Genomic DNA, 56,563 nt, shown 5'->3' on the forward strand with positions numbered 1-56,563 from the left:
GGGCCTGCCGCCCAGTAGGCTGTGAAGCGCTGCGACTGGCGCGCACCCCCTGACGGGGTGCTCAGTGGAATCGACCACGAGGGAGCGGCACACCCCGGGCCTGCCCGGGGGCGTCATCGCCGGAGAGCCGTCCGCCTGGGCATCCGGGTCCACGCCGCAGCCATGCGACCGACCCGGGAGGACCCCCGTGACCACATCCGCACCCTCGCACCCCCGCCACCCCGCCCTGGCGGCAGCCGATCCCGAGCTCGCCGCACTGGTGGCCGCCGAGGAGCAGCTCCAGGCCGACACCCTCCGCCTGATCCCCAGCGAGAACTACGTCTCCGCAGCCGTGCTCGAAGCGTCCGGCACCGTGCTCCAGAACAAGTACTCCGAGGGCTACCCCGGCAAGCGGTACTACGAGGGCCAGCAGATCATCGACCAGGTCGAGACCCTCACGGCCGAGCGGGCCAAGGCGCTCTTCGACATGGACCACGCCAACGTGCAGCCCTACTCGGGCTCGCCGGCCAACCTCGCCGTCTACCTGGCCTTCCTCAAGCCCGGTGACACCGTGCTGGGCATGTCGCTTCCCATGGGCGGCCACCTCACCCACGGCTGGGGCGTCTCGGCCACCGGCACCTGGTTCAACGGCGTTCAGTACGGGGTGCGGCGCGACACCGGCCGCGTCGACCTGGACGAGGTCCGCGACCTGGCCCTCGCCGAACGCCCCAAGCTGATCTTCTGCGGCGGCACCGCCGTCCCCCGCGAGATCGACTTCGCTGGATTCGCCGAGATCGCCCGTGAGGTGGGCGCGGTCCTCGTCGCGGACATCGCCCACATCGCCGGCCTGATCGCCGGCGGCGCCCACCCCTCACCCGCCCCGCACGTGGACGTGGTCTCCACCACCACCCACAAGACCCTGCGCGGCCCGCGCGGCGCGATGCTGCTGAGCCGGGCCGAACACGCCCGCGCCATCGACCGCGCCGTCTTCCCGGGCCTCCAGGGCGGCCCGCACAACCAGACCACGGCGGCCATCGGCGTGGCACTGAACGAGGCCGCCACGCCGGACTTCCGTACCTACGCCCACGACGTCGTGACCAACGCCCGCATCCTGGGCGAGGAACTGGCGGCCCGCGGCTTCGACCTCGTCTCGGGCGGCACCGACAACCACCTGCTGCTGATCGACCTCACGAGCAAGGACGTCCCCGGCAAGACCGCGGCCAAGGCCCTGGACCGCGCCGGCATCGTCGTCAACTACAACACCGTCCCGTACGACCCCCGCAAGCCCTTCGACCCCTCCGGCATCCGCATCGGCACCCCGGCCCTGACCTCACGCTCCATCCCCGCCTCCGAGATGGCCACCGTCGCGGGCTGGATCGACCGCGTGGTCGGTGCGGCCCGCACCGGCGACGAGTCCACCATCACGGCGGTCCGCGCCGAGGTGAAGGCCCTGATGGACGGGTACCCGGCGCCGGGGCTGCCGGTCGGCTGAGCGTGGGCAGGGGCGGCACCGGAAATGCCCTGGCGCCGCCCCCCGCCGGGGCACACCCCGCCTGTCACCGCTCGTGGAGAACCTTGGGGCGCATCACCGGCACCACGGTGAGGAGGTCATGCAGCCCCTTGAAGCCGTCCGGGTCCGTGGTGAACAGCGGAAGCTCCTCGGCGATGGCAACCGCCGCGATCATCAGATCCGCGATGCGACGCCTCGGCTTGCGGCCCGCGCCGATCACGGCGGCGCAGACTCTGCCATGGATGCGAGCGGCCCTCGACTCAGCTCAGCTTGCCGATGAATGTGCGCCAGGCGTCGGGGCCGAAGACGATCACGGCGCCGGCGGGGCGCTTGCTGTCGCGGACGGGGACGAGGTGGGGCACGTTGTGCCCCACCTCGACGCACTCGTTGTTGCCACCGCTGTACGTGCTGGTGCGCCACCTCGCGCCCGAGAGGTCCGGCGTACTGCGGTGTGCGCTACTCATGCTCTGTGCTCCTTGGCCCGGCGATGGATGACAGCGCGGGACTCTGTCGGGGAGAGCGCGGACGTACGCGCGGCGTCGAACAGGTCCTGGTAGCGGGAGACATCCTCTTCCCGCTCCAGCCACATGGAGCCCGACGGGTTGTCGGCCAGCACCACGTCGAGCGCCCCCTCCTCGGGAAATCCCAGCACTACGTACGGGCCGAACATACTCGCATGGGCTCCACGGGAGAACGGCAGCACCTGCACGGTCACGTTGGGGTTCTCGGAGCTGGCCAACAAGTGATTCAACTGCGCGTTCATGACTTCCGAGCCCCCGACCTGCTGGAGGAGGACGGCCTCGGAAAGCACCGCCCACACGTGCAACGGCTGCTCGTCCGACAGGCGTTCCTGCCGAGCCAGGCGCACTTGGACGAACTTGTCGATCTCATCCGCTGTCTCCCACTGCCGGGAGGCTACGGTCACGGCGCGAATGTACTCGGGCGTCTGAAGCAGCCCGGGAACGAGCTGAGCCTGAAAGGTGCGGATCGAACCCGCCATCGCCTCCAGGGCGATGTAGTCCCGGTAGGTGTCGGCGAGGACCGACCCGTACTGGTTCCACCACCCCTCCCGACGCCTGCGGTTGGCCTTGCGGGCCAGTGCGCTCAGGCGATCGCGGATCTCCTGATCGGATACCTCGTACGCATGCAGCATCGCGGTCAGGTCAGGCAGTCGCACCGCGACGCGGCCGTTCTCGATGCGGCTGATCTTGCCCTTGGTGCAGTCGAGCGCCTCTGCCGCTTGGGCGGTGGTCAGCTTCGCGGTTTCCCGCAGTCGGCGCAGCTCATCGCCGAGTTGGCGTCCAAGAACGGTTGATGGGGTGGCAGTGGTGCGCTTCGCAGGCATGAGAACACCTTTAGCAAAGTGACGGCTCGGAGGAGGTGAGGTTACTCGAAAGAGGGAATATCGGCATGATGTCGGTCGGCAACGTTGCAGATTCGCATGCTGCTCGTCCATTCTGATGGCCACAGGGATGGTGCCGCACGACATGAACTGCCCATCCCACCAGGGGATTCCGGCCGATGTCGACCTTCTTGGGGCTGCCGTGACTACACCGAACGAAGTGATCTTCAGGCTGACCCGCTGCCGCAGCAGCGTTCCCAGGGCGAGAGCCGCGCTCCGCGCCAAGCTGGGAGAGTGGCGGGCCGGTCAATCAGTGGCCGACGACGGTGAGTTGGTGCTCTCCGAGCTGGTGACCAACGCGGTACGGGTGCCCGTCCCCGGGGACCGGATGGTGGGCGTACGCATCGAGTGCCGGGGGAGGGGCGAGTTCCTGCGGCTGGAGGTGAGCGATGCGGGCGCGGGCCGGCCGGAGGTGCAACGGCCCGGCGAGCTGGACAGCGAGGGACGCGGTCTCCTGCTCGTCGAGACCCTGGCCCACCGCTGGGGCGTGGACGAACGCCGGGCCGGGATCGGCAAGACGGTCTGGGCGGAGCTGCTGGCACCCGGGGCCGGCCTCGCCCCCGCCGAGGCGCAGATCGCGGCGGTATCCGTCCAGCCCGGCCAATGCGTACGCGTGTGGGGCGGTTGGCACACGGTCCGCGCGGTCCGGAGCGAGCGATACGCGTCGGGAGGGCTGGCGGTCGTCATCGTCCTGAGCGACGGGGGCCCGGCTTTACGGCTGCACGCGGCCGAGCCGCTGACCGTACGAACGGCGGCCCCGACCGGTCCGGTGAGCTCACCGTGAGGGCGCTGTGGAAGAGGTTGCTCCGGCGCCAAGTGCACAACCAGGACCCGCGATTCACGGGCACGCTGGCGCAGGTGGTCGGGGGCCGACCGGTCGTGATCAGTAAGGCGGGCCGGCCGGTGGAGAGGGCGCTGCCGCCACGGCCGCAAGTGCGGCGGCCGGGCCGGGGCTCGCTCCGGGGCCGTATCCGTATCCCCGCCGACTTCGACTACGCGCACGCCTCGGTGGCCGACGCCCTTGGGATGCGCTGATGCGGCTTCTGCTCGACACACCCGTGGTGATGTGGTGGATTGCGGACTCGCCTCAGCTGTCAGCCTCGTTCAAGGAACTCCTGGAAACCGAACCCGCCGTGTACGTCAGCGCGGTGTCTCCCTGGGAGATCACCGTCAAGCAGTTCCTCGGCGGCTTCGAAGGCCCGGGAGACCTGGCCGAGCAGGTACGGGATCTCCAGTTCAGGGCACTTCCCATCACGGCCGCGCATGGCGTGCGGGCAGGCCGGCTGCCGATGGTGCACACCGATCCCTTCGACCGGATACTGATTGCGCAGGCGCAGGCCGAGGGGCTGGCGCTGGTCACCCGGAACCGCTGGATTCCGCAGTACGACGTAGCGGTCGTGGAGGTCTGACGTGCGCGACTGTCCGGACCTGCGACGAAGGGCGTCTTGTGGAGCTGCTCACCAAGAGCAGCTGAAGGGACGCGACCTGCACCGGCGCGCCAACTTGCCGGCGTTCTGGTCCCTCTTGGTGACTGCGAACGGGTGCTGAGGCTGACAAATGATGGGGCGAAAGGCATGCGGAAAAAGCGGACTACATGATGTCGCCCGCGTGGGGGCGGCGTTGAGACCGGCAGGTGGGGCAGGTATGAAGCGCAACGAGCGGGCAAGGCAGGTGCTGAGCCGGTTTGGCGATGTGGCGTGGTTCAGGTCACCGGTGGAGCGGCATCCCGTTAATGGCTATCTCCAGGTTGCATTCGTCGGGTGGCGCTACACCGAACCTCGTGAGGAGCTGAAGACGGTGTTCGATTCGGCCGTGCGGGAAGCGCCCAAACAGGTCGAGTGGACATTCGGATCGGCCAGAAACTGGATGATCGTACCCACCCGTCTCATCCAAGAGGCAGGGGCAGATAACCAAACTTCAACGAAGCAATGGACGCGATTCGAGAGCGTGATCAGGAATTCTGTGCAGCGACGGCTGAAGATATTGAGAGGATCTTTCGGGCACTGTTAAGGGCTCCCGTCATCGACGCCCTTTGAACGGTTGCTATCACGTGCCGCGAGGTAATGAGGGTGAAGTGCGGGAAATCCAAGCCGTTCCATGGATGCGCGTCATCACGACGGGTGATGGCTTGAATCCCGATGAACTCCTGTATCGGGCAGTGTTTACGTGGCGCGTCTAAATGGCCAAGATATTCCCGACGAAGCGTCAGCGTTTCGGCTATTTCATGTATCGCTGATATTTCCTGAATGTTTTGGATGGAATTTTGGAGTGCATTCCGTTGGGTCGTCGCAATGCCTCGTACCTCAGTAGCGTAGGAGTCTCGCGACACCCACTCCTGGCGGTGCGTCGGCTTCCGAACTGCCCGCCGACGATTGTTCGGAGTCGGAGCGCCATCGTTCGATCGGATGAAGATGCCGACCGGGAAGTAGCCCCCATGCTGGGTGAGTTGGAAGATTTCTGCACAAAGGTGCTTTCCGAACACAGCTGCGCGTCGGTCTCGCTAGTGCTGTGACCGCTATGGTTCGCCGGGTTGAGAGGGAGGGCCGGGGTGTTCGTCGAGATCGTCTTCGTGGGGCTGCCGATCGATCGTGACGAGGTAGAGGAGGCTCTGGAGGCGGCGTTCGAGCTCGACGGCGAGGTCACCGGCGCGGGCAGCGGCATGGGTCGTTGCCATCTCGACCTTGAAATCGCGCAGGGCTCGGACACGACTGCGGCCCTGGAGCGGCTCCGGGCGGTGCTGTCGGAACTGGGCGTCGCGGACTGCGCGACCGTGAACGTCAGCGAGTGATCAAGCCGCCATGCGCGCGCGTCCGCCCCAGCGGATGCCCTTCTCGCTGCGGACACGGGCCCGTTCGCGGCGCTCGGCCGCCAGGACGTCCTGGTGGCGGGCGTTGGCGTTGCGCCAGCGCAGGTAGGCGTGCAGGGCCCGGGTCTGGGTAGTCTCGCGCGGCGCCGGGGGCGTGGTCCGCAGCCACGGCGGCGGTATGGGTGGCGTCGCCGCGATGATGATCGATATCCCTGAGCGCGAGCTCTCGGTCGCCGTCCTGGCCAACTCGACCAACAAGGCGGCCCGCGACGCCGTCGTCGACCATCTGATGGGCACCCTGGCACCCGGCTTCCACAGTGATCAGCTCAACCCGATCACCGAGCAGAACCGCCCCACGGTACTGGCGCAGGGCGAGTGGGCCGGGGAGATCAGCACTGCGGAGGGGGTATTCCGCTGTGGATCAGGATCCGGGCGGGCGGGCGGAGGTTCGGCTGGCGGACGGCCCGCCGGTCACCGTGTCGGCCGTCGCCTCCCAGCGTGGGAACCTGCGCGTGAGTGCCCCAGTGCAACTGCCCACCGCCGACGCCCGGCTGAACAGCCCCAGCTTCGGTCTCGAGCTGAGCGTCGAGCAGGACCGGCTGGTGGGCCGAGCCATAGCCTTCAAGGACGGCGATCGGGATGGCTGGCTGGGCGCCTACCTGGTCCACCCCTGCGTGCTGCGGTCCCACTGATGCCGGGGCGAGGCCCGGCCGGCCCACCAGTGGGTGAAGCGATTGGTGCGGGAAGTCGCCGGGCCCGTCTGCGAGGGGTGATGTCTGTCGCGCCGCTTCGGCCGTACAGGCGCTCTACCGGCCGCGCGGCACCGCCAACGGGGGTGATGTCCGGCCCCCGTCGGGGCAAGAAGAAGACCGCATGAAAGAGACCGCATGAAAAAGACCCTCTGCCTGGTGTTTCCACTGGCGAGAGGGTCTTTTCGGCACTTCCTGCGAAGTGCCCCCGGCAGGATTCGAACCTGCGCACCCGGCTCCGGAGGCCGATGCTCTATCCCCTGAGCTACGGGGGCGTATCGCTGTGCTGCTCTGCGACGGGTGAAACACTACCAGCTTCCGCCGGGTGCCCGTGAACAGGTATTTCCGCGTCGTCGCCTTGGCGGCGGCAGCCCCGCCCCGACGCTCGCACACACTTCCGGCCACCCCGCGCGCCACCCGTCCAGGGGCGGAAGTGGGCAAAACCCGGACGCAGGCACTCCGCCCCGCCTACTCTCGAAGGGTGTCAGGGGCATGCGGCCGCGTGCTTGTTGTCGACGACAACAAGGTCATCCGGCAGTTGATCAGGGTCAATCTCGAGCTGGAGGGCTTCGAGGTCGTGACCGCAGCCGATGGTGTCGAGTGTCTGGATCTGGTGCATCAGGTCAGGCCCGACGTGATCACGCTCGACGTCGTGATGCCCCGGCTGGACGGTCTGCAGACGGCCACCAGGCTGCGCTCCGATCCGCGCACCCGGCATCTGCCCGTGGCGATCGTCAGTGCCTGCACGCCGTACGAGGTGGACAACGGCGTCACCGCAGGCGTCGACGCCTTCCTCGCCAAGCCCTTCGAACCGAGCGAGCTGGTGCGGGTCGTACGGCAGTTGATGGAGCGCGGGCGGCCGCCGGTGCTCGACGGCAGGCAGGGGGCCGGGCGGGCGGAGAGTGCCGCCGGCTGACCGGATGGCGAAACGCGTTCGCGAAAGGCCCCCCTCCCTCGCCTACGCTTGTCCCGTGACCCCCGCCGATCTCTCCGCGACCGTGCTGCACGCCGTGCGCCGCGCCGTGGACGAGCACGTCCTGCGCGCGCCCGTGCCCGCGCGCGTGCGAGTGGAGAGGACACGGCCCGGCGGCCGCGGCGACTACGCCAGCGCCGTCGCCCTCCAGCTGGCCGGCCCTGCCGCGCTGACCGCACGGGAAGTGGCCGAGATCCTCCGGGAGCGGGTGGCCGGTGCGCCCGGAATCGGGCGGGTCGAGATCACCGGGCCCGGGTTCCTGAACTTCACGCTCGACGCCACCGCCGACGCGCACGGCGCGCTGATGTCCCGGGTGCGGGAGCAGGGGATGCGGTACGGGCACGGCGACGCACTCGCCGGGGACCTGCTGCAATTCAGCCACCCCCGCGAGGTCCGGGCCGCGGTCACCGCCCACGCGGTGGGCGGGCTCGCACGGGCGCAGGGTGCGCGCGTGGCCGTCACCTGCGGCGCCGCGCCCGACCCGGACTGGGCGCTGCTGGGCATCACCGCAGACGCAGGGGAGCCGCCCCACGCGCCCCGTACGGAGATACGCCCCGTCCCGGCCGGCGCCACAGCCGGCGAGCTCCTCGACCGGCTCGGACCCGACGCCACCCGCTGGGGGCTCCTCCGGCCGGCCGGTCACGACCGCGCCCCCCTCGGCGCCGACCTCCTCGTCCAGGGCGAGGGCAACGCGCTCTTCCTGGTCCGCTACGCCCACGCCCGCGTCCACGCGCTGACCCGCGGCGCAGCGCTCCTCGGCTTCACGAGCGCGCCCGGCGAAGACCTCGACGACACCCCCGGCGCCGAGGCGCTCGCCCTCCTCGCCCTCCTCGCCGACCACCCCGCCGTGCTCGCCGCCGCAGCGCGCCACCGCGCCCCCGACCGCCTCGCCCGGCACCTCGAGGCGGTCGCGCACGCCTTCCTCGACTTCCACGACGCCGCCTCACCCCTTCCCGTCGGGGACGAGAAACCCTCGGCCGCCCACCGCTACCGGCTCGCCCTTGCCGAGGCCGCCGGGACGGTGCTGGCCGGCGGCCTGTCCCTGCTCGGTATCAGCGCACCCCAACACCTCTGAGAGACCCGAGAGAGCAGAGCAACACGATGAGCCGATCCGCACACCCCGCCGGGCCCCGTCACGCCGATGTCATGTCGGAGGGCCACTACACCGCCCCCGCCGAGGACCTCAACGTCCTGGACGAGAAGGTCTGGGCCCGTACGGTCACCCGGGACGAGCACGGGGCCCTGACCGTCGGTGGGATCGAAGTCGCCCGGCTGGCCGAGGAGTTCGGCACCCCGGCCTACTTCCTCGACGAGTCCGACTTCCGGGCCCGCTGCCGCGCCTGGTCCGATGCGTTCGGACCCGGCGCCGACGTCTTCTACGCCGGCAAGGCCTTCCTCTCCCGCGCGGTCGTGCGCTGGCTCCAGGAGGAGGGGCTCAACCTCGACGTCTGCTCCGGCGGCGAGCTGACCACCGCGCTGGACGCCGGAATGCCCGCCGCGCGCATCGCCTTCCACGGCAACAACAAGACCGTCGACGAGATCGAGCGGGCCATCTCGGCCGGTGTCGGCCGGATCGTGCTCGACTCCTTCCAGGAGATCGTCCGGGTCGCCCACATCGCGCAGCGTCTCGGCCGGCGCCAGCCCGTGCAGATCCGGGTGACGGTCGGCGTGGAGGCGCACACCCACGAGTTCATCGCCACCGCGCACGAGGACCAGAAGTTCGGCATCGCGCTGGCCGACGGGCAGGCCGCCGAGGCCGTCAGGCGGGCGCTCACCCTCGACGGGCTGGAGCTCATCGGTATCCACTCCCACATCGGCTCGCAGATCTTCGACATGGCCGGCTTCGAGGTCTCCGCCCGGCGCGTGGTGCAGCTGCTGGCCGAGGTGCGCGACGAGCACGGCATCGAACTGCCCGAGATCGACCTCGGCGGCGGCCTCGGCATCGCCTACACCTCCGAGGACGACCCGCGCGAACCGCACGAGATCGCCAAGGCGCTCGGCGACATCGTGACCCGCGAGTGCGAGGCCAACGGGCTCGCCACCCCCCGGATCTCCGTCGAGCCCGGCCGCGCCATCGTCGGGCCCACGGCCTTCACGCTGTACGAGGTCGGCACCATCAAGCCCCTGGAGGGGCTGCGTACGTACGTCAGCGTCGACGGCGGCATGTCGGACAACATCCGCACCGCGCTGTACGACGCCGAGTACAGCGTCGCCCTCGTCTCGCGCACCTCGGACGCCGAGCCGATGCTCGTCCGGGTCGTCGGCAAGCACTGCGAGAGCGGTGACATCGTGGTCAAGGACGCGTTCCTGCCGTCCGACCTGGCCCCCGGCGACCTGATCGCCGTGCCCGCCACCGGTGCGTACTGCCGCTCCATGGCGAGCAACTACAACCACGCCCTGCGTCCGCCCGTCGTCGCCGTGCGCGACGGACAGGCGCGGGTCATCCTCCGGCGCGAAACGGAGGAAGATCTTCTGCGTCTCGACGTCGGCTGACGCTTTATTTCCCGGGGGACACCCTGGGAACCCGCCAAACATCTCAGGATCCGGACGGGTGGCGGAAACCCCCGTCCGGTGAGTGAGACTGGTTCACACATCAGATGTAAAGGAAACGAGGTCGGATGATGCGTACGCGTCCGCTGAAGGTTGCGCTGCTGGGCTGTGGAGTGGTCGGCTCAGAGGTGGCCCGCATCATGACGACGCACGCCGACGACCTCGCCGCGCGCATCGGCGCACCGGTGGAGCTCGCCGGTGTCGCCGTGCGCCGGCCCTCCAAGGTGCGCGAGGGCATCGACCCCGCACTGATCACCACCGATGCGACCGCCCTCGTCAAACGGGGCGACATCGACGTGGTCATCGAGGTCATCGGGGGCATCGAGCCCGCCCGCACGCTCATCACGACCGCCTTCGAGCACGGCGCGAGCGTCGTCTCCGCCAACAAGGCGCTGCTCGCCGAGGACGGCGCCGCCCTGCACGCCACCGCCGAGCAGCACGGCCGCGACCTCTACTACGAGGCCGCCGTGGCCGGTGCCATCCCGCTCGTACGGCCGCTGCGCGAGTCCCTCGCCGGTGACAAGGTCAACCGGGTCCTCGGCATCGTCAACGGCACCACGAACTTCATCCTCGACAAGATGGACACGAGCGGAGCCGGTTACTCCGAGGCGCTCGACGAGGCCACCGCCCTCGGATACGCGGAGGCCGACCCGACCGCCGACGTCGAGGGCTTCGACGCCGCCGCCAAGGCCGCGATCCTCGCCGGAATCGCCTTCCACACCCGGGTGAAGATCGGCGACGTGCACCGCGAGGGCATCACCGAGGTCACCGCCGCCGACATCGCCTCCGCCCGCCGCATGGGCTGCACCGTCAAGCTCCTCGCCATCTGCGAGCGCGCCGCCGACGGGCAGTCGGTCACGGCCCGCGTGCACCCCGCGATGATCCCGCTCAGCCACCCGCTGGCCTCCGTCCGCGAGGCGTACAACGCGGTGTTCGTCGAGGCCGAGGCCGCCGGGCAGCTGATGTTCTACGGCCCCGGCGCCGGTGGCGCACCGACCGCCTCCGCGGTCCTCGGCGACCTCGTCGCGGTCTGCCGCAACAAACTCAACGAGGCCCCCGGCCCCGGTGAGTCCGCGTACACGCGTCTGCCGGTGAGCCCCATGGGCGACGTCGTCACGCGGTACCACATCAGCCTCGACGTGGCCGACAAGCCTGGCGTACTTGCCCAGGTCGCGACGGTCTTCGCCGAACAGGGCGTATCGATCGATACGGTCCGCCAGCAGAGCCGACAGGACGGCGGCGGAGAGGCTTCGCTCGTCGTCGTCACCCACCGCGCGCCCGACGCCGCCCTTTCCGGGACCGTCGAGGCGCTGCGCAAGCTCGACACCGTGCGCGGTGTCGCCAGCATCATGCGTGTTGAAGGGGAGTAAGGACCCATGACCACCAAGGGCACCCACCAGTGGCGCGGCATCATCGAGGAGTACCGGGACCGTCTTCCGGTCACGAGTACGACGCCCGTCGTCACGCTTCGTGAGGGCGGTACGCCGCTCGTTCCCGCTCAGGTCCTCTCCGAGCGCACGGGCTGCGAGGTGTACCTCAAGGTCGAGGGCGCCAACCCCACCGGGTCCTTCAAGGACCGCGGCATGACCATGGCCATCACCCGGGCCAAGGAGGAGGGCGCGCAGGCCGTCATCTGCGCCTCCACCGGCAACACCTCCGCCTCCGCCGCCGCATACGCGGTACGGGCCGGAATGGTGTGCGCCGTCCTCGTACCGCAGGGCAAGATCGCGCTCGGCAAGATGGGCCAGGCGCTCGTGCACGGCGCCAAGATCCTTCAGGTCGACGGCAACTTCGACGACTGCCTGACGCTGGCCCGCTCGCTCTCGGACAACTACCCGGTGGCGCTGGTCAATTCGGTCAACCCGGTGCGCATCGAGGGCCAGAAGACCGCTGCCTTCGAGATCGTCGACGCGCTCGGCGACGCCCCGGACATCCACGTCCTCCCGGTCGGCAACGCGGGCAACATCACCGCGTACTGGAAGGGGTACACGGAGTACGCCAAGGACGCGATGGCCGGGCGCACCCCGCGGATGTGGGGCTTCCAGGCCTCCGGTTCCGCGCCCATCGTGCGCGGCGAGATCGTCAAGGACCCGTCGACCATCGCCACCGCCATCCGGATCGGCAACCCGGCCTCCTGGCAGTACGCGCTCGCCGCGCGAGACGAGTCGGGCGGCTTCATCGACGAGGTGACGGACCGCCAGATCCTGTCGGCCTACCGCCTGTTGGCCTCGCAGGAGGGCGTCTTCGTGGAGCCCGCCTCGGCCGCCTCCGTCGCAGGTCTGCTCAAGGCCGCCGAAGAGGGCAAGGTCGACCCCGGCCAGAAGATCGTCTGCACGGTCACAGGCAACGGGCTCAAGGACCCGGACTGGGCCGTCGCCGGCGCCCCCCAGCCGGTCACGGTCCCGGTCGACGCGGCCACCGCCGCCGAGAAGCTGGGCCTCGCGTAGCCGTACCCGCCGCAGCGCGGCCGCACCCCCGGACCGGACGACGGGCCCCGGGTGCGGCCGTGGCAACGGTCCGTGACTACGGTCCGGAGCAAAGGTTCGTGACGACGGCCCGTGACGACGGCCCGTGACAACGGTTCGTCAGAAAGGCAGCCCAAACGCCCCTTTTCGGGGCGGAGAGCGCATCAAAGACGGGCGACACGCATCGTGCGCCTCCTGTGCGCCCTATGTCGCGACAGAACCTTCCTTCGATAAGCTGTACCCAACCCGCCCCGCCGCATATGCCGGGGTGCTCGGGCCGTTGCGGCCGTCGGTTCATTCCCGGGGTCAGGCCACACCCGCCGCCGCATTCGCCCCGAAGAATCCCCACACACCCGCAGACCCCGGAAATCCCCAAGCCCCAGAAGAACCCGAAGAGCCGCACAGAGCAGAACCCGAAGAGCCGCGAAGAGCCCCGAAATACCCCGCAGCTCCTCGAATTCCCCGCCGCCTCACAAGGAGAGTCGTCAGAGCGATGGCCGGTCCCGCCTTCCGAGCCGCCGCCGTCCGGGTGCGCGTCCCCGCAACCAGCGCCAACCTGGGCCCGGGTTTCGACGCCCTCGGCCTGTCGCTGGGCCTGTACGACGACGTAGTCGTCCGGGTCGCCGACTCCGGGCTGCACATCGACATCGCCGGCGAGGGCGCGGACACGCTGCCCCGCGACGAGAAGCACCTGCTCGTACGGTCCCTGCGCACGGCATTCGACCTGCTCGGCGGACAGCCCCGCGGGCTGGAGATCGTCTGCGCCAACCGCATCCCGCACGGCCGCGGCCTCGGCTCCTCCTCCGCCGCCATCTGCGCCGGCATCGTCGCCGCCCGAGCCGTGACGACCGGTGGTGACGCCCGGCTCGACGACGCGGCCCTGCTGGAGCTCGCCACCGAGATCGAGGGCCACCCCGACAACGTCGCGGCCTGCCTGCTGGGCGGCTTCACGCTTGCCTGGATGGACGGGGGATCGGCCCGCGCCATCAGGATGGATCCCGCAGATTCCATCGTTCCGGTGGTTTTCGTTCCCGGCAAGCCGGTGCTCACCGAGACCGCCCGCGGACTGCTGCCGCGGGCCGTCCCGCACGTCGACGCCGCCTTCAACGCCGGCCGCGCCGCGCTGCTCGTCGAGGCCCTGACCAGGCGCCCCGAGCTGCTGCTCACCGCCACCGAGGACCGGCTCCACCAGGAGTACCGCGCACCGGCGATGCCGCAGAGCGTGGAACTGGTGAACCGGCTGCGCGCCGACGGCGTACCCGCGGTGATCTCCGGTGCCGGGCCGACCGTGCTGGCGCTGGCCGAGGACGGTGCGGCCGACAAGGTCGCACGGCTGGCGGGCGAGGGATGGGCGGCCAACCGGCTCGCTCTCGACGCCCAGGGTGCGAGCGTGCTGCCGCTCGCCCCGTAGCCGAGAAGTGATTGCCGGTGAGTGAGAGGGGGAATGTTTGTTGGAGCCGGTAGTGTTAACCTCAAGTCTGCAATCGACGTCTATGTGGCGCGTTGCTTCGTGTCCCTTTCCGGGACCACCTTTTCTTCCGGGAGCCTCCCCAACTGCCTGAGCAGCCTGCCTGAGCAGTTTCGAGCACGCTCCGGAACCGGCACGACACCCCTCGCTTGTCCAGGAGTGGGCCGAGCAGGGGGATGCTCGCGCCGGGCCCATGCACACCTTCATCTCTCCGCCGTACCTATCCGGCGGACCACCGCCCCGGCACGGTCCGCACCGAAGACCGCAGTCGGACAGCACAACCGGTCGCCGAGCCAGAAGGCCGACGTCCGCTCCAGGGAAGGACCCTTCGTGAGCGACACCACCGATCTGATGGGCGTGACTGCCGACAAGAGCGTCGACAGCGCCGCGCCTGCCGAAGGTGCTGCCACTGGCACCACCGCACGGCGCCGCCGCTCCGGCACCGGCCTTGACGGCATGGTCCTGGCCGAGCTGCAGCAGGTCGCGTCCGGCCTCGGTATCAAGGGCACTGCGCGGATGCGCAAGAGCCAGCTGATCGAGGTCATCAAGGAGACCCAGGCCGGCGGCTCCTCCGCGTCCAAGGCCAAGGCCGCCACGGCCCCCGCCGAAGAGGCGGAGACCAAGCCGAAGCGCCGGGCCACCTCCAAGGCGCGCACCGGCGCCGGGGACGAGACCCCGGCCGCCGCGCCCGCCGAGAAGGCTGCGGCCCAGCAGCAGATCGACATCCCCGGCCAGCCGGCCAGCGACGACCAGCCCACGGGCGAGCGTCGTCGTCGCCGTGCGACCGCGCAGGCGGGCAGCCCGGACAGCAAGCCGGACACCAAGGCGCAGGCCAAGGACCGCACGCAGGACGAGCCGAAGCACGAGGCTCCTGCCGAGGACCGTTCCGAGTCCAAGGCCGAAGCAGCCGTGGACAACGCAGAGGGCCGTCGCGGCGACCGCCAGGACCGCGGCCAGCGCGGAGAGCGGGGCGAACGCGGCGAGCGCCGTGAGCGTCAGCGCGACCGCCGCGGCAAGGGCGACGAGCAGGGCGGCGGCCAGGGCGGCCAGCGGCAGCGTCAGGGCGGCCAGGGCGGCCAGGGCGGCCAGGGCGGCGGCCAGGGCGGCCAGGGGCAGAACCAGGGCCAGCAGGGCGGCGGCGGACCGCAGGACGACTTCGACGACGAGGGCGGCCGGCGCGGCCGCCGGGGCCGCTACCGCGACCGCCGTGGCCGTCGCGGCCGCGACGACTTCGCGAGCGACGCCCCGCCGGTCACCGACGACGACGTCCTGATCCCCGTCGCGGGCATCCTGGACATCCTCGACAACTACGCGTTCATCCGGACCTCCGGCTACCTGCCGGGTCCGAACGACGTGTACGTCTCGCTCGCCCAGGTCCGCAAGAACGGCCTGCGCAAGGGTGACCACGTCACCGGCGCCGTGCGCCAGCCCAAGGACGGCGAGCGCCGCGAGAAGTTCAACGCGCTGGTCCGCCTCGACTCGGTCAACGGCATGGCGCCCGAAACCGGCCGCGGCCGCCCGGAGTTCCAGAAGCTGACTCCGCTCTACCCGCAGGACCGGCTCCGCCTGGAGACCGACTCCAACATCCTGACGACGCGCATCATCGACCTGGTCGCCCCCATCGGCAAGGGCCAGCGAGGCCTGATCGTGGCCCCGCCGAAGACCGGTAAGACCATGATCCTTCAGGCGATCGCCAACGCGATCACGGTCAACAGCCCCGAGTGCCACCTGATGGTCGTCCTGGTCGACGAGCGTCCGGAAGAGGTCACCGACATGCAGCGGTCGGTGAAGGGCGAGGTCATCTCCTCGACCTTCGACCGTCCCGCCGAGGACCACACCACCGTCGCCGAGCTGGCCATCGAGCGCGCCAAGCGTCTCGTCGAGCTGGGTCACGACGTCGTCGTCCTGCTGGACTCGATCACCCGTCTGGGACGCGCGTACAACCTCGCCGCCCCCGCCTCCGGACGCATCCTGTCCGGTGGTGTCGACTCGACCGCGCTCTACCCGCCGAAGCGCTTCTTCGGTGCGGCGCGCAACATCGAGGACGGCGGTTCGCTGACCATCCTGGCCACCGCGCTCGTCGAGACCGGCTCGCGCATGGACGAGGTGATCTTCGAGGAGTTCAAGGGCACCGGCAACATGGAGCTCAAGCTCGACCGCAAGCTCTCCGACAAGCGCATCTTCCCCGCGGTGGACGTCGACGCGTCCAGCACCCGTAAGGAAGAAATCCTGCTCGGCAGCGACGAGTTGGCGATTGTCTGGAAGCTGCGCCGGGTGCTCCACGCGCTGGACCAGCAGCAGGCGATCGAGCTCCTCCTGGACCGGATGAAGAAGACCCAGTCCAACGCGGAGTTCCTGCTCCAGATCCAGAAGACGACGCCGGCCCCGGGCAACAACGACTAGTCGGAGCCCCTCGGCGAAGCAGTACACAGGGCCGCCCCCGGCACTTCGGTGCGGGGGGCGGCCCTGTGCCGTCGCCCGGCCTCCGTGCCCACGGCCCCCCGAGACCTTCGCCACACGGACGCGGGGCCGGGCAGGGCCGTCGCGTTGCCTGTACCGGGCAAGAAACCGCAGGTGAGTGCCGGATCACCGGCTGTTCCCGCACCCCGTGGACCGGCCCCGGCCTTACCGGGAGTCCACAGGGCGCTGTGCAACCCTTCTTGTCGCCGCCGCGTCGTAACCAAGAGCGACACCACGAGCGCCGCCAAGGGGGGCAAAAGCGGTATACGGACCCGCACGCCACTGCAGGGGGTAGCCGGGAGCAGCCGAGGACACGAGGAGACGGATGAGCGAGCAGAGCGGGAGCAACAGCCGAATACGGGCCACCGGCAAGCGCCGGAGGAGGCCGTCCCGCCGCCGCAGGGCGACCGTCATAGCCACGTGGAGCCTGGCCGGCCTCGTCGTCGTCGGCGGATCGGGGCTCGGGTACGCCTACTTCCACCTCAACGGCAATCTCAAGGCCGTCGACATCAACAACGCCCTCGGCAAGAACCGCCCCGACAACGTCGACAACGGCTCCGAGGACATCCTCGTGCTCGGCTCCGACTCCCGTTCGGGCGCGAACGCGGAGTACGGCGAGGACCAGGGCGGTGCCCGCTCGGACACCGCGATGGTCGTGCACGTCAACAAGGGCCACAAGTCGGCGAGCGTCGTCTCCATCCCGCGCGACACCCTTGTCACCCGGCCCGAGTGCACGGGCGACGAAAGCGGGCAGCCCGTCGCGGGGGAGCAGCGCGCGATGTTCAACACGGCATACGAGGTCGGCGGACCGGCCTGCGCGGTCAAGACCGTCGAGTCGATGTCCGGCATCCGCATGGACCACTACATCGAGGTCGACTTCACCGGCTTCAAGAAGCTCGTCGACAAGCTCGGCGGCGTCGAGATCACCACCAAGCAGGCGATCAACGACTCCAAGAGTCATCTGAACCTCGAACCCGGCACCCACACCCTGAACGGTGAGCAGTCGCTCGGCCTCGTCCGTACCCGCAAGAGCGTCGGTGACGGCAGCGACCTCGGCCGCATCCAGCTCCAGCAGGCCTTCATCAAGGCGCTGATGGAACAGGCCAAGAGCGTGGGCATCCTCAACGGCACCAAGCTGTACGGCATCGCGGACACCGCGACCAAGGCCATCACCGCCGACTCCGACCTCGGCTCGGTCACCGAACTCGCGAGCTTCGCGAGCGGCCTCAAGGGGCTCGGCGCGAACGACGTCCACATGGTGACCCTGCCCGTCGAGTACGACCCGGCCGACCCGAACCGCGTCATTCCGCAGGAGAAGGCCGGCCGACAGGTGTGGAAGGCACTCCTCAACGATCAGCCGATCCCCGCCTCCGCCACCGAGAAGTCGGCGGGCGACAAGGGTGACGCCGGGCAGATCGTGCAGTGACGCCGGCCAGATCCTGCCCGTAACGGCCTCCCCCGGGAATAGCGGGCGGCCGACCCCCGTTTTGGGAGATACGGCCAGTCCTGGCAGACTGGTACGTCGGCCCCGGTTCACGGACGCGCAATCCGCGCGTACGACCCGGCGCCCTCCCGAACCTAGGAGAAACCCTTGAAGCGCGACATTCACCCCCAGTACGTCGAGACGCAGGTCAGCTGCACCTGTGGCGCGTCGTTCACCACCCGGTCCACCCTGGACGCCGGCGCCATCCGTGCCGACGTCTGCTCCGAGTGCCACCCGTTCTACACGGGCAAGCAGAAGATCCTCGACACCGGTGGCCGCGTGGCCCGCTTCGAGGCCCGCTTCGGCAAGGCCGCCGGCTCCGCCAGCAAGTAGCGAGCCGACTGCGCCGGTCCTTGGCGCCCTCTTCGCGGGGGCGCCGAGGCCGGCGTTTTTTTCCGGCCGGGACACGGCATACCCGTATCCCGCCCGGCAGGCATCCGCCGGCCGGCAGGCACGATGAGCGAAGAAACCAGGAGCCCGAAGATGTTCGAGGCGGTCGAGGAACTGATCGGCGAACAGTCCGATCTCGAGAAGAAGCTCGCGGACCCGTCGGTCCACGCAGACCAGGCCAACGCGCGCAAGCTCAACAAGCGCTACGCCGAGCTGACTCCGATCGTCGCCACGTACCGCTCCTGGAAGCAGACCGGCGACGACATCGAGACCGCCCGCGAGTTCGCCGCCGACGACCCCGACTTCGCCGCCGAGGTCAAGGAACTGGAGAAGGAGCGCGAGGAGCTCACCGAGAAGCTCCGCCTCCTGCTCGTTCCCCGTGACCCCAGCGACGACAAGGACGTGCTCCTGGAGATCAAGGCGGGTGCGGGCGGCGACGAGTCCGCCCTGTTCGCCGGCGATCTGCTGCGCATGTACCTGCGTTACGCCGAGCGCGTCGGCTGGAAGACCGAGATCATCGACTCGACCGAGTCCGAGCTCGGCGGCTACAAGGACGTCCAGGTCGCCGTGAAGACCAAGGGCGGCAACGGGGCCACCGAGCCCGGCCAGGGCGTCTGGGCGCGGATGAAGTACGAGGGCGGCGTGCACCGTGTGCAGCGCGTGCCCTCCACCGAGTCCCAGGGCCGCATCCACACCTCCGCCGCCGGTGTGCTCGTCACGCCCGAGGCCGAGGAGGTCGACGTCGAGATCCACGCCAACGATCTCCGTATCGACGTGTACCGCTCCTCCGGCCCCGGCGGCCAGTCCGTCAACACCACCGACTCCGCGGTCCGCATCACGCACCTGCCCACCGGCGTCGTCGCCTCCTGCCAGAACGAGAAGAGCCAGCTCCAGAACAAGGAGCAGGCCATGCGTATCCTGCGGTCGAGGCTTCTCGCCGCGGCCCAGGAAGCCGCCGAGCAGGAAGCGTCCGACGTACGCCGCAGCCAGGTGCGAACGGTCGACCGGTCCGAGAAGATCCGTACGTACAACTTCCCGGAAAACCGGATCTCGGACCACCGCGTCGGCTTCAAGGCGTACAACTTGGACCAGGTGCTCGACGGGGATCTGGACGCTGTGATCCAGGCCTGTGTCGACGCCGACTCCGCAGCCAAGCTCGCCGCCGCATAGGCCCGAGCCCCACCGCCCCGCTCGTGAACCCGTACGGAGAACCGCGATGAACCTGCTGCTCGCCGAGGTGGCCCAGGCCACCCAGCGGCTGGCCGACGCCGGTGTCCCTTCACCGCGATTCGACGCGGAGGAACTCGCCGCGTTCGTACACGGCGTCAAGCGGGGCGAGCTGCACAACGTGCCGGACGCCGACTTCGACGCCCGCTACTGGGAGACCATCGCCCGGCGCGAGGCCCGCGAACCGCTCCAGCACATCACCGGCCGCGCCTTCTTCCGCTACCTGGAGCTCCAGGTCGGACCCGGTGTCTTCGTGCCCCGGCCGGAGACCGAATCGGTCGTCGGCTGGGCGATAGACGCCGTCCGCGCGATGGACGTCGTCGAGCCGTTGATCGTCGACCTCTGTACGGGATCGGGCGCCATCGCCCTCGCCATGGCCCAGGAGGTGCCGCGCTCGCGCGTGCACGCCGTGGAGCTGTCCGAGGAAGCCCTCAAGTGGACCAGGAAGAACGCCGAGGAGTCCAGGGTCACCGTGCACCGCGGAGACGCCCTGACGGCCCTTCCCGAGCTCGACGGCCAGGTCGACCTGGTCATCTCCAACCCGCCGTACATCCCGCTCACCGAATGGGAGTACGTGGCCCCGGAGGCCCGCGACCACGACCCCGAGATGGCCCTCTTCTCGGGCGAGGACGGCCTCGACACCATCCGCGGCATCGAGCGCACCGCCCACCGCCTGCTGCGCCCCGGCGGCCTCGTCGTCATCGAGCACGCCGACACGCAGGGCGGCCAGGTGCCGTGGATCTTCACCGAGGAGCGGGGCTGGGCCGACGCGGCCGACCACCCCGACCTCAACAGGCGTCCCCGGTTCGCCACGGCCCGCAAGGCCATGCCGTGACCGGCGGCCACTCCCCGCACCACCCGTTCCAGCCCAACCCGTACCCGTACATGCTTGAGGAGGCCGGCTGATGGCACGGCGATACGACTGCAACGACGCGACCGACCGCACGACGGGCCTGCGCGAGGCCGCGTCCGCCGTCCGCCGTGGCGAACTGGTCGTGCTGCCCACCGACACCGTGTACGGGATCGGTGCGGACGCCTTCAGTTCCGAGGGCGTCGTCGACCTCCTGGAGGCCAAGGGCCGCGGCCGCAACATGCCGACGCCCGTCCTCATCGGCTCGCCGAACACCCTGCACGGCCTGGTCACCGACTTCTCGGAGCAGGCCTGGGAGCTGGTGGACGCCTTCTGGCCGGGGGCACTCACGCTCGTCGCCAAGCACCAGCCGTCGCTCCAGTGGGACCTCGGTGACACCCGCGGCACCGTCGCCATCCGGATGCCGCTGCACCCGGTCGCCATCGAGCTGCTCACCGAGGTCGGCCCGATGGCCGTCTCCAGCGCCAACCTCACCGGACACCCGTCGCCCGAGGACTGTGACGCCGCCCAGGAGATGCTCGGCGACTCCGTGTCCGTGTACCTCGACGGCGGCCCGACCCCGGGCATCGTTCCGTCCTCGATCGTCGACGTCACCGGCAAGGTGCCGGTCCTGCTGCGCGCCGGTGCGCTCTCCGCGGAGGAGCTGCGCAAGGTGGTACCCGACCTCGAGGTGGCCAATTGACCGCCCCTGAGGGGCGTGGCATAGCGGGGCAGACCGACACCTTCCGCATCCTCCACGTCAGCACCGGCAACGTCTGCCGCTCACCGATCACCGAGCGGCTGACCCGGCATGCCCTCGTGGACCGCCTGGGCGACCCGCTCCAGGGCGGACTGATCGTGGAGAGCGCGGGCACCTGGGGGCACGAGGGTGCTCCGATGGAGGCCAACGCCGAGGTGGTCCTCGCCGACTTCGGCGCCGACGCCACCGGGTTCGTCGGCCGCGAACTGCTCGACGAGCACGTGATCCGTGCCGACCTGGTGCTCACGGCCACCCGTGACCACCGGGCCCAGGTGATCTCGATGGGTCACTCGGCCGGACTGCGCACCTTCACGCTCAAGGAATTCACCCGGCTGGTCCGGGCGATAGACCCCGCCACGCTGCCCGACGCGAGCGACGAGGGCGTCGTCGAGCGCGCCCGCGCCCTGGTCCGCGCCGCCGCCGCGCTGCGCGGCTGGCTGCTGGCCCCGACCGCCGAGGCCGACGAGGTCTACGACCCGTACGGCGCCCCCATCACGTTCTTCCGGTCCATCGGCGACGAGATCAACCAGGCCCTGGACCCGGTCGTCACCGCGCTGACGGGCGTATCGGCGCCGCGCTGAACGCATGGCGCCCGAGGAGCCGTCCGCGCCGCGCTGACGGCCGTACGGCGAGTGCCGGGACTCCCTGGGCCCGGACGGGTGCACCACGGCCCACGACAGCGCGCAGCAGACCCACCACGGGCCTACATTGGAGCTGACGCCACCCCTCCCCAGGCCCGGAGCCCCCGATGCCGGTCACCACTGCTGCCGCACCCTCCGCCGTCGCCGCCCTGCCGCAGGACTTCGGCGCCCTGCTCCGGGAGGATCCGGAGATCGCCGATGTGCTGGTGGGTGAGCTGCGCCGGCAGTCGGACACCCTGCAGCTGACCGCGGCGGAGAACTTCACCTCGCCCGCGGTCCTGGCCGCCCTCGGCTCCCCGCTCGCCAACAAGTACGCCGAGGGGTATCCCGGCGCCCGACACCACGGCGGCTGCGAGTACGCGGACGCGGCCGAGCGCATCGCGATCCGCCGCGCCACCTCGCTCTTCGGCGCCGAGCACGCCAATGTGCAGCCCCACTCCGGATCCTCGGCCGTCCTCGCCGCGTACGCGGCGCTGCTGCGGCCCGGCGACACGGTGCTCGCCATGGGACTCCCGTACGGCGGGCACCTCACGCACGGCTCTCCCGCCAACTTCTCCGGCCGCTGGTTCGAGTTCATCGGCTACGGGGTGGACTCCGAGAGCGGGCTGATCGACTACGACCAGGTCCGCACCCTGGCTCGCACGCACCGGCCCAAGGCGATCGTCAGCGGCTCGATCTCCTACCCCCGCCATCCCGACCACGAGCTGTTCCGGGAGATCTGCGACGAGGTGGGCGCGTACCTCATCGCCGACTCCGCGCACCCGATGGGCCTGATCGCCGGGGGAGCGGCGCCGAGCCCCGTGCCGTACGCGGACGTGGTCTGCGCGACCACGCACAAGGTGCTGCGCGGGCCGCGCGGCGGGATGATCCTGTGCGGCGCGGAGCTGGCGGAGCGGATCGACCGGGCCGTGTTCCCCTTCACACAGGGCGGCGCCCAGATGCACACGGTGGCGGCGAAGGCCGTCGCGTTCGGCGAGGCGGCCGCGCCGGCCTTCGCCGCGTACGCCCACCACGTGGTGGCCCACGCCCGGGTGCTGGCCGCCGGCCTGGAGGCCGAGGGCTTCGACGTCACCACCGGCGGCACGGACACCCACCTGATCGTCGCCGACCCGGCCCCCCTCGGCGTCGACGGGCCCACCGCGCGTGCCCGGCTGGCCGCCGCCGGGCTGGTGCTGGACACCTGCGCGCTTCCGTACGGGGACGCCCGGGGCATCAGGCTCGGTACCGCGGCCGTCACCACCCAGGGCATGGACGGGTCCGACATGGCCCGCCTCGCGGTGCTGTTCGGGTCCGCGGTGCGCGGGGAGGGTGATGTTCTCGCGGAGGTGCGGGAGATGGCGGCGCAGCACCCGCCGTATCCCGGGTGAAATAGGCTGTATGTCAGTAATGGTCGCCGCCTGTGCAACCATCGCGAGGACGACTGTGTCCTCAACCATGAGGCCGACGTAGTTAAAGTGTGGGCTGAGATGGCCGGCGACATTTATGGGGCAGCCCGTGCGTGATTACTTGCTGACGCTCTGTGTCACGGCCGCGGTGACGTATCTGCTCACCGGCCCGGTGCGTAAGTTCGCCATCGCGGTCGGGGCGATGCCCGCGATCCGTGCACGTGACGTCCACCGCGAACCGACACCGAGGCTCGGTGGCATCGCCATGTTCGGCGGGCTGTGCGCCGGGCTGATCGTCGCCGACCACCTGTCCAACCTCGACGGCGTCTTCGAGCTCTCCAACGAACCGCGGGCGCTGCTCTCCGGGGCGGCCCTGATCTGGCTGATCGGCGTCCTGGACGACAAGTTCGAGATCGACGCCCTGATCAAACTGGGCGGACAGATGATCGCCGCGGCGGTCATGGTCCTCCAGGGCCTCACGATCCTGTGGCTGCCGATTCCCGGCGTCGGCACGGTCCCGCTCACCCAGTGGCAGGGCACGCTGCTGACCGTCGCGCTCGTCGTCATCACCATCAACGCGGTCAACTTCGTCGACGGCCTGGACGGCCTGGCGGCCGGCATGGTGTGCATCGCCTCGGCCGCACTCTTCCTCTACACCTACCGGCTCTGGTACGGGTACGGGATCGAGGCGGCCGCCCCCGCGACGCTCTTCACGGCGATCCTGATGGGCATGTGCCTCGGCTTCCTGCCGCACAACATGCATCCCGCGCGGATCTTCATGGGGGACTCCGGGTCGATGCTGATCGGCCTGGTCCTCGCCGCCGGCGCGATCTCCGTCACGGGACAGGTCGACCCGGACGCGATGAAGCTCTTCGCGGGAAGCGAACGGCAGGCGACCCACGCGATGCTGCCGGTCTTCATTCCGCTGCTCCTGCCGCTGACGATCATCGCGATCCCGGCGGCGGACCTGGTGCTGGCGATCGTGCGGCGTACGTGGAACGGCCAGTCGCCGTTCGCCGCGGACCGCGGCCATCTGCACCACCGGCTGCTGGAGATCGGCCATTCGCACAGCCGCTCGGTGCTGATCATGTACTTCTGGTCGGCCCTGATCGCCTTCGGCGCGGTCGGCTACTCGGTGCACTCGACGTCGATGTGGATCGTGCTCCTGATCGTGGGGCTGAGCGCGCTCGGCCTGATCCTGCTGCTGATGCCCCGGTTCACGCCGCGCGCCCCGCGCTGGGCGGAACGCGTCGTACCGCCGCGCTATCGCCGCCGGCGCCGCCACGAGGCGGAGTCCGGGACGGATCCGTCGCAGGGGCTGGAGAGCCAACAGGGGTCCGTCAGTGACCAGATGGGGCAGGATGGGCACGAGCCCGCGCCGCAGGCCCCGATCGCCGCCGGGGTGTCCGGCGTCAACGGAGCGACTGCGATCGGCCCCCGTTCGCGATTCGCGGACCGGCGCAAGGCCGATTCAACGCGCCGATGATTTGGGTCATCAAGGCGCAATACCAGACAAGTCGTTGAGTTGCCTTGCTCACACGCGTTGATTAGTCCTCACGTGTGACAGCAAGCACACTTTCTAGGTAAAGACCTCATCAAATAGTTTGTGATACCGTTCACGAACCCGGTGACAGGGCCGAAGGACCTGAGTAGCACGGTCCCTTGGCCCCGAGGCATCGACTCGGACCGGGCCTACGCTCGTCCATGACGACACACTGCCAACCCCCAGCAAGCGGAGCTGCCGCCATGCCGTCCAACGACGTCCGGACTCTCCTCCAGACCGCCGTACCCACCGCTGTCGCCGGCGCAGTCGCCGCCGCGATCAGTGCTGGCGTCGCCGGTGGCAAGGGAGCCCTGGGCGCGATCGTTGCGACGATCGTGGTCATCCTCTTCATGGGGATCGGGCTGGTGGTCCTGCAGCGGACCGCCCGGTCCATGCCCCACCTCTTCCAGGCGATGGGTCTCGCGCTGTACACGGCGCAACTCCTGCTGCTGTTCATCTTCGTCGCCGTATTCAAGAACACCTCGCTGTTCAACCCGAAGGCCTTCGCGATCACTCTGGTCGTGACGACACTCGTGTGGATCGGCGCACAGGCGCGTGCGCACATGAAGGCCAAGATCCTTTACGTGGAACCCGAGTCCGACAAGGACGAAAAGCCCAAAAAGCCGGGGTCCGCAGCGTGAAGGGTAGGGGCGGAATAAGTGCAGGTTCGCGACCCTGCTATCGTCCGGTTCCAACTGCGGCACTGCGGGCGCGGGCATGTGAGCTGACGCCTGCTCGATCGCGAGGCTCAAATGCCTGACTGCCGCTCACACATCCGAAACACCAGTCCAGTGCCGAACCGCGGCTGCGCGCCGCGCCGACACAACGAGGTTGCCGTACCTATGCGCCACGCTGAAGGAGCCCGCGGTGAGTGCTGACCCGACACAGGTGCTCGCCTTCGAGACCGATTGCCACATCTTCGACGGTTGTGGTTTCCCGGCACCCGGCCTGCACTCGTTCCTGTTCGAGCCCCTCTGGGGCGACGCGGACAGCAACTTGTACTTCAACAAGACGATGCTGCTGGCCCTGCTCGGCTCGGTCATCATCGTTGGCTTCTTCTGGGCCGCCTTCCGTAAGCCGAAGTTGGTGCCCGGCAAGCTTCAGATGGTGGCCGAGGCCGGATACGACTTCGTCCGCCGCGGCATCGTCTACGAGACGATCGGCAAGAAGGACGGCGAGAAGTACGTCCCGCTGATGGTCTCCCTGTTCTTCGTCATCTGGATGATGAACCTCTGGTCCATCATTCCGGTTGCCCAGTTCCCCGTGACGGCGATCATTTCGTATCCGGCGGCTCTCGCCGGGATCGTCTACATCCTGTGGGTCGTCCTGACCTTCAAGAAGCACGGTTTCGTCGGAGCGTTCAAGAACTTCACGGGCTACGACAAGAGCCTCGGCGGGGTCCTGCCGCTCTCGATGACCATCGAGTTCTTCTCGAACCTGCTGGTCCGGCCGTTCACGCACGCGGTCCGACTGTTCGCGAACATGTTCGCGGGCCACACGCTCCTGCTGCTCTTCACGATCGCCAGCTGGTACCTGCTCAACGGCATCGGCTTCGCCTACGCAGGCGTGTCGTTCGTGATGGTCATCGTGATGACCGCCTTCGAGCTCTTCATCCAGGCTGTCCAGGCCTACGTGTTCGTGCTGCTGGCCTGCAGCTACATCCAGGGCGCTCTCGCCAAGGGCCACTGAGCACCCACCTCCTGAAGCACCCGGTGGCCAACCCCCACCGGACATTGAAAGAGAAGGAAGAACCGGCATGTCCGCTCTCCAGACCCTCGCCGCCGGCGTCGAAATCAAGGGCAACCTCGGCTCGATCGGTTACGGCCTCGCCGCGATCGGCCCCGGCGTCGGCATCGGCATCATCTTCGGTAACGGCACCCAGGCGCTCGCCCGTCAGCCCGAGGCTGCCGGTCTCATCCGCGCCAACCAGATTCTCGGCTTCGCCTTCTGTGAGGCGCTCGCCCTGATCGGTCTGGTCATGCCGTTCGTCTACCCGACCTCCTGACCGGTCGCGAACAGCCCATTCGACGGAAGGCACTGACGTGAACCCCCTGGTTCAGCTCGCGGCGGAGGATCCGGAAAACCCGCTCATTCCGCCGATCCCTGAGCTCGTCATTGGCCTCATCGCTTTCGTCATCGTCTTCGGCTTCCTCGCCAAGAAGCTCCTCCCGAACATCAACAAGGTTCTGGAAGAGCGCCGCGAGGCCATCGAAGGCGGTATCGAGAAGGCCGATGCGGCCCAGACCGAGGCCCAGAGCGTTCTTGAGCAGTACAAGGCTCAGCTCGCCGAGGCCCGCCACGAAGCCGCTCGTCTGCGCCAGGAGGCGCAGGAGCAGGGCGCCGTGATCCTGCAGGAAATGAGGGCGGAAGGCCAGCGGCAGCGCGAGGAGATCGTCGCTGCCGGCCACGCCCAGATCGAGGCCGACCGCAAGGCCGCTGCTTCGGCGCTGCGCCAGGACGTGGGCAAGCTCGCCACCGACCTGGCCGGCAAGCTCGTCGGCGAGTCCCTCGAGGACCACGCCCGGCAGAGCGGCACCGTCGACCGGTTCCTCGACGAGCTCGAGGCGAAGGCCGAGGCAGTCCGATGAACAGCGCGAGCCGCGAGGCACTGGCTGCCGCACGCGAGCGTCTCGACGCGCTGACCGACAACACGTCGGTCGACGCGGCGAAGCTCGCCGAGGACCTGGCCGGCGTCACGGCGCTGCTGCACCGCGAGGTGTCGCTGCGCCGGGTCCTGACCGACCCGGCGCAGGCCGGCGAGGCCAGGGCCGAGCTGGCCGGACGGCTGCTGAGCGGTCAGGTGGGCGGCGAAGCCCTCGACCTGGTCTCCGGCATGGTCCGCTCGCGCTGGTCGCAGTCGCGTGACCTGGTCGACTCAGTCGAGGAACTGGCGAACACCGCCGACCTCACCGCCGCCCAGCGCAGCGGAGACCTCGACGACGTCGAGGACGAGCTGTTCCGGTTCGGCCGGATCGTGGCCTCGGACCCCGAGCTGCGCTCCGCGCTGACCAGCCGGACCGCGACCCCCGCCGCCAAGGGCGAGCTGCTGCGCAGCCTGCTCGGCGGAAAGGCGCGGCCCACCACCGAGCGCATCGTCGTGCGGCTTGTCACCCAGCCCCGGGGACGTAGCCTGGAAGCGGGACTCGAGTCCCTCTCCAAGCTCGCTGCGGACCGCCGGGACCGCGTGGTAGCGGTCGTCACCTCGGCCGTGCCGCTCAGTGACCGGCAGAAGCAGCGTCTCGGCGCCGCCCTGGCGAAGATCTACGGCCGGCAGATGCACCTGAGCCTCGACGTGGACCCCGAGGTCCTCGGCGGGATCGTGGTGCGGGTCGGCGACGAGGTCATCAACGGCACCATCGCGGAGCGCCTCGACGAGGCGACCCGTCGCATGGCCGGCTGACCTGGCGCGGCGTAACAAACAGAACAGAGCAAGACCAGCGGCCCGGTTGGGCCGTGCAGAAATTGCAGAAGATTCCTGGGGGTCGGCCCCCAGACCCCCTTAAGAAACTTCGGGCCCAACAAGGAGAGCAGGGAACCCAGATGGCGGAGCTCACGATCCGGCCGGAGGAGATCCGGGACGCACTGGAGAACTTTGTCCAGTCGTACCAGCCGGACGCGGCCTCGCGCGAGGAGGTCGGAACGGTCAGCGTTGCCGGCGACGGCATCGCAAAGGTGGAGGGCCTGCCCTCCGCCATGGCGAACGAACTGCTGAAGTTCGAGGACGGAACCCTCGGTCTCGCCCTCAACCTCGAAGAGCGCGAGATCGGTGCGATCGTCCTCGGCGAGTTCAGCGGAATCGAGGAGGGCCAGCCGGTGCAGCGCACCGGTGAGGTGCTCTCCGTCGGCGTCGGCGAGGGTTACCTCGGCCGCGTCGTCGACCCGCTCGGCAACCCGATCGACGGCCTCGGCGAGATCGCGACCGAAGGCCGTCGCGCCCTCGAGCTGCAGGCCCCTGGCGTCATGGTCCGTAAGTCGGTGCACGAGCCGATGCAGACCGGCTACAAGGCCGTCGACGCCATGGTGCCGATCGGCCGCGGCCAGCGTCAGCTGATCATCGGCGACCGTCAGACGGGTAAGACCGCGCTGGCCGTCGACACGATCATCAACCAGCGCGACAACTGGCGCTCGGGCGACGTGAACAAGCAGGTGCGCTGCATCTACGTCGCCATCGGTCAGAAGGGCTCCACCATCGCCTCCGTGCGAGGTGCCCTGGAAGAGGCCGGCGCGCTCGAGTACACGACCATCGTCGCCGCCCCGGCGTCCGACCCGGCCGGCTTCAAGTACCTGGCGCCGTACACCGGCTCGGCCATCGGCCAGCACTGGATGTACGACGGCAAGCACGTTCTGATCATCTTCGACGACCTCTCGAAGCAGGCCGACGCCTACCGCGCCGTGTCGCTTCTGCTGCGCCGTCCGCCGGGCCGTGAGGCCTACCCGGGCGACGTCTTCTACCTGCACTCGCGTCTGCTGGAGCGCTGCGCCAAGCTCTCCGACGACATGGGCGCCGGTTCGATGACGGGCCTCCCGATCGTCGAGACCAAGGCGAACGACGTGTCGGCGTTCATTCCGACCAACGTCATCTCCATCACCGACGGCCAGTGCTTCCTGGAGTCCGACCTGTTCAACGCGGGTCAGCGTCCGGCGCTCAACGTCGGTATCTCGGTCTCCCGAGTCGGTGGCTCCGCCCAGCACAAGGCCATGAAGCAGGTCTCCGGCCGACTGCGCGTGGACCTCGCCCAGTTCCGTGAGCTGGAGGCGTTCGCCGCCTTCGGTTCCGACCTGGACGCGGCCTCCAAGGCGTCGCTGGAGCGCGGTAAGCGCATGGTCGAGCTGCTGAAGCAGCCGCAGTACGCCCCGTTCCCGATGGAGGAGCAGGTCGTCTCCGTCTGGGCCGGCACCACGGGCAAGATGGACGACGTCCCGGTCGAGGACATCCGCCGCTTCGAGGGCGAGCTGCTGGAGTACCTGCGCCGTGAGCGCAAGGACCTCCTGACCAGCATCGCCGAGGGCGGCAAGATGTCCGACGACACGCTGCAGTCGATCGCCGACGCGATCGCCGCCTTCAAGCAGCAGTTCGAGACCTCGGACGGCAAGCTCCTGGGCGAGGGCTGATCGATGGGCGCTCAGCTTCGCGTTTACAAGCGCCGCATCCAAGCCGTCACCGCGACCAAGAAGATCACCAAGGCGATGGAGATGATCGCCGCCTCGCGCATCGTCAAGGCGCAGCGCAAGGTGACGGCGTCGATGCCGTACGCGACCGAGCTCACCCGTGCGGTGACCGCGGTGGCGACCGGCTCCAACACCAAGCACCCGCTCACCACCGAGGCTGACGCCCCGGTGCGGGCCGCGGTCCTGCTCCTCACGAGCGACCGCGGTCTGGCCGGCGGCTACTCCTCCAACGCCATCAAGGCTGCGGAGCGGCTGCGGGAGCGGCTGGCGGCCGAGGGCAAGGAGGTCGACACGTACATCGTCGGCCGCAAGGGTGTCGCCTACTACGGCTTCCGCGAGCGCAAGGTCGTGGAGTCGTGGACCGGCTTCACCGACAGCCCGGAGTACGCGGACGCCAAGAAGATCGCCGCGCCCCTGATCGAGTCCATCCAGAAGGACACGGCCGAGGGTGGCGTCGACGAGCTGCACATCGTCTTCACCGAGTTCGTGTCGATGATGACGCAGAACGCGGTCGACGGCCGGATGCTGCCGCTCTCGATCGACCAGGTCGCGGAGGAGAACGGCACGAAGGACGAGATCCTTCCGCTGTTCGACTTCGAGCCGTCGGCGGAGGACGTCCTCGACGCCCTTCTGCCGCGCTACGTCGAGAGCCGCATCTACAACGCACTGCTGCAGGCTGCCGCTTCCGAGCACGCCGCCCGCCGCCGCGCGATGAAGTCGGCGACCGACAATGCCGGGGATCTGATCAAGAGCCTCTCCCGGCTTGCCAACGCGGCCCGCCAGGCCGAAATCACCCAGGAAATCAGCGAGATCGTCGGCGGTGCAGGTGCGCTGGCCGACGCGTCCGCGGGGAGTGACAAGTAATGACGACGACAGTTGAGACGGCCGCTGCCACGGGCCGCGTCGCCCGGGTCATCGGCCCGGTCGTCGACGTGGAGTTCCCCGTCGACGCGATGCCGGAGATCTACAACGCCCTGCACGTCGAGGTCGACGACCCGGCCGAGGCCGGCGCTCGTAAGACGCTGACCCTCGAAGTCGCCCAGCACCTGGGTGACGGCGTGGTCCGCGCGATCTCGATGCAGCCCACCGACGGCCTGGTCCGCCAGGCCCCGGTGACCGACACGGGTGCGGGTATCACCGTCCCGGTCGGTGACATCACCAAGGGCAAGGTGTTCAACACCCTCGGTCAGATCCTGAACGAGCCGGAGGCCGAGGCGCAGATCACCGAGCGCTGGCCGATCCACCGCAAGGCCCCGGCCTTCGACCAGCTCGAGTCGAAGACCGAGATGTTCGAGACCGGCCTGAAGGTCGTCGACCTGCTGACCCCGTACGTCAAGGGCGGCAAGATCGGTCTGTTCGGTGGTGCGGGCGTCGGCAAGACGGTCCTCATCCAGGAAATGATCATGCGTGTGGCGAAGCTGCACGACGGTGTGTCGGTGTTCGCCGGCGTCGGTGAGCGCACCCGTGAGGGCAACGACCTCATCGACGAGATGACGGACTCGGGCGTTCTGGAGAAGACCGCACTGGTCTTCGGCCAGATGGACGAGCCGCCGGGCACGCGTCTTCGCGTGGCCCTGTCCGCCCTGACCATGGCGGAGTACTTCCGCGATGTGCAGAAGCAGGACGTGCTGCTCTTCATCGACAACATCTTCCGCTTCACGCAGGCCGGTTCCGAGGTCTCCACGCTGCTCGGCCGCATGCCGTCCGCAGTGGGTTACCAGCCGACCCTGGCCGACGAGATGGGTGTGCTCCAGGAGCGCATCACCTCGACGCGTGGTCACTCGATCACCTCGATGCAGGCGATCTACGTCCCCGCGGACGACCTGACCGACCCGGCCCCGGCCACCACGTTCGCCCACCTCGACGCGACGACGGTTCTCTCCCGTCCGATCTCCGAGAAGGGCATCTACCCGGCCGTGGACCCGCTGGACTCCACGTCCCGCATCCTGGACCCGCGCTACATCGCGCAGGACCACTACGACACGGCCAGCCGCGTCAAGGGGATCCTGCAGAAGTACAAGGACCTCCAGGACATCATCGCGATCCTCGGTATCGACGAGCTGGGCGAGGAGGACAAGCTCGTTGTCCACCGTGCCCGTCGCGTCGAGCGCTTCCTGTCGCAGAACACCCACGCCGCCAAGCAGTTCACCGGCCTGGACGGTTCGGACGTTCCGCTCGACGAGTCGATCGCCGCGTTCAACGCGATCTGCGACGGGGAGTACGACCACTTCCCCGAGCAGGCGTTCTTCATGTGCGGTGGCATCGAGGACCTGAAGGCCAACGCCAAGGAGCTCGGCGTCTCCTGAGCCTCCGGCTCACCGAGGGGGGTGGGTGTGTCCCGCCCCCCTCACCACGCCCCGTAGAATTGACCCAACACCCGGCATGACCGCCGGGTGGTGACCCGAGGAGCCACCCTTGGCTGCTGAGCTGCATGTCGAGCTGGTCGCCGCGGACCGCAGTGTCTGGTCCGGCGAGGCCACCCTCGTTGTCGCGCGTACCACGTCCGGCGACATCGGCGTCATGCCCGGTCACCAGCCGCTTCTGGGTGTGCTGGAATCGGGCCCGGTGACGATCCGTACGAGTGACGGCGGCACTGTCGTCGCCGCGGTGCACGGCGGTTTCATCTCCTTCGCCGACGACAAGCTGTCGCTGCTGGCGGAGATCGCCGAGCTGGCCGACGAGATCGATGTCGAGCGCGCGGAGCGTGCGTTCGAGCGTGCGAAGTCGGACACGGACAGCGCTGCCGAGCGCCGCGCCGATGTGCGACTGCGTGCGGTGGCGGTGCACTAGTCACCCCGCGAAACGGCTTTACCCTCAGCCGCGGCCCGAGCTGGAGACCCCTCCAGACCGTGTCGCGGCTGAGGCGATGCAGGTGCAGGTGAAGTTCGGGCGGTATCCGTTTACTCGATGACGCGAGGAGGTCGGTGGAGATGTTCCTCGCGCTGTGGGTGGGCGGGCTCGTCGTCGCACTGGTCCTGTTGGGGCTCTTCGTCTTCGGTCTGCGCCGGCGGCTGATTCAGCGCTCCGGTGGGACCTTCGACTGCAGCCTGCGGTGGAACGTGTCGGCGGAGCCCGATCTCTCGGGCAAGGGCTGGGTGTACGGAGTCGCCCGCTACCACGGCGACAAGGTCGACTGGTTCCGGGTCTTCAGCTACTCCCCGCGCCCGCGCCGGGTGCTGGAGCGCTCCTCGATCGAGGTCGTCACCCGCCGGCTGCCCGAGGGCGAGGAGGAGCTCGCACTGCTCTCCGACGCCGTCGTGCTCGGCTGTCTCCACCGGGAGACCCGCCTGGAGCTGGCGATGAGCGAGGACGCCCTCACCGGATTCCTCGCCTGGCTGGAGGCGGCACCGCCCGGCCAGCGAGTCAATGTGGCTTGACTAGGGGCCCTGTTGGTAGGGGCACATCCCGGACGAAGTCCGGGGCGAGTGAACGTGGCCCGAGGGCTGTCGGGTGGCCTCTGAGACCGCGCACCACGAACGACGAAAACCGGGGAGACAGGGGGCGGACCTGTCTCCCCGGTGCTTTTCGGGGGTTACGCGATGAGCCGTGCGGTGGGGATTACTTGAGACCGCTGTTCATCGCGCTCACGAGCTCACCGTTGCTGGTGTCCCCGCTGAACTCCCAGAAGAACGCGCCTCCCAGGCCCTGGTTCTTCGCCCAGGTCATCTTGGACGCGATGGTGGCCGGGGTGTCGTAGCTCCACCAGTTGGTGCCGCAGTGCGCGTATGCCGTGCCCGCGATGGTGCCGGTGGACGGGCAGCTGTTCTTGAGGACCTTGTAGTCCTCGATGCCGGCCTCGTACGTGCCCGGGGCCGCGCCGGTGGCGGTGCCGCCGGGTGCGTCCTGGGTGACGCCGGTCCAGCCGCGGCCGTAGAAGCCGATGCCGAGCAGCAGCTTCGAGGCGGGGACGCCCTGGGCCTTCAGCTTGGCGATGGCCTCGGTGGCGGTGAAGCCGGCCTTCGGGATGCCGCTGTACGAGGTGAGCGGGGAGTGCGGGGCGGTCGGGCCCTTCGCGTCCCACGCGCCGAAGAAGTCGTACGTCATCACGTTGTACCAGTTCAGCGACTGCGCGGCGCCCGCGTAGTCGGCGAGGTCGATCTTGCCACCCGCGGAACCGTCGGCCGTGATGGCGGCGGTCACCAGGTTGCTGCTGCCGAACTTCGTGCGCAGCGCGGAGGTGAGGGCCTTCAGCGAGGCCGGGCCGCTGGTGTCACACGTCAGACCGCAGGCGTTGGGGTACTCCCAGTCGATGTCGATGCCGTCGAAGACATCGGCCCAACGGGGGTCCTCGACCAGGTCGTAGCAGGACTGGGCGAACGCGGCCGGGTTCTGCGCGGCCTGGCCGAAGCCGCCGGACCAGGTCCAGCCGCCGAAGGACCAAAGGACCTTGATGTGCGGGTACTTCGCCTTGAGCTTGCGCAGCTGGTTGAAGCTGCCGCGCAGCGGCTGGTCCCAGGTGTCGGCGACGCCGTCGACCGACTGGTCGGCGGTGTACGCCTTGTCGTAGTCGGCGTAGGAGTCACCGATGGTGCACTTGCCGCCCTGGACGTTGCCGAAGGCGTAGTTGATGTGCGTGATCTTCGCGGCGGAACCGGAGGTGTCCAGGTTCTTGACGTGGTAGTTCCGGCCGTAGACGCCCCACTCGGCGAAGTAGCCGAGGTTGACCTTGGACCCGGTGCCGGGGTCGGTGCCCCCGCCGCCGGTGGTGTGCACCTTGACCGCGCCGCTGGCCGGGCCGGTCTGGTCGGCCGTGTCCCGGGCCCGCACGGTGTACGAGTAGTCGGTACCCGCGGTGAGGCCGGTGTTGGTGTACGTGGTGCCGGTGACCGTGGCGACGACGGCGCCGTCCCGCAGGACGTCGTAGTTCTTGATGCCGTTGTCGTCGGTGGCGGCGCTCCAGCTGAGCTTCGCCGAGGTGTCGGTGATGGCGCTCGCGGTGGGGGTGCCCGGCGCCGAGGGGGCGTTGTCGCCGGGGACGCTGCCGCCGTCACAGGAGGCGCCGTTCAGCTTGCAGCCGGTGGGGGACCCGGCGCCGGTGCCGTTGAAGCCGAAGGAGACGCTGGCGCCCGGTGCGACCGAGCCGTTCCAGCCGAGGTTCTTGGCGGTCCAGTGGTTGCCGGAGCTGGTGACGGTGGCGTCCCAGGCGGAACCGGCCGCGGTGCCGGAGGGGAAGTCCCACTCGATGGTCCAGGAGCTGAGGGCGGTGGTGCCGGTGTTCTTCACCGTCCACTGGCCCTCGAAGCCGCTGCCCCAGTCGGACTTCTTGAGGTACGTGGCGGTCGCCGAGGTCGCTGCTTCGGCCGGGGAGGCCATGCCGACCAACGCGGCGAGCGGAAGGAGCAGTGCGGTGAGGCCCGCGACGGCTCTGGATCTGGTGGCTTTTCCGGCCCCGAATCTGAATCGGGTCCGGCGGGGGGTCTCAGTGCTCAACGGTGCTCCTCGGGTGAGGTCCGGACAAACGGGGGTGGTCCGTGGACTGCAAACCCTGCGCCGCCCTGAGCCCGCCTTGTCATGGCGGGCTCACCGCAGTGTGCTCGGTGAGATTAGGAAGGTCTGGACCAATCGTCAAGAGGTCTGGACCAAAGTTCGGAGTCGGGCACGGATAAACCTCAGACGCCCAACTCCTGCGCCAGCACCGCAGCCTGGACCCGGCTGCGCAGCTCCAGCTTCCCCAGCAACCGGCTGACGTGCGTCTTCACCGTCGCCTCGGCCATCGACAGCCGCACCGCGATCTCCGCGTTCGACAGCCCCTCCCCGAGACAGCCGAGCACCTCGCGCTCGCGCCGGGTGAGCGCGTCCAGGACCGTCCTGTCGGGATCTTCCGACGGCCGCGCGGCTGTGGTCCCGGCGAACTCCGCGATGAGCCGGCGCGTCACCGACGGGGCGATCAGGCCCTCGCCGCGGGCCACCGTACGCACCGCGTCCAGCAGCCCGCGCGCCTCGGTGTCCTTGAGAAGAAAGCCCGACGCCCCGGCCCGCAGCGCACCGAACACGTACTCGTCCAGGTCGAACGTCGTCAGCACCAGCACGTCCGCCAGCCGCTCCCCGACCACCTGCTTCGTCGCGGAGACCCCGTCCAGCCGGGGCATCTGGATGTCCATCAGCACCAGATCCGGGCGCAGTTCGCGGGCCAGCCGGACGGCCTCCTCGCCGTCACCGGCCTCGCCGACGACCTCGATGTCCGGTGCGCTGCCCAGGATGAGCACCAGCCCCGCCCGTACGGCCGACTGGTCCTCGGCGACCAGAACCCGGATCGTCATGGCTTCACGCTTCCTTCCGCCACGGGCAGTTGTGCCCGAACCTGCCAGGTCTTCGTCCCGTTCCCGCTGGACACGGGGCCCGCCTCGAACTCCCCGCCGAGCAGCGCCACCCGCTCCCGCATCCCGATCAGACCGGCCCCCGAACCCGGGGCACGCGGCCCCGGCCGGTCCCCGAGGGCGCTGACCACCTCCACCGTCAGCCGCCCTCCCGTCTGCCCCAGCCGCACCGTGACCGGTCCCGGTGCGGCATGTTTGAGCGCGTTCGTGAGGGACTCCTGGACGATGCGGTACGCGGCCAGCTCGACCGGGGCCGGCAGCCGGCCGGGGTCGGTGCGGGCATCGTCCAGGGTGCAGGTCAGCCCGCTGGACGCTGCGTTCGTACGGTGTTGCTCGACGAGGGCGTCCAGCGAGCCGAGGCTGGGCGAGCTGCTCGGCTCCAGGTCCGCGGCCCCGGTGCGCAACAGCCCGATCAGACGGCGCATTTCGGCCAGACCGTCGACACTGTTCTCGCGGATGACCCCGAGGGCGTCGCGGGAGGTCGCCGGGTCGTCGATGGAGAGCGCGGCGGTGGAGTGGATGGCGATCGCGGAGAGGTGGTTGGCGACCATGTCGTGCAGTTCGCGTGCCATCCGGGCGCGTTCGGCGGTCACCGCCTGCGCGCGGTCCATCTCGGCCAGCAGGGCGGTCTGATCGGCGCGCAACCGGGCGGTCTCCGCGGCATCGCGGTGGTTGCGCACACTGACCCCGGTGAGCGCGGGCACGAAGGAGACCAGACCCGTGACGATGCCGACGAGCAGTGCCTCGGCGTCCCGGAACCAGGCCAGGAATCCGATCGTGACCCCGACCGTGATCAGGAACGTGGTCACCGGGATCCGGCGGGCGGCCGCCGGGGTCCCGTACAGCACGGCCGCGTACATGATGTCGGTGAACATCAGCACGGTCGCCAGATTCCCGCGCGTGAACTGGTCCGCGACCAGCGCCAGCGTGCCGATGACCAGCGCCGTCCGCGGCGCGCTGCGGCGCAGCAGCTCCACCCCCGACATCACGGTGAGCGGGATGAGTGCGAGCCAGGGCGCGTCGAAGAGGCGGCCGTTCTGCATGTGCAGACCGAGCAGCGACAGGACCGCTCCGCCGAGCAGCCCGATGACCGCGATGAGGACGTCGCTGCGGTGGGGGCGGGCCAGGTGGCGGTGGCGAGCCGGAGAGAACACGATCCCATCCAACACGTCCGGCCCGCGGCTCACGTCCGTACCGGGAGTGAGCCGCCACTACATCGAACGATGCAGTGGTCTCTCGTCACCGGGGGCGATGATCCGGGAGCGCGGCGCCGCGAGGCTGGCAGGGAGCGAAAGGAAACGGACCGTGATCGTCACACTGATCGTTCTCTGCGAGATCGCCTTCTGGGTGCTGCTGGCCGCGGGACTCGCGCTGCGCTATGCGGCGAAGAAGCCGCGCCTCGGCGCCGCCGTGCTGCTGTGCGAGCCGCTGCTGGAGGTCGTCCTGCTGGTGGTGACGGCCGTCGACCTGAAGAACGGCGCCGATCCGGACTGGAAGCACGGTCTGGCCGCGGTCTACATCGGCTTCACGCTGGGCCTGGGGCACTCCACCATCAAGTGGATCGACGCCAGGGTCGCCCACCTTTTCGCGGGCGGTCCGCCGCCGGTGAAACCGCCCAAGTACGGGATGGCGCGGGCCGCGCACGAGTGGCGGGTCGCCGGGCGGTGGACGGTGGCGGCGGTGACGGCCCTGGCGCTGCTCCAGGCGGCGGTCTGGTACGTGGGGGGAGACGGGGACACGGCGTCGCTGCGGTCGTGGCAGCAGACGATGCTCTTCGTGATCGGGCTCAACCTGGTGATCGCGGGGAGCTACACGCTGTTCCCGAAGCGGGATCCGCGGGGCGACACGAAACGCGTGCCGGGCCCGCCCGCGGGGTGAGGTCCCCGCGGGCGGCGGTCGCGTCCTCGGTCAGCGTTCGCCGCCCGGTACCCACAGCACGTCGCCGACCTCCTTGTTCGCCACCCGGGCGAGGATGAAGAGCAGGTCCGAGAGCCGGTTGAGGTACGTCGCCGTCAACGCGTTCATCGCCTCGCCGTGCACCTCCAGCGCGGCCCAGGTGGACCGCTCGGCGCGCCGGACCACCGTGCACGCCTGGTGCAGCAGTGCGGCGCCCGGGGTGCCGCCGGGCAGGATGAAGCTGCGGAGCTTCTCCGTCTGCTCCAGGTAGTGGTCGCAGTCCGCCTCCAGTTTGTCGACGTAGGACTGCTCGACGCGCAGCGGTGGGTACTTCGGTGCCTCGACGACCGGCGTCGAAAGGTCCGCGCCCACGTCGAACAGGTCGTTCTGCACGCGGACGAGGACCTTCACGACGTCCTCGCTCAGCCGGCCGAGGGCGATCGCCGTGCCGATGACCGCGTTGGCCTCGTTGGCGTCGGCGTACGCGGAGATCCGCAGATCGGTCTTGGCGGTCCGGCTCATGTCGCCGAGGGCGGTGGTGCCCGTGTCGCCGGTGCGGGTGTAGATACGTGTCAGGTTGACCATGCGGTCAGCCTAGTTATGCGCCTGCCCTGCGGAAGACGCGTGTGCCCACTGTCACGGCGAGTGCCGCGAATCCGAGGGCGACCAGCACGCCGTACAGCATGTGCGCGCTGGCGTACGAGCCCACGTACGCGTCCCGCACCGCGTCCACGAGGTAGCGGAACGGCGTGAGGTGCGACAGCACGTCCAGCCACCCCGGACCCAGGGTCATCGGCAGCATCAGACCGGAGAGCAGCATGGCCGGCATGGTGACCGAGTTGACCAGCGGGCCGAACCCCTGTGGCGTACTGACCTTCATCGCCAGGGCGTACGACAGCGAGGCCAGCGAGACCGTCAACAGGCCGACGAAGACGAAGCCGATCAGCACCCCGGGCAGCGGGGCGCGCAACCCCATGAGCAGGGCGGCCAGGACCAGCAGCACCGCCTGGAACATGAACAGCAGCGTGTCCCGCAGCACCCGCCCCAGCAGCATGGCCAGCCGGCTGACCGGGGTCACCCGCATCCGTTCCACGACGCCGGTCGACTTGTCGATGATGAGGGCGAACCCGGCGAACGAGGCGCCGAACAGGCCGAGCTGGAGCAGTAGTCCGGGTACCAGGATCTGCCAGGAATCACCGGACGGTCCGAGCGGGAGACCGGTGAGCAGCGGGCCGAAGAAGAGCAGGTACAGCAACGGCATCAGGACGCCGAAGAGGATCTGGAACTTTGAGCGCAGGGTCTGCCGGACGTACCGCCCGAAGATGAGTGCGGTGTCGTGGAGAAGCATGGGACTCGATTCCTAGACGGCGACGGGTGCGGCATCGGTGGAGGCGGGGGCACGGCCCGTGATCGCCAGGAAGGCGTCCTGGAGCGAGGCGACGGGTGAGCCCGCGTAGCGGGTCTTCAGCGCGGCAGGTGTTCCCTCGGCCACGACCAGGCCGCCGTCGACGACGACGAGCCGGTCCGCGAGCGCGTCGGCCTCGTCGAGGTAGTGGGTGGTGAGCACGACGGTCGTGCCGTACGTGTCGCGCATCCGGCGCACCAGGTCCCACAGATCGGCGCGGCTGCCCGGGTCGAGCCCCGTGGTCGGCTCGTCGAGGAAGAGGACGGCCGGGCGGTGGGTGAGACCCATCGCGATGTCGAGCCGCCGCCGCTGGCCTCCGGAGAGCGTGACCGTCCTGCGGTCGAGCAGCTCGGTCAGGCCCAGCTCGGCGGCGAGTTCCGAGGCCCGGGCCACGGCCTCGGCCTTGCCGAGCCGGTACAGCCGGCCCTGGGTGACCAGCTCCTCCCGGACGCTGATGTGGGGGTCGACTCCGCCCGACTGGGCCACGTACCCGCAGTTCTTCCGGACGCCCGCCGGGTCGGCGAGCAGATCGCAGCCGGCGACGGTGGCCGCGCCGCCGGTGGGGGCCAGCAGCGTGGTGAGCATGCGCAGAGTGGTGGTCTTGCCCGCTCCGTTGGGGCCGAGGAGTCCGACGATCTCGCCGGTCGCAACGGTCATGTCGATGGAACGGACGGCCTCCACGGGGCCGGTCCTCGATGCGAAGGTCCGGGCGAGCCCGGCCGTGCTGATGATTGGCATAGCGACCACAAAAACAGAGTCACTGAAAAATTGCAATGACACCAAATATTCAGGAACCCCAGAGCGTCCTACGATGGGGTCATGGCTGAGGGACTCAGGGAGCGCAAGAAGCGCCAGACCAGGCAGTACCTCTCGGACGTGGCCACCGGTCTCTTCCTGGAACGGGGATTCGACGCGGTCACGATCGCCGAGATCGCCCGCGCCGCCGACGTCTCGGCGAACACGGTCTACAACTACTTCCCGACCAAGGAGGACCTCTTCCTCGACCGCAGCCGAGGCGTCGTCGACCGCCTCTCGCGGTACGTCCGGGGCCGGGACGAGGGGGAGTCCGCGGCCGACGCCGTCCTGCGCGAACTGCGCGTCCAGGTCGAGGGCGTGTCACCCACCGTCGGTCTGATGGAGGGCTACGAGCGGTTCATGCGGGTCATCGAGGGCGCCGACAGCCTCAAGGCCCGCCTCTGGCACATCCAGCAGGAGGCCCTCCAGCATCTGGAAGGGACGCTTCAGGAGGAGTGCGGGGACGGGTCCGGGGACCGGACCGCGAGCCTGGTGGCCGGTCAGCTCGCCTGGGTGCACGGGACGCTCATGGCGTACATCGGCGCCGAGATGGTGGCGGGCCGCAAGGCCGCCGAGGTGTCCCGCGATGCCCTCGTCCTCCTCGACGACGTCGAGGACCTGCTCGGGGAAACGGTGCTCAACTACGCCCGGCGCGCCGCCGAATGACGCATCCCGGTGTGATGTCCGTCATTTGAGACGTGACGCGCATCTCTTCGCTGCCCCAGCGCCCCTCACGGGTACTAACCTCCGCCGGAGAGCATGTGGAAGAACCGTTGAGAAAGCATAGGGGTGCCAACGTGGCCAGGAAGCTCGCCGTCATCGGCGCCGGACTCATGGGGTCCGGTATCGCGCAGGTCTCCGCCCAGGCGGGCTGGGACGTCGTGCTGCGTGATGTCACGGAAGCGGCCCTGACCCGTGGCCGAGACGGCATCAAGGGCTCCTACGACAAGTTCGTCTCCAAGGGCAAGCTCGCGGAGTCCGACGCCGAGGCCGCGCTCGCCCGCATCACCACGACCACCGACCTCGACGCCGTCGCCGACGCGGACATCGTCGTCGAGGCCGTCTTCGAGAAGCTGGAGGTGAAGCACGAGATCTTCCGGACCCTCGACAAGATCGTCCGGGACGACACCGTGCTCGCCTCCAACACCTCCGCCATCCCGATCACGAAGATCGCGGCCGTGACGGAGCGCCCGGAGCGCGTCGTCGGTGTGCACTTCTTCTCGCCGGTCCCCATGATGCAGCTCTGCGAACTCGTACGCGGCTACAAGACCAGCGACGAAACCCTCGCCACCGCACGGGAGTTCGCCGAGTCGGTCGGCAAGACCTGCATCGTGGTCAACCGCGACGTGGCCGGCTTCGTCACCACCAGGCTGATCTCGGCGCTCGTCGTCGAGGCCGCCAAGCTGTACGAGTCGGGCGTCGCCTCGGCCGAGGACATCGACATCGCCTGCAAGCTCGGCTTCGGTCACGCCATGGGGCCCCTCGCCACCGCGGACCTGACCGGCGTCGACATCCTGCTGCACGCCACCGGCAACATCTACACCGAGTCCCAGGACGAGAAGTTCGCCGCACCGGAGCTGATGCGCCGGATGGTCGATGCAGGTGACATCGGCCGCAAGAGCGGGCAGGGCTTCTACACCTACTGATCGTTTTCGGCCCCCGGCTGCCTGATCTGCCGTCGGTCAGACCCGGGATTCCGGGGGCCGTCCTCCGGAACCAGTGGATCCGCGGTGGATCCGCAGGGTTCCACCGCGGGCCTGGGTCACTCCACGGAGTGAATTCGGTATCGGTTCGCTTACAGACGGCAACTTCCCTGTCGTTGCCGCAGTCAGTTGGGGCAGAGACAGTTTCAGACAGACCGACCACGCCACGGAGCATTCAGGGGAGCGCATATGCACATCAGGGGCGACCACGCCGAGCTGGTCGTCGGGGGCCGCCTCGACGTCCGAAGCGCGGCGGACGCCCGTACGGTCCTGCACTCGGCGCTCGACGACGGAGTCGGCGATCTGGTGCTGGACCTGACCGAGCTGGATTCCTGGGACGCCACCGGACTGGGCGTCATCATGGGCGCGCACCGCAGGGCCGGGCGCGCCGGACGGCGGCTGGTGCTCCGCGGCGTACCGCCGCAGATGCAACGCCTGCTGGTGGCCACCCGGCTGCACCGCATTCTGGCCATCGAGGGCGGAATCGCCGCGGAATCGCTGCCGCGCGTCTGAAGGCGCCCGGCGGTGAAACGCCCGTCCCGGGGCACCGGCCCCGCGACGCCGCCACCCTGTGCCGGTCGGGCCGAGCCACCCTGTGCCGGTCGGGCCAAGCCGCACAATCCTCACGAGACCGTGATCTGTGGGGCGGCGCGGCACCCCGGATGTTCGTAGATACTGTGCGAAGGTTTAGGGTTCGGCCGTCTGCCGATTGACGGACCCACCTGGCGGACACCGGACCGGAAGCAACAGCTGGACGTGCGAGGCCGGGAGGGGCAACCGTGCTCGACGCGTCTTGGGGGCTTTGGCGATGGACCCGATACACCGGGGGCCGGAAGAGTTCGGCCACGACGGCAACGGCTTCGCCGAGGGAGCCGGCCGACGCCGTCCTTCCCGCGATCCGCTGACGCCGGATTTCGGTCAGCAAACACCGCAACAGGCGCGCATCGTCCCGCTCGTGGCCGGCGACCTTCTGCTCACCGTCAACCCCGTCGACGGCAGCGAGGTCGAACCGTGCCCGCCCGGGGAACAGCCCGCCGAACCCGTCCGGCGCACCCCCGCGGAGCGGGCCGACCGGGAGCGGGCCGCAGCGCCCCCCGTCCCGCCCGGCCCGCCGGTCCTCCAGCTCCCCCTCCTGCAGCGCGAGGACGAACGCGAACGGCTGACACGCCTGCTGGCCCGCGGTCGCTCCGTACGGCTCACCGGACCGGCCGGTTCCGGCCGAACTGCCCTCCTGAACGCCGTCGCCGCCGACTGCACGGCACTCGCGCCCGATGGGGTCGTCCGGCTCAACGGCCACAAGCGCACCGTCACCGACCTCCTCCACGGACTCTTCGAGGCCGTCCACGACGCGCCGCTGCACCGCCCGGACCGGGAGCTGCTGCTGGAGAAGCTGCGGTCGACCGGCGCCGTCGTCGTCCTCGACGACCTGGAGTTCGGCGGCGCCGCACTGGACGAGCTGCTCGACGCGACGCCCGAATGCGCCTTCCTGCTCGCCGCGACACCCGATGTGGCCGCGCCCGGCCCCGACTCCCACCTCGAAGAGGTCTTCCTCGACGGTCTTGACCGCGCCGCCTCGGTCGGCCTGATGGAGCGGGTGGTCGAGCGGAAGCTCACCGAGGAGGAGGCCAACTGGGCCGGCGACCTCTGGTTCGAGTCCGAGGGCCTTCCGCTGCGATTCGTCCAGGCGGGCGCCCTGCTGCGCCAGACCGACCTGCTGAGCACCGACCCGACCGCGTACGACGAGTACGGCTACCTGGAGAACCGCCCCGCCGGAGGGCCGCCGGCGGCCGGGGACATCGACGGGACAGCGGTCGAGGAGGTGGTGCTGCCCAGCCTCGGCGAGGGCGCCGCCCCCGCCGCGCTGCTCGGCTCACGGCTGAGTGAAGCCGCGCGCGAGACCCTGCGCTTCGCGTTCGCGCTCGGCGGCGAGGTGCCGCACCAGGCGCATCTGCCGGCTCTCGTGGGGGACACCCACGCCGATGCGGCGCTCGGTGAGCTGGCCGGCTGTGGGCTGCTGTCCCCGGCCGGCTCGCGCTACCGGCTGGCCGCCGGTGTCCTCGCCCAGCTGGAGGCCGCCGGATACGGGGAGGGCGCCACCGACCGGGCCCGTACGGTGGCTCAGCACTACGCCTGGTGGGCCGGTCACCCCTCCGTCACCCCCGCACGGGTGGTGGCGGAGGCCGATGCGATCGTCGCGGCGATGGCGCAACTGGTGCCGGGGCACGGGGCCGGCCAGACGAGCGTCGCCGTGCTGCTGGCCCGCAGCGCCTCGCCCGCCTTTGCCGCAGGGCTGCACTGGAGCGCCTGGGAGAGGTCCCTGCGGATCGGCCAGGAGGCCGGCCGGATCGCGGGCGAGGTCGCCGAAGAGGCTTACTTCCACCACGAGTTGGGAGTGCTCGCCCTCTGTACCGGCAATCTCGACCGGGCCAGGGCCGAGCTGGAGACTTCCATCAGCATGCGCGGGGCGCTCGCCGACAAGTCCGGCGCGGTGGCAGGGCGGCGGGCGCTCGCCCTGGTCGAGGACCGCTCCGGACGTCCGGCCGCGGGCGGTGTCATGGCGATCGGCGAGATACCGGCGAACCCGCTGCTGGCGTCGCCGCCCCCTGGTCTGCCGGCCGTCATGCCCGTCTCGATGCCGCGGACGTACCCGGACGAGACCGTCGTGATGTCCCCGCAGGGCGCTCCGCCGGTGGCCGACGACCGAGAGGGCGGCCGCTTCGCGGTTCTGGGCGGGGCCCGGCGTAATCTGGTCGCCGCCGGTGCGGGCGTCCTGCTGGCCGGAGTGCTCGGCACCGTGGTGACCCTCGGACTCACCTCGAACACTGACCCGCAGGGTGACCCCGGAGCCTCGACCGAGCAGTCGGTGACCGAGGGCGGTGACACGGACGAGGAGCTGCCGGCCGAGGAGCCCACGGACGGCACGACTCCGTCCGCCAGGACGTCGGGTTCCGCGTCCGCGTCGTCGACGACGCCGGGTCCCTCGGGGAGCGAGTCCGTGCCGGCGGGCGGGAGCGGGGCGTCGTCCCCGGGTGCGAGTGCTTCGGAGACGGCCCCGTCGTCGACGGGTGGCTCCTCGCCGGACAAGCCGTCGCCGACGCGTACGACGCCGGGGCCGACGAAGACGACTCCGCCGCCTACGAAGACGACTCAGCCGCCGACCAGCCCTCCGTCGACTCCTACGGATACCACTGAGCCGCCGACGCCCACGGAGTCGGAGACGACGGATCCGTCCGTGCCCGATACATCTGATTCGGCGAGTGGGCCCTCGGGGGCCACGGGCGCGAGTCCGTCGGTGATCTGAGCCGGGGCGCGCTCCCGGTGGGCGCCTTGTCCTCAATCGCCGGACGGGCTCGAGAGGCCGGACGGGCCTGGTGTGCGCGCCCGTCCGGCGGGGGTGTCCTCGGTCTCCGCGGAGAGGGTTCCGTCCTCAATCGCCGGACGGGCTCGAAGGTGCCCGGCGGACTTGAAGGTGCCGGGCGGGTCTCAGGGGGCCCGACGGGTCCCGGGGACCCGACCGGTCAGAAGAGCCTGAGCTTGTCGTCCTCGATGCCACGCATCGCGTCGTAGTCGAGGACCACGCAGCCGATGCCGCGGTCCGTCGCCAGGACGCGGGCCTGGGGCTTGATCTCCTGGGCGGCGAAGATGCCCTTCACCGGTGCCAGGTGGGGATCGCGGTTGAGCAGCTCAAGGTAGCGGGTCAGCTGCTCCACACCGTCGATGTCGCCGCGCCGCTTGAGCTCGACCGCCACGGTCTGCCCGTCGGCGTCACGGCACAGGATGTCGACGGGGCCGATGGCCGTGAAGTACTCGCGGCGGATGAGGGTGTAGCCCTCGCCGAGCGTCTCGATCCGGTCGGCGAGCAGTTCCTGGAGGTGTGCTTCCACGCCGTCCTTGATCAGGCCGGGGTCGACTCCCAGCTCGTGGGACGAGTCGTGGAGGATTTCCTCCATCGTGATGATCAGTTTCTCGCCCGCCTTGTTCACCACGGTCCAGACGCCCGCGGTGTCATCGGCGCCCTCCTTCAGGGTGCAGGGCGGCGACATCCAGTTGAGCGGTTTGTACGCCCTGTCGTCGGCGTGAATCGACACGCTCCCGTCCGCCTTCACCAGGATCAGACGGGGAGCGGAGGGCAGGTGGGCCGTGAGCCGGCCCGCGTAGTCCACGGAGCAGCGGGCGATGACGAGACGCATGGTCGGCAACGCTACTCGACGACAGGTGCTCGACGCGATTCACCCACCCGTCACTCCATCCCCGTCCCGGAGTGACGCTTTCTGGCTTGCCCCTCTTTGAACCCCTTCGTTATTGGCCGGTTGTGTTCCCAATCTCCTGGTGCGGCCCGGACTGCGCCCTTACCGTGGATGCAGGAGGTCGCCGTGCGTGCACGCTGCGTCGCCGTCCTGCTTCCCTGCCCGTAAGGCCCCGGCCCTCCGTCGGGGTCGCGAGAGGAGAACCCATGTCGCTCGACGTCTCACCGGCGCTGTTGGAACAGGCCGAGCGAGGCGAGGTCGACGAAGCCGACTTCGTCGACTGCGTCCGGACCTCCCTGCCCTACGCATGGGAGATGATCAGCTCGTTGGTGGCTCAGCTGAAGGTCGACGGCGGGGAGTTCGCCGACAACCAGACGCCGCCGCCCAACGAGCAGGCACGTGGTCAGCTGCTGCGTGCGCTCGCGAGTGATGCGATACGCGGCGCGCTGCAGCGGCACTTCGGGGTGCGCTTGGCATTCCAGAACTGCCACCGCGTCGCGGTGTTCCCGCTGGACGCCTCGGTCGACGACCGGCTGGCCCGATTCACCTCGGTGAGGGGCCAGTTGCTCAACCAGTCGCCCGAACTACGGGACTGCTGACGTCTGCTGCTGCCGTTCCGGGCCGCGGGAGGTGCAACTGGTCCGGGGCGGCAGCTCCCGTACGTACACCGTGAAACCGGTGTGCGGGGGTCATTCGAGGAGCGGCAGCACTTCGGTGCCCAGCCGCGCTACGTTCTCCTCCGTGGCCACGAGATCTCCGGAACCCTCCACCAGGAGCGCGAAGCGGGTGATGCCCGTGCGCTCCGCCGTGGCCGCGAGGCGGTCGGCCGCGAGCCGGGGCGGGCCCACCGGATGAAGCCCGCACAGCAGCTCCGTGTAGGCGACCGGATCGCGCATCACCCGGTGCCGGCCGTCGACCGTGACATGAGCGCCCAGCCCCTGCCGCAGCCAGCCGGGCATCGCCTTCACGAGCGTCTCCCGGGCGTCGTCGGTGCGGTCCGCGATCTGGGCCACGCCCGCGGACACGTGCCCCGCCTCCCGTACGCTTTCCGGCGAACGGCCGGCGGCGAGGGCGCAGGAGCGCCAGAGAGCGACCATCTCGGCCTTCTCCTCGTCGCCGCAGTGCATCCCGAGCAGCATCGGCAAGCCGTTCTCGGCGGCGAGTTTCACGCTCTTCGGCGAGGTGCACGCGACGATCACCTCGGGGCCGCCGGGGCTCTCGCCGCTCTCCTTGTCGAGCAGCTCGTCGGCCCGGGGGACCACCGCCACCTCGCGGAAGCCGTAGCGCTCCCCGAGGCCCGCCACCCGTGCCTCGCGCAGCCAGTCGAGCAGCAGCCCCAGAGACTCCGGGAAGCCGTTCTCGTACGCCTCCAGGCCGCCGCCGAACACCTCCAGGTCGATCCAGGGACCGCCCCGGCCGACGCCGAGGGTGAACCGGCCGCCGCTGGTGAGGTGGAGCAGCGCGGCCTGCTCACCGAGGGCCACGGGATGCTGGGTCGGCAGCACGCTCACCGCCGTTCCGACGCGGATTCTGCGCGTGCGGCCGAGCAGCAGCGCGGCCAGCGTCACGGCGGACGGGCAGACCCCGTACGGTACGAAATGATGTTCGGCCAGCCAGACCGAGTCGAGGCCGGACTCCTCCGCGACCTCGGCGGACCGGATCGCGCGATGCAGCGCCTCACCCGGACCCTGTCCCGGGAACTGGGCTGCCAGTACGAACGTTCCCACACGCATCGCCAGATACCTCCTTGCGGCCGACGCGGCTCTCCCCTATTGGCAACAACGTCTGACACGTGCCAAAGGCACGGTCCGAGGGGAAGTTGTTGCGATTTTCCGCTAACCCGTCCCGCCCCGGGCGGTGCGGAACGTCTGCCCCCGCCGAATGGCCCTACGCTGGTCGGGAACTGCCCAGTCTGCCCCGTGAGGTGTCACGTGTCCCCGCGCCGCAACCGCCCCCGAGGCGGCGAGAGTCCCACCGACAGCGCCAGCGCGGCGGGGGACCGGTACGGCGGCGGAGGGCGCTCGGAGGAGTGGCAGGGCGAGGAGTGGTCGGTCCGCCCGGTGAGCGGCGCGAGCGCGGCGGGCAAGCGCTACCGGTGCCCCGGCTGCGACCAGGAGATCCCTTCGGGCATCCCGCACCTGGTGGCCTGGTCCGAGTACGGCGGGATCGACGACCGCAGGCACTGGCACAAGGCGTGCTGGAACGCGAAGGACCGCCGCACCACGCGGGTGCAGCGGTCCAGGAACGCGCCTCGGCACTGAACGGCCGCCGGGGTCAGACGTCGCGCTGGTTCATCGCCAGGTAGGCGCAGCCCAGGGCCACGGCGGTCACGCCGAGCATGATCCACAGCGGATCCCAGCCGGACGGCCCGCCGGACGAGGAGACCGAGTTGTCGTAGAAGATGCTGAGCTGGTTGGGGATCGAGTACTCCAGGAGCCACTCCCGGAGCGACTCCAGAGACCTGGCGAACATGAAGATGGCCAGCACGAGCGGCAGCAGCACCACGCCGATCATGATGGTGATCGCCCCGGCCGAGTGCCGGATCAGTGCGCCGATCGCCAGCGAGAGCAGCCCCAGCGTCGCGATGTACAGGCCGACCCCCACGGTGCTGCGCAGCCACTCGCCACCGGTGGGCGCCTCGGCGTCCACGATGGACGTCTGGAGCAGGGCGACGATCGTGGTCATCACGGTCGTCAGCACGAAGGTGAGCAGGAAGAAGACGATGGCCTTCGCGCTGAGCACCCGGGCCCGGCTCGGGGAGGCCGTCAGCGTCGTACGGATCATGCCGGTGCCGTACTCCGACGCGATGGTCATCACACCGAGGGTGATCACGCAGATCGACCCCAGGAGCACCCCGAAGAAGCCGAGGCTGAGCACCGGAGTGCCGCCGAGGTCGGTGTCGGAGGCGCTGACCGTGACCGCCGAGAGCACCCCGATGACGAGCAGGAGCACGATCATGACGCCGAGCGTCCACATCGTGGAGCGCACGGAACGGATCTTGGTCCACTCGGAGGCGATCGCGTCGCCGAGGGTGGCGGGACGCACCGGGATCGGCGAGGTGTAGTAGCCGGCCTGCATGCCCTGCCCGTGCTGCTGGGGAGCGGGGGGCTGCTGGTACGCCTGCTGCTGGTACGGCGCCTGCGGCGTCGGCGGCGTGGACGGCGTTGTCATCGGGAGTCCTCGCTGGTGTCGCTCTTGGTCAGGTCTGCGGGGGGTCCGGCGGGCGCTGCCGGGGCGGGAACGGGAGCCGGGGCGGGTGCCGCAGGAGCGGCCGAGGCCGGTGCCGCTGCCGGGGCCGCGGGTGCCTGAGTGCCCGCATACGGGTTCTGTCCGGGCGGCGGCGGGGCGTACCAGCCCTGCTGCGGCATCTCGGGAATGCTCTGCTGAGGCGGCGCGTACCCCTGCTGCGGCCCGTACCCGCCGGGCGGCGGCGGTGCCTGCAGATGGGCCACGTGGTCGGCCGTCGAGCGGTAGTCCACGGCGCCCTGGGTCATCCGCATGTACGCCTCCTCCAGCGAGGCCCGGTGCGGCGAGAGCTCCCACAGCCGGACGTCGGCCTCATGGGCCAGATCGCTGATCCGCGGCAGCCGGAGCCCGGTGATCCGCAGGGCTCCGTCCGGCTCCGACATCACCTGGCCACCCGCCTCGGTGAGCGTGGCGGTGAGCTTCTCCCGCTGCTCGGGCCCCTCGTCCGGGACCCGGACCCGGGCGAAATCGGCGGAGTTGGCCGAGATGAAGTCCGTGACGCTCATGTCGGCCATCAGCTGGCCGCGGCCGATCACGATCAGATGGTCGGCGGTGAGGGCCATCTCGCTCATCAGATGGCTGGAAACGAAGACCGTCCGGCCCTCGGAGGCCAGCATCTTCATCAGATTCCGGACCCAGAGGATGCCCTCCGGGTCGAGACCGTTGACCGGCTCGTCGAAGAGCAGCACCTGCGGGTCGCCCAGCAGCGCGGCCGCGATGCCCAGGCGCTGCCCCATGCCCAGCGAGAACCCCTTGGACCGCTTCCGCGCGACCTGCTGGAGGCCGACGACGCCCAGCACCTCGTCGACCCGGGCGGCCGGGATACCGGCGAGCTGGGCGAGCGAGAGCAGGTGGTTGCGGGCGCTGCGCCCGCCGTGCACGGCCTTGGCATCGAGCAGCGCACCCACCTGGCGCGGTGCGTTCGGCAGATTGCGGAAGTCGTGCCCGCCGATGGTCACCCGGCCCGCCGTCGGCCGGTCCAGGCCGAGAATCATCCGCATCGTGGTCGACTTGCCCGACCCGTTGGGACCGAGGAACCCGGTGACGGCACCGGGCCGTACCTGGAAGGAAAGGTTGTACACGGCCGTCTTCGCGCCATAGCGCTTGGTCAGGCCGACTGCCTCGATCATGCTCCAGCCCCATCGACTTATCTGTCGTCGGGGCACAGGCACGTCGGCCGCACGCCCCCCGTAAGAGTTAGGAGGATATCCAGGCCTTGACGGTTCCGGCCAAGTCGTTACCGGGCGAGTCCCGTCCGGTGCCGCGGACCGGGATCCGCGGCACCCCGTCAGGCGTCGCGCTTCTTGAGTACGAGGAAACCGCCGATCACCGCGGCCGCCACCCACGCGACCATGATCAGCAGCCCGGCCCAGGGCCCGTACGGAGCCGGATCGCTGTTCATCGCGTCGGGCACCACCTGCATGATCTTGGAACCGGCCTGGTCGGGGAAGTACTGGGCGACGCTCTTGGCGCCCGGGACGGCCGACAGGATCTGCGAGACCAGGAAGAAGAACGGCATCAGGATGCCCAGCGACAGCATGGAACTGCGCAGCATCGCGGCCACGCCCATGGAGAAGATCGCGATCAGCCCCATGTAGATGCCGCCCCCGAAGACCGCGCGCAGCACGTTGTCCGCACTGATGTCGGTGCTGTGGTCACCGAGCAGGGCCTGACCGAGGAAGAACGAGACGAAGCTGGTGGCCAGCCCGACGACCAGGGCCAGCACTCCGGCGACCAGCATCTTGCTGAAGAGGAAGGTGGCGCGCTGCGGCACCGCCGCCAGCGAGGTGCGGATCATGCCGGAGCTGTACTCCGTACCGACCACCAGGACACCGAAGACGACCATCGCCAGCTGGCCGAGAATCATCCCGGAGAAGCTGATGAACGTGGGGTCGAAGGTGGCCCGCTCCGCGTCGGAGAGGTCGTCGAACTGGGAGTTCATCACCGCGCAGAGCGCGGCGCTCATCGCGACGGTGACGACGAACGCGGAGATCAGCGTCCAGGTCGTCGAGGAGACCGTACGGATCTTGGTCCATTCGGAGGTCAGGACCGCGGGTACCGATGCCATCGCCGTCACACCCCCGTTCCGGTGCCGGAACCGTCGGAACCGTCGGAACCGTCGGAACCGTCGGAACCGCCGGAACCGCCGGGAGCCCCCGGGGTGCCGCCGGCCGGCTGGTTCCACTGATCGCCCCAGTGCGGTCCGACCGGCGGCGGCGCGGCACCGCGCTCCGAGTGCGCGTGGTACTCCACCGAGTCCGCCGTCATCTGCATGAACGCCTCCTCCAGCGAAGCCCGCTGGGAGCTCAGCTCGTGCAGCACGATCGTGTGCCGGGCAGCGAGCTCGCCCAGGGCCTCGGTGGTGGCGCCGTCGATCTCCAGCGTGCCGTTGCCCGACTCGACCGCGACGATGCCCTCCGCGTGCAGGACGTCCCGCAGCCGCTCCTGCTGCGGGGAGCGCAGCCGCACATAACTGCGGGAGTTCTGATGGATGAAGTCGGCCATCGAGGTGTCGGCGAGCAGCCGGCCCTGCCCGATCACGATCAAATGGTCTGCGGTCAGGGCCATTTCACTCATCAGATGAGAGGAGACGAAGATCGTCCGGCCTTCTGCCGCGAGTGCCTTCATCAGATTGCGGATCCAGTGAATTCCCTCGGGGTCCAGACCATTGACGGGTTCGTCGAACATCAGAATCTCGGGATCGCCGAGCAGCGCCGACGCGATTCCCAGGCGCTGCCCCATACCGAGGGAGAACCCCTTGGACTTCTTCTTCGCCACCGCGGTCAGGCCGACGGTGTCGAGGACCTCCGCCACCCGGCTCTCCGGGATCCGGTTGCTCTGGGCGAGACAGAGGAGGTTGTTGTAGGCGCTGCGACCACCGTGCATCGACTTGGCGTCCAGCAGTGCGCCGATGTACTTCAGGGGCTCCGACAGCTCGCGGTAGTGCTTGCCGTCGATGCGCACCGATCCACTGGTGGGGTTGTCGAGATCGAGCATCATCCGCATCGTGGTGGACTTGCCCGCCCCGTTGGGTCCCAGAAAACCCGTCACCATCCCCGGTCTGATCCGGCATGACAACTGGTCGACGGCAACCTTGTTGCCGAAGCGCTTGGTGAGGCCATCAAGCTCGATCATGCGTTCACGCTAGAACGGCCGCGCGCCCGGCGCCACCACAAAGGTGGAACCGGGCGCGCAGGAGTGGGACCAGCCGGGGGGTCAGCGGGTCTGCTGGGCCGGGACGCCGCGGGTGGCGGGCTCCTCGTCGGCGGGGGAGCCGGCGGCTGCCACGGCGGCACCGGTCAGCGTCGCCAGCATCTCGCGGACGTTGGTCAGCTGCGCGTTGATCGAGTCGCGGCGGTTGGTGAGCGCCGCCAGCTCGCGCTCCGATTCGCTGCGGATCCGGTCGGCCTTCGCGTTGGCGTCGGCCACGATGTCCTCGGCCTGACGCTGAGCGGTCTCCACCGTCTGGCGGGCGCGGCGCTCGGCGTCCGTGCGGAGCTTCTCGGCCTCCAGGCGGAGCTGCTCGGCGCGGTGCTCGATCTCGGCCAGACGCTTCTCGGCCTTGGCCTGACGGGACGCGAGGTCGCGCTCCGACTGGTCGCGGCGCTTGGCCAGGTTGGTCTCGAAGTCCGCGGCGGCCTGGGCGGCCTTGGCGCGGGTCTCCTCGAAGAGGGCGTCGGCCTCCTCGCGCTTCTGGGCCGCGTCCTTCTGCGCGTCCGAGCGCAGCGTGGTGGCCTCACCCTGGGCCTTCTCGACGATGCGGACACCGTCGTCCTCGGCCTTGGCCTTGCGCTCGGCGGCGAAGGTCTCGGCGTCGTTGCGCACCTGCTGGGCGGCGGACTCGGCGAGCTCGCGGTGCTGCTCGGCGGCGCGACGGGCCTCCTCACGCAGGTCCTTGGCCTCCTCCTCGGCAAGGCGGAGAATCTTCTCCACACGCGCGCCGAGACCGGCGTACGACGGTTCCGCGTCGTTCACCTGGGCCTGGGCGTTCTGCGTCTCGAGGTGGAGCTCCTCGATGCGCTTTTCCAGAGACGTGATGCGGGCGAGAGCACTATCACGGTCGGCGACGAGCTTGGTAATGCGGTCATCCACCTGACCGCGGTCGTAACCACGCCGCACGAGCTCGAAGCCGAAGGGGGAGGAAGGGTCACTCATGGGGTTCCTGTCGAAGTGAGACCGGTGAGGTGATAGAGGGAATCCTAGGCGCCAGAACGGCGTGTCATCGAGCAGATGCCCGTTTGATCTGGAGAATGACACCCCTTTTGAGTGGCTGACCCCCGTAACCCTTGCCACTCGGAGGGTTGAACGTCCTTGCCGGACCGTTGAACGGCCTTGCCGGACCATGGAGGAGCACCGGGCTACTACCCATCCGACTGCTTGCCACCCGCACGAGTGCCCGCCGCGGCCGTGGCCTTGGCGCCGCCCGGCGGACCGGCGCCCGCGCCCTTACCGCCCGCCCCGGGGGTCTCGAAAGACTCCAACGCCTCCAGGACGTCCTGGACACGGGAGATCTCCGTGTTGATGTCCTCGCGCCGGCGAACCAGGACATCGAGCTCGCGCCGGCCCTCGTCCACCGTCCGCTTGGCCTCGGCCTCGGCGTCGGCGCGCAGCTTCTCGGCCTCGCGCACCAGGCTGGCCTTCTTCTGCTCGGCCTCCTTGAGCAGCGACTCGGCCCGCTTCACGGCGGCGATCCGGACCTTGCTCGCCTCCGAGTTGGCGTCCGCCAGCAGTTCCTTGGCCTTCGCCGCGGCTTCCTCGCGCTGCTCGGTCGCCGCCTTCATCAGGTTGTCGACGCGCTCGCCGGCCGTCTTCATCTGCTCGGACGTCTCGCGCCGGGCACGGTCGTGCAGCTCCTCGATCTCGCTCTCCAGGCGCGTCCTGAGCTCCTCGGCCCGCTCCCGGATCTGGGTGGCGTCCCGGCGCGCACCGACCAGCAGCTCGTCCGCGTCCGTCCGGGCCCGCTCCACCAGGGTGTTGCCCTCGACGGTCGCCGCGGAGGTGATCCGCACGGCCTCCTTGCGGGCCACCCCGACCATCGTGTCGGCCTGCTCCTCGGCCTCGGTGGCAGCGCGCAGCGCCTCCTCCTGGGCCTTGTTGATGAGCTGGTCCGCCTGCTCGGCGGCGTCGGCACGGCGCTTCGATGCGGACTCGCGTGCCTCGTCCAGCAGCCGGTCCGCCTCCTGGCGGGCCTCGGCGCGCATCTGCTCGGCCGCCGCCTCGGCGTCGGCGCGCAGCCGCTCGGACTCCTCGCGGGTACGGGCCGCGTGCTCCTGCGCGGAACCGACGGTCGCCGACGCCTCCGCGCGCAGCCGCTCGGCCTCATCTGCCGCCTCGTCACCGAGCCTGGCCGCCTGCTGCGTCGCCTCGGCGCGGACCCGATCGGCCTCGGCCGTGGCCTCGGACACCAGGGTGTCGGCCTGCTCTGCGGCCCGGGACCGCATCCGGTTGGCGTCCTCACGGGCCTCGGCCCGGCTGCGCGACGCGTCCTGCTCGGCGGACGCCAGGGCGTCGGACGCCTCGGTACGCATCCGCTGGCTGTACTCCGCGGTGTCGGCACGCAGTCGTTCCGACTCCGTGATCGCGTCGGACACGGTCCGCTCGGCCATCGCCGTCGCGGCCTCGGTCTCCTCCTGCGCCACCCGCCGGACCCGGGCCGCGTCCTCGCCGGCCCGCTCCCGCTCCGCGTAGGCGTCGGAGCGGACCCGGTCCGCCTCCTCCTGCGCCTCGGACTTCGTCCGCTCCGCGACATGCTCGGCGGTGGAGCGCAGCCCGGCGATCTCCGCCTCGGCCTGCTCCTGGAGCCCGCTGACCGAATCCCGTACCTGCTGGGCGGTCTGCTCGGCCGCGGAGACCATCTCGGTCGCCCGCGCGTCCGCCTCCTGGACCAGGCGCTGGGCCTCGGCCTGCGCCTCGTCGACCCGCTTGCGGGCGGAGGCCAGGAGCTCCTCGCTCTGCTCGCGGGCCCGCTCGCGCTCCTGGTTCGCCTCGGCACGTGCCGCGTCGAGGGTCTCCTCGGCCTCGCGGCGGCGCCGGTTCGCCTCCTCCTGAGCGGCGGCCAGCGCCTCGGCGGCCTCGGTGCCCACGCGTTCGGCGGCCGCCGCGGCCTCCGAACGCACCCGGTCGGCATTCTCCTGCGCCTCGGTCTTCAGCCGCTCGGCCTCGGCGGCCGCCTCGCTGCGCAGCCGCACGGCGACGGACTCGCCCTCCGCACGGGACTGAGCGGCGTCGGCCGCGGCCTCGTCGCGCAGCCGCTGGGCCTCGGCCTCGGACTGCTCCTGGAGTGTGCGCAGCCGCTCGGCGGCCTCCGCGCGCAGCCGCTCGGACTCCTCGTTCGTCTCGCGCCGGATGCGCTCCGCGTCGGTACGCGCCTCGCCCAGCGTCTGCTCGGCGGTGGTGACCCGGGTCTCGGCCTCGCTGTGCAGCCGGGTCAGCTCGTCGGCCGCCTCCGCCTGCCGGGCCGTGATCGCGCGCTCGGTCTCCTGGCGCAACTCCGCCGCCGCCTGCTCGGCAGCGGCCGTCGCCGCCCGGGCCTGCTCCTCGGACTCGGTGCGCAACTCCTCGGCCTCGGCGCGGGCCCGCTCAAGGGCCTCCTCCGCCTGCTTCTTCAGCGCCGCCGCCCGCTCGGTGGCCTCGTTGCGGACCCGCTCGCTCTCGGTGCCCGCGGCGCCGCGCAGTTCCTCCGCGTCGGCCTTGGCCTTGGCCAGCAGCTCCTCGGCGGTCCTCGCGCCCTCCTCGATCTGCTGGAGGGCCTCGCGGCGGGCCTCGCCGCGGATCCGCTCGCCCTCGGCGACCGCTTCGGAACGCAGCTGCTCGGCCTCGCCGCGCAGCCTGCGTGCCTCCTCCTGGAGCTCGACCGTCTTGGCCCGGTACTCCTTGGTGTCGTCCTTGGCCGCGCCCTTGAGCTGGTCGGCCTGCTCGGCGGCCTCGCCGCGCAGCCGGTCCGCCTCCGCCTCCGCCTCACGGCGGATCCGGTCGGCCTCCTCGCTCGCCGCCCTGGTGGTCGACTTCGCGTCGTCGGACGCCTTGGTCAGCACCTCCTCGGCGGCACGGGCCGCCTTGGCGAGCTGGGCCGCGGCGTCCTCCGCCGCGGCGGTGCGCGCGGTGTCGGCCGCCTCGGAACGGAGCCGGTCCGCCTCGGCACGGG

General features: G+C 69.9%; 56 protein-coding genes, 1 tRNA gene, 1 pseudogene and 1 riboswitch (1 of these 59 only partly in view). Of the genes and pseudogenes, 39 read left to right on the forward strand and 19 right to left on the reverse strand.

All coding sequences use genetic code 11. The features are described 5' to 3' along the window. Positions 1-21 precede the first annotated feature (21 nt). Positions 22-148, forward strand: a riboswitch (ZMP/ZTP riboswitch). A 39-nt stretch (positions 149-187) separates the two neighbouring features. Further along, a complete protein-coding gene (gene glyA / locus SH922_RS27340; protein ID WP_393060479.1) occupies positions 188-1,471 on the forward strand; it encodes a serine hydroxymethyltransferase in 1,284 nt (427 codons plus the stop codon). Between the two features lie 64 nt (positions 1,472-1,535). On the opposite strand, the pseudogene SH922_RS27345 reads toward glyA (SH922_RS27340), so the two are convergent. The 3 genes and pseudogenes from SH922_RS27345 to SH922_RS27355 form a co-directional block, all read right to left on the reverse strand. Then, a pseudogene (locus SH922_RS27345) lies at positions 1,536-1,751 on the reverse strand (VapC toxin family PIN domain ribonuclease); the annotation flags it as partial. After that, positions 1,750-1,953: a DUF397 domain-containing protein gene (locus SH922_RS27350; protein WP_393060480.1), complete on the reverse strand. Its 204-nt coding sequence runs from the start codon at positions 1,951-1,953 to the stop codon at positions 1,750-1,752. The pseudogene SH922_RS27345 and the gene SH922_RS27350, both read right to left, overlap by 2 nt. Further along, on the reverse strand, positions 1,950-2,834 hold the full coding sequence (locus SH922_RS27355; RefSeq protein WP_393060481.1) for a helix-turn-helix domain-containing protein: 885 nt from the start codon (positions 2,832-2,834) through the stop codon (positions 1,950-1,952). Before SH922_RS27355 ends, SH922_RS27350 begins: the two co-directional genes overlap by 4 nt. Positions 2,835-3,051: 217 nt before the next feature. Between SH922_RS27355 and SH922_RS27360 the strand changes: the two genes are divergently transcribed. From SH922_RS27360 to SH922_RS27380, 5 genes are all read left to right on the forward strand, one after another. After that, positions 3,052-3,675: an ATP-binding protein gene (locus SH922_RS27360; RefSeq protein WP_393060482.1), complete on the forward strand. Its 624-nt coding sequence runs from the start codon at positions 3,052-3,054 to the stop codon at positions 3,673-3,675. 32 nt (positions 3,676-3,707) lie between these two features. Further along, a complete protein-coding gene (locus SH922_RS27365; protein WP_393060483.1) occupies positions 3,708-3,926 on the forward strand; it encodes a type II toxin-antitoxin system Phd/YefM family antitoxin in 219 nt (72 codons plus the stop codon). After that, complete coding sequence (locus SH922_RS27370; protein ID WP_393060484.1) at positions 3,926-4,300, forward strand: type II toxin-antitoxin system VapC family toxin; 375 nt, start codon at positions 3,926-3,928, stop codon at positions 4,298-4,300. The genes SH922_RS27365 and SH922_RS27370 overlap by 1 nt, the downstream gene beginning before the upstream one ends. Before the next feature lie 235 nt (positions 4,301-4,535). Further along, positions 4,536-4,901 carry a hypothetical protein gene (locus tag SH922_RS27375; protein WP_393060485.1) on the forward strand — a complete coding sequence of 122 codons (366 nt, stop codon included), beginning with the start codon at positions 4,536-4,538 and terminating at the stop codon, positions 4,899-4,901. A gap of 538 nt (positions 4,902-5,439) precedes the next feature. Further along, positions 5,440-5,679, forward strand: a complete 240-nt coding sequence (locus SH922_RS27380; protein WP_393060486.1) for a hypothetical protein — start codon at positions 5,440-5,442, stop codon at positions 5,677-5,679. Here SH922_RS27380 and SH922_RS27385 read toward each other — a convergent pair whose 3' ends face one another. Then, a complete protein-coding gene (locus SH922_RS27385; RefSeq protein WP_393063840.1) occupies positions 5,680-5,994 on the reverse strand; it encodes a hypothetical protein in 315 nt (104 codons plus the stop codon). It abuts the gene before it with no gap. A 215-nt stretch (positions 5,995-6,209) separates the two neighbouring features. Here SH922_RS27385 and SH922_RS27390 point away from each other — a divergent pair, with 215 nt between their 5' ends. Then, positions 6,210-6,389 (forward strand): hypothetical protein, encoded by a 180-nt coding sequence (locus SH922_RS27390; RefSeq protein ID WP_393060487.1) that lies wholly within the window; start codon positions 6,210-6,212, stop codon positions 6,387-6,389. A 260-nt stretch (positions 6,390-6,649) separates the two neighbouring features. Here SH922_RS27390 and SH922_RS27395 read toward each other — a convergent pair. Continuing rightward, a tRNA-Arg gene (locus SH922_RS27395) sits at positions 6,650-6,721 on the reverse strand. A 227-nt stretch (positions 6,722-6,948) separates the two neighbouring features. Between SH922_RS27395 and SH922_RS27400 the strand changes: the two genes are divergently transcribed. The 25 genes from SH922_RS27400 to SH922_RS27520 all read left to right on the forward strand — a co-directional run bounded on the left by SH922_RS27400 (position 6,949) and on the right by SH922_RS27520 (position 33,187). Further along, positions 6,949-7,362, forward strand: a complete 414-nt coding sequence (locus SH922_RS27400; RefSeq protein ID WP_393060488.1) for a response regulator — start codon at positions 6,949-6,951, stop codon at positions 7,360-7,362. A gap of 55 nt (positions 7,363-7,417) precedes the next feature. Next, entirely contained in the window at positions 7,418-8,494 is a 1,077-nt protein-coding gene (gene nrtL, locus SH922_RS27405) for an ArgS-related anticodon-binding protein NrtL (RefSeq protein ID WP_393060489.1), read from the forward strand. 26 nt (positions 8,495-8,520) lie between these two features. Then, positions 8,521-9,912, forward strand: coding sequence for a diaminopimelate decarboxylase (gene lysA / locus SH922_RS27410; RefSeq protein ID WP_393060490.1), 1,392 nt, complete (start codon positions 8,521-8,523; stop codon positions 9,910-9,912). Positions 9,913-10,037: 125 nt separating this feature from the next. Further along, entirely contained in the window at positions 10,038-11,339 is a 1,302-nt protein-coding gene (locus SH922_RS27415) for a homoserine dehydrogenase (protein ID WP_385276077.1), read from the forward strand. A gap of 6 nt (positions 11,340-11,345) precedes the next feature. Then, positions 11,346-12,416, forward strand: a complete 1,071-nt coding sequence (gene thrC, locus SH922_RS27420; protein ID WP_393060491.1) for a threonine synthase — start codon at positions 11,346-11,348, stop codon at positions 12,414-12,416. Between the two features lie 511 nt (positions 12,417-12,927). Next, entirely contained in the window at positions 12,928-13,845 is a 918-nt protein-coding gene (gene thrB, locus SH922_RS27425; protein ID WP_393060492.1) for a homoserine kinase, read from the forward strand. Between the two features lie 387 nt (positions 13,846-14,232). Beyond that, the gene (rho, locus tag SH922_RS27430; protein ID WP_393060493.1) at positions 14,233-16,305 is read left to right on the forward strand and encodes a transcription termination factor Rho; all 2,073 of its coding nucleotides are present in this window, start codon (positions 14,233-14,235) and stop codon (positions 16,303-16,305) included. Positions 16,306-16,687: 382 nt separating this feature from the next. After that, complete coding sequence (locus SH922_RS27435) at positions 16,688-17,788, forward strand: LCP family protein (protein ID WP_393060494.1); 1,101 nt, start codon at positions 16,688-16,690, stop codon at positions 17,786-17,788. Between the two features lie 165 nt (positions 17,789-17,953). Further along, positions 17,954-18,178, forward strand: a complete 225-nt coding sequence (gene rpmE / locus SH922_RS27440; RefSeq protein WP_326738780.1) for a 50S ribosomal protein L31 — start codon at positions 17,954-17,956, stop codon at positions 18,176-18,178. Between the two features lie 150 nt (positions 18,179-18,328). Next, positions 18,329-19,405, forward strand: coding sequence for a peptide chain release factor 1 (gene prfA / locus SH922_RS27445; protein WP_393063706.1), 1,077 nt, complete (start codon positions 18,329-18,331; stop codon positions 19,403-19,405). Between the two features lie 46 nt (positions 19,406-19,451). After that, positions 19,452-20,297, forward strand: a complete 846-nt coding sequence (prmC, locus tag SH922_RS27450) for a peptide chain release factor N(5)-glutamine methyltransferase (RefSeq protein ID WP_393060495.1) — start codon at positions 19,452-19,454, stop codon at positions 20,295-20,297. Between the two features lie 70 nt (positions 20,298-20,367). Beyond that, positions 20,368-21,015, forward strand: coding sequence for an L-threonylcarbamoyladenylate synthase (locus tag SH922_RS27455; RefSeq protein ID WP_148020733.1), 648 nt, complete (start codon positions 20,368-20,370; stop codon positions 21,013-21,015). Beyond that, positions 21,012-21,653 carry a protein-tyrosine-phosphatase gene (locus SH922_RS27460; protein ID WP_306083207.1) on the forward strand — a complete coding sequence of 214 codons (642 nt, stop codon included), beginning with the start codon at positions 21,012-21,014 and terminating at the stop codon, positions 21,651-21,653. Before SH922_RS27455 ends, SH922_RS27460 begins: the two co-directional genes overlap by 4 nt. A 167-nt stretch (positions 21,654-21,820) precedes the next feature. Next, positions 21,821-23,080 carry a serine hydroxymethyltransferase gene (glyA, locus tag SH922_RS27465; RefSeq protein ID WP_393060496.1) on the forward strand — a complete coding sequence of 420 codons (1,260 nt, stop codon included), beginning with the start codon at positions 21,821-21,823 and terminating at the stop codon, positions 23,078-23,080. A 115-nt stretch (positions 23,081-23,195) separates the two neighbouring features. Then, positions 23,196-24,584: an MraY family glycosyltransferase gene (locus SH922_RS27470; RefSeq protein WP_393060497.1), complete on the forward strand. Its 1,389-nt coding sequence runs from the start codon at positions 23,196-23,198 to the stop codon at positions 24,582-24,584. A 260-nt stretch (positions 24,585-24,844) separates the two neighbouring features. After that, positions 24,845-25,282: a hypothetical protein gene (locus SH922_RS27475; protein WP_327708806.1), complete on the forward strand. Its 438-nt coding sequence runs from the start codon at positions 24,845-24,847 to the stop codon at positions 25,280-25,282. A 226-nt stretch (positions 25,283-25,508) separates the two neighbouring features. Then, the gene (gene atpB / locus SH922_RS27480; RefSeq protein ID WP_393060498.1) at positions 25,509-26,330 is read left to right on the forward strand and encodes a F0F1 ATP synthase subunit A; all 822 of its coding nucleotides are present in this window, start codon (positions 25,509-25,511) and stop codon (positions 26,328-26,330) included. A 67-nt stretch (positions 26,331-26,397) separates the two neighbouring features. Further along, positions 26,398-26,646 (forward strand): ATP synthase F0 subunit C, encoded by a 249-nt coding sequence (gene atpE / locus SH922_RS27485; protein WP_018102636.1) that lies wholly within the window; start codon positions 26,398-26,400, stop codon positions 26,644-26,646. A gap of 37 nt (positions 26,647-26,683) precedes the next feature. Next, the gene (locus SH922_RS27490; RefSeq protein ID WP_362545016.1) at positions 26,684-27,229 is read left to right on the forward strand and encodes a F0F1 ATP synthase subunit B; all 546 of its coding nucleotides are present in this window, start codon (positions 26,684-26,686) and stop codon (positions 27,227-27,229) included. After that, positions 27,226-28,041, forward strand: a complete 816-nt coding sequence (locus SH922_RS27495; protein ID WP_393060499.1) for a F0F1 ATP synthase subunit delta — start codon at positions 27,226-27,228, stop codon at positions 28,039-28,041. The genes SH922_RS27490 and SH922_RS27495 overlap by 4 nt, the downstream gene beginning before the upstream one ends. Positions 28,042-28,181: 140 nt before the next feature. Then, positions 28,182-29,753, forward strand: coding sequence for a F0F1 ATP synthase subunit alpha (gene atpA, locus SH922_RS27500; protein WP_389055102.1), 1,572 nt, complete (start codon positions 28,182-28,184; stop codon positions 29,751-29,753). 3 nt (positions 29,754-29,756) lie between these two features. Further along, positions 29,757-30,674, forward strand: a complete 918-nt coding sequence (locus SH922_RS27505; RefSeq protein WP_393060500.1) for a F0F1 ATP synthase subunit gamma — start codon at positions 29,757-29,759, stop codon at positions 30,672-30,674. Next, entirely contained in the window at positions 30,674-32,116 is a 1,443-nt protein-coding gene (atpD, locus tag SH922_RS27510) for a F0F1 ATP synthase subunit beta (RefSeq protein ID WP_136328753.1), read from the forward strand. The genes SH922_RS27505 and atpD overlap by 1 nt, the downstream gene beginning before the upstream one ends. Positions 32,117-32,225: 109 nt before the next feature. Then, a complete protein-coding gene (locus SH922_RS27515) occupies positions 32,226-32,600 on the forward strand; it encodes a F0F1 ATP synthase subunit epsilon (protein ID WP_359133483.1) in 375 nt (124 codons plus the stop codon). Positions 32,601-32,740: 140 nt separating this feature from the next. After that, positions 32,741-33,187, forward strand: a complete 447-nt coding sequence (locus tag SH922_RS27520) for a DUF2550 domain-containing protein (protein ID WP_393063707.1) — start codon at positions 32,741-32,743, stop codon at positions 33,185-33,187. Positions 33,188-33,368: 181 nt separating this feature from the next. On the opposite strand, the gene SH922_RS27525 is transcribed toward SH922_RS27520, so the two are convergent. From SH922_RS27525 to SH922_RS27535, 3 genes are all read right to left on the reverse strand, one after another. After that, entirely contained in the window at positions 33,369-35,240 is a 1,872-nt protein-coding gene (locus SH922_RS27525) for a glycosyl hydrolase family 18 protein (protein WP_393060501.1), read from the reverse strand. Between the two features lie 179 nt (positions 35,241-35,419). Beyond that, entirely contained in the window at positions 35,420-36,070 is a 651-nt protein-coding gene (locus SH922_RS27530; RefSeq protein WP_393060502.1) for a response regulator, read from the reverse strand. Beyond that, entirely contained in the window at positions 36,067-37,281 is a 1,215-nt protein-coding gene (locus tag SH922_RS27535; protein ID WP_393060503.1) for a sensor histidine kinase, read from the reverse strand. The genes SH922_RS27530 and SH922_RS27535 overlap by 4 nt, the downstream gene beginning before the upstream one ends. A gap of 151 nt (positions 37,282-37,432) precedes the next feature. Between SH922_RS27535 and SH922_RS27540 the strand changes: the two genes are divergently transcribed. Beyond that, the gene (locus tag SH922_RS27540; protein ID WP_393060504.1) at positions 37,433-38,005 is read left to right on the forward strand and encodes a hypothetical protein; all 573 of its coding nucleotides are present in this window, start codon (positions 37,433-37,435) and stop codon (positions 38,003-38,005) included. Positions 38,006-38,035: 30 nt separating this feature from the next. On the opposite strand, the gene SH922_RS27545 is transcribed toward SH922_RS27540, so the two are convergent. From SH922_RS27545 to SH922_RS27555, 3 genes are read right to left on the reverse strand one after another with little or no spacing between them, the layout of a single operon-like run. After that, positions 38,036-38,608, reverse strand: coding sequence for a cob(I)yrinic acid a,c-diamide adenosyltransferase (locus SH922_RS27545; protein ID WP_393060505.1), 573 nt, complete (start codon positions 38,606-38,608; stop codon positions 38,036-38,038). Between the two features lie 13 nt (positions 38,609-38,621). Continuing rightward, positions 38,622-39,371, reverse strand: coding sequence for an ABC transporter permease (locus SH922_RS27550; protein ID WP_393060506.1), 750 nt, complete (start codon positions 39,369-39,371; stop codon positions 38,622-38,624). Positions 39,372-39,383: 12 nt separating this feature from the next. Beyond that, positions 39,384-40,166 (reverse strand): ABC transporter ATP-binding protein, encoded by a 783-nt coding sequence (locus SH922_RS27555; protein WP_393060507.1) that lies wholly within the window; start codon positions 40,164-40,166, stop codon positions 39,384-39,386. Positions 40,167-40,247: 81 nt separating this feature from the next. On the opposite strand from SH922_RS27555, the gene SH922_RS27560 reads away from it, so the two are divergent. From SH922_RS27560 to SH922_RS27575, 4 genes are all read left to right on the forward strand, one after another. After that, positions 40,248-40,889: a TetR/AcrR family transcriptional regulator gene (locus SH922_RS27560; protein ID WP_393060508.1), complete on the forward strand. Its 642-nt coding sequence runs from the start codon at positions 40,248-40,250 to the stop codon at positions 40,887-40,889. Positions 40,890-41,020: 131 nt separating this feature from the next. After that, positions 41,021-41,869: a 3-hydroxyacyl-CoA dehydrogenase family protein gene (locus SH922_RS27565; RefSeq protein ID WP_393063708.1), complete on the forward strand. Its 849-nt coding sequence runs from the start codon at positions 41,021-41,023 to the stop codon at positions 41,867-41,869. Positions 41,870-42,115: 246 nt separating this feature from the next. Next, positions 42,116-42,439 carry an STAS domain-containing protein gene (locus SH922_RS27570; protein WP_018102617.1) on the forward strand — a complete coding sequence of 108 codons (324 nt, stop codon included), beginning with the start codon at positions 42,116-42,118 and terminating at the stop codon, positions 42,437-42,439. 295 nt (positions 42,440-42,734) lie between these two features. After that, a complete protein-coding gene (locus tag SH922_RS27575) occupies positions 42,735-45,227 on the forward strand; it encodes an ATP-binding protein (protein WP_393060509.1) in 2,493 nt (830 codons plus the stop codon). Positions 45,228-45,444: 217 nt separating this feature from the next. On the opposite strand, the gene nucS is transcribed toward SH922_RS27575, so the two are convergent. After that, a complete protein-coding gene (gene nucS, locus SH922_RS27580) occupies positions 45,445-46,116 on the reverse strand; it encodes an endonuclease NucS (RefSeq protein WP_326657926.1) in 672 nt (223 codons plus the stop codon). 263 nt (positions 46,117-46,379) lie between these two features. Between nucS and SH922_RS27585 the strand changes: the two genes are divergently transcribed. Next, positions 46,380-46,772, forward strand: coding sequence for an SCO5389 family protein (locus SH922_RS27585; RefSeq protein ID WP_136328739.1), 393 nt, complete (start codon positions 46,380-46,382; stop codon positions 46,770-46,772). A 90-nt stretch (positions 46,773-46,862) separates the two neighbouring features. On the opposite strand, the gene SH922_RS27590 is transcribed toward SH922_RS27585, so the two are convergent. Next, the gene (locus SH922_RS27590) at positions 46,863-47,906 is read right to left on the reverse strand and encodes an LLM class flavin-dependent oxidoreductase (protein WP_393060510.1); all 1,044 of its coding nucleotides are present in this window, start codon (positions 47,904-47,906) and stop codon (positions 46,863-46,865) included. Between the two features lie 198 nt (positions 47,907-48,104). Between SH922_RS27590 and SH922_RS27595 the strand changes: the two genes are divergently transcribed. After that, positions 48,105-48,434, forward strand: a complete 330-nt coding sequence (locus tag SH922_RS27595) for an ATP/GTP-binding protein (protein WP_393060511.1) — start codon at positions 48,105-48,107, stop codon at positions 48,432-48,434. A gap of 13 nt (positions 48,435-48,447) precedes the next feature. Here SH922_RS27595 and SH922_RS27600 read toward each other — a convergent pair whose 3' ends face one another. The 6 genes from SH922_RS27600 to scy all read right to left on the reverse strand — a co-directional run. Further along, complete coding sequence (locus SH922_RS27600) at positions 48,448-49,344, reverse strand: ABC transporter permease (RefSeq protein ID WP_393060512.1); 897 nt, start codon at positions 49,342-49,344, stop codon at positions 48,448-48,450. After that, positions 49,341-50,549 (reverse strand): ABC transporter ATP-binding protein, encoded by a 1,209-nt coding sequence (locus SH922_RS27605; RefSeq protein ID WP_393060513.1) that lies wholly within the window; start codon positions 50,547-50,549, stop codon positions 49,341-49,343. The genes SH922_RS27600 and SH922_RS27605 overlap by 4 nt, the downstream gene beginning before the upstream one ends. A 158-nt stretch (positions 50,550-50,707) precedes the next feature. Next, positions 50,708-51,487, reverse strand: a complete 780-nt coding sequence (locus SH922_RS27610; RefSeq protein ID WP_393060514.1) for an ABC transporter permease subunit — start codon at positions 51,485-51,487, stop codon at positions 50,708-50,710. A gap of 5 nt (positions 51,488-51,492) precedes the next feature. Next, positions 51,493-52,554, reverse strand: coding sequence for an ATP-binding cassette domain-containing protein (locus SH922_RS27615; protein WP_393060515.1), 1,062 nt, complete (start codon positions 52,552-52,554; stop codon positions 51,493-51,495). Positions 52,555-52,635: 81 nt separating this feature from the next. Then, complete coding sequence (locus tag SH922_RS27620) at positions 52,636-53,574, reverse strand: cellulose-binding protein (protein WP_326657919.1); 939 nt, start codon at positions 53,572-53,574, stop codon at positions 52,636-52,638. Between the two features lie 206 nt (positions 53,575-53,780). Then, positions 53,781-56,563 carry the 3' portion of a polarized growth protein Scy gene (gene scy / locus SH922_RS27625; RefSeq protein WP_393060516.1) on the reverse strand. 1,015 nt of this gene lie beyond the right edge of the window, so 2,783 of the gene's 3,798 nt are visible here — the last part of the coding sequence; its start codon lies off the right edge, out of view — the gene reads right to left on this strand; the stop codon is at positions 53,781-53,783.

The sequence above is a fragment of the Streptomyces sp. LN549 genome, assembly GCF_043203805.1.
In the GTDB taxonomy this organism is placed as follows: domain Bacteria; phylum Actinomycetota; class Actinomycetes; order Streptomycetales; family Streptomycetaceae; genus Streptomyces.

Excerpts from the sequence above, each read along its gene's own strand:
- SH922_RS27350 (WP_393060480.1), bottom strand. The coding sequence starts at position 1,953 with ATGAGTAGCGCACACCGCAGTACGCCGGACCTCTCGGGCGCGAGGTGG.
- SH922_RS27355 (WP_393060481.1), bottom strand. The coding sequence starts at position 2,834 with ATGCCTGCGAAGCGCACCACTGCCACCCCATCAACCGTTCTTGGACGC.
- SH922_RS27370 (WP_393060484.1), top strand. The coding sequence starts at position 3,926 with ATGCGGCTTCTGCTCGACACACCCGTGGTGATGTGGTGGATTGCGGAC.
- SH922_RS27375 (WP_393060485.1), top strand. The coding sequence starts at position 4,536 with ATGAAGCGCAACGAGCGGGCAAGGCAGGTGCTGAGCCGGTTTGGCGAT.
- lysA (WP_393060490.1), top strand. The coding sequence starts at position 8,521 with ATGAGCCGATCCGCACACCCCGCCGGGCCCCGTCACGCCGATGTCATG.
- SH922_RS27415 (WP_385276077.1), top strand. The coding sequence starts at position 10,038 with ATGATGCGTACGCGTCCGCTGAAGGTTGCGCTGCTGGGCTGTGGAGTG.
- thrC (WP_393060491.1), top strand. The coding sequence starts at position 11,346 with ATGACCACCAAGGGCACCCACCAGTGGCGCGGCATCATCGAGGAGTAC.
- thrB (WP_393060492.1), top strand. The coding sequence starts at position 12,928 with ATGGCCGGTCCCGCCTTCCGAGCCGCCGCCGTCCGGGTGCGCGTCCCC.
- SH922_RS27435 (WP_393060494.1), top strand. The coding sequence starts at position 16,688 with ATGAGCGAGCAGAGCGGGAGCAACAGCCGAATACGGGCCACCGGCAAG.
- prfA (WP_393063706.1), top strand. The coding sequence starts at position 18,329 with ATGTTCGAGGCGGTCGAGGAACTGATCGGCGAACAGTCCGATCTCGAG.
- prmC (WP_393060495.1), top strand. The coding sequence starts at position 19,452 with ATGAACCTGCTGCTCGCCGAGGTGGCCCAGGCCACCCAGCGGCTGGCC.
- SH922_RS27455 (WP_148020733.1), top strand. The coding sequence starts at position 20,368 with ATGGCACGGCGATACGACTGCAACGACGCGACCGACCGCACGACGGGC.
- glyA (WP_393060496.1), top strand. The coding sequence starts at position 21,821 with ATGCCGGTCACCACTGCTGCCGCACCCTCCGCCGTCGCCGCCCTGCCG.
- SH922_RS27470 (WP_393060497.1), top strand. The coding sequence starts at position 23,196 with ATGGGGCAGCCCGTGCGTGATTACTTGCTGACGCTCTGTGTCACGGCC.
- SH922_RS27475 (WP_327708806.1), top strand. The coding sequence starts at position 24,845 with ATGCCGTCCAACGACGTCCGGACTCTCCTCCAGACCGCCGTACCCACC.
- atpE (WP_018102636.1), top strand. The coding sequence starts at position 26,398 with ATGTCCGCTCTCCAGACCCTCGCCGCCGGCGTCGAAATCAAGGGCAAC.
- SH922_RS27495 (WP_393060499.1), top strand. The coding sequence starts at position 27,226 with ATGAACAGCGCGAGCCGCGAGGCACTGGCTGCCGCACGCGAGCGTCTC.
- atpA (WP_389055102.1), top strand. The coding sequence starts at position 28,182 with ATGGCGGAGCTCACGATCCGGCCGGAGGAGATCCGGGACGCACTGGAG.
- SH922_RS27505 (WP_393060500.1), top strand. The coding sequence starts at position 29,757 with ATGGGCGCTCAGCTTCGCGTTTACAAGCGCCGCATCCAAGCCGTCACC.
- atpD (WP_136328753.1), top strand. The coding sequence starts at position 30,674 with ATGACGACGACAGTTGAGACGGCCGCTGCCACGGGCCGCGTCGCCCGG.
- SH922_RS27520 (WP_393063707.1), top strand. The coding sequence starts at position 32,741 with ATGTTCCTCGCGCTGTGGGTGGGCGGGCTCGTCGTCGCACTGGTCCTG.
- SH922_RS27530 (WP_393060502.1), bottom strand. The coding sequence starts at position 36,070 with ATGACGATCCGGGTTCTGGTCGCCGAGGACCAGTCGGCCGTACGGGCG.
- SH922_RS27545 (WP_393060505.1), bottom strand. The coding sequence starts at position 38,608 with ATGGTCAACCTGACACGTATCTACACCCGCACCGGCGACACGGGCACC.
- SH922_RS27550 (WP_393060506.1), bottom strand. The coding sequence starts at position 39,371 with ATGCTTCTCCACGACACCGCACTCATCTTCGGGCGGTACGTCCGGCAG.
- SH922_RS27555 (WP_393060507.1), bottom strand. The coding sequence starts at position 40,166 with ATGCCAATCATCAGCACGGCCGGGCTCGCCCGGACCTTCGCATCGAGG.
- SH922_RS27560 (WP_393060508.1), top strand. The coding sequence starts at position 40,248 with ATGGCTGAGGGACTCAGGGAGCGCAAGAAGCGCCAGACCAGGCAGTAC.
- SH922_RS27570 (WP_018102617.1), top strand. The coding sequence starts at position 42,116 with ATGCACATCAGGGGCGACCACGCCGAGCTGGTCGTCGGGGGCCGCCTC.
- SH922_RS27575 (WP_393060509.1), top strand. The coding sequence starts at position 42,735 with ATGGACCCGATACACCGGGGGCCGGAAGAGTTCGGCCACGACGGCAAC.
- nucS (WP_326657926.1), bottom strand. The coding sequence starts at position 46,116 with ATGCGTCTCGTCATCGCCCGCTGCTCCGTGGACTACGCGGGCCGGCTC.
- SH922_RS27585 (WP_136328739.1), top strand. The coding sequence starts at position 46,380 with ATGTCGCTCGACGTCTCACCGGCGCTGTTGGAACAGGCCGAGCGAGGC.
- SH922_RS27590 (WP_393060510.1), bottom strand. The coding sequence starts at position 47,906 with ATGCGTGTGGGAACGTTCGTACTGGCAGCCCAGTTCCCGGGACAGGGT.
- SH922_RS27600 (WP_393060512.1), bottom strand. The coding sequence starts at position 49,344 with ATGACAACGCCGTCCACGCCGCCGACGCCGCAGGCGCCGTACCAGCAG.
- SH922_RS27605 (WP_393060513.1), bottom strand. The coding sequence starts at position 50,549 with ATGATCGAGGCAGTCGGCCTGACCAAGCGCTATGGCGCGAAGACGGCC.
- SH922_RS27610 (WP_393060514.1), bottom strand. The coding sequence starts at position 51,487 with ATGGCATCGGTACCCGCGGTCCTGACCTCCGAATGGACCAAGATCCGT.
- SH922_RS27615 (WP_393060515.1), bottom strand. The coding sequence starts at position 52,554 with ATGATCGAGCTTGATGGCCTCACCAAGCGCTTCGGCAACAAGGTTGCC.
- SH922_RS27620 (WP_326657919.1), bottom strand. The coding sequence starts at position 53,574 with ATGAGTGACCCTTCCTCCCCCTTCGGCTTCGAGCTCGTGCGGCGTGGT.